Source organism: uncultured Alloprevotella sp. (genome assembly GCF_963536905.1).
In the GTDB taxonomy this organism is placed as follows: domain Bacteria; phylum Bacteroidota; class Bacteroidia; order Bacteroidales; family Bacteroidaceae; genus Alloprevotella.
This window is the reverse complement of record NZ_CAUTBW010000003.1, coordinates 57,672-102,240: the sequence shown is the minus strand read 5'-3', so window position 1 is coordinate 102,240 and position 44,569 is coordinate 57,672. Positions and strand designations below refer to the sequence as shown.

41 protein-coding genes and 1 pseudogene (1 of these 42 running past the window's edge) are annotated in these 44,569 nt (G+C 44.2%); 27 read left to right on the top strand and 15 right to left on the bottom strand.

Annotated features, from left to right (window positions below; genetic code table 11):
• Positions 1–270 precede the first annotated feature (270 nt).
• The 4 genes from ABLA33_RS01155 (at position 271) to ABLA33_RS01140 (ending at position 4,857) form a co-directional block, all read left to right on the top strand.
• Complete coding sequence (locus tag ABLA33_RS01155) at positions 271–1,047, top strand: radical SAM protein (protein WP_311491034.1); 777 nt, start codon at positions 271–273, stop codon at positions 1,045–1,047.
• A 33-nt stretch (positions 1,048–1,080) separates the two neighbouring features.
• Complete coding sequence (gene tilS / locus ABLA33_RS01150) at positions 1,081–2,400, top strand: tRNA lysidine(34) synthetase TilS (RefSeq protein ID WP_347718913.1); 1,320 nt, start codon at positions 1,081–1,083, stop codon at positions 2,398–2,400.
• Positions 2,401–2,591: 191 nt separating this feature from the next.
• On the top strand, positions 2,592–3,914 hold the full coding sequence (locus ABLA33_RS01145) for an ATP-binding protein (RefSeq protein ID WP_347718912.1): 1,323 nt from the start codon (positions 2,592–2,594) through the stop codon (positions 3,912–3,914).
• Between the two features lie 265 nt (positions 3,915–4,179).
• Entirely contained in the window at positions 4,180–4,857 is a 678-nt protein-coding gene (locus ABLA33_RS01140) for a hypothetical protein (protein WP_347718911.1), read from the top strand.
• Between the two features lie 49 nt (positions 4,858–4,906).
• Here ABLA33_RS01140 and ABLA33_RS01135 read toward each other — a convergent pair whose 3' ends face one another.
• The 5 genes and pseudogenes from ABLA33_RS01135 to ABLA33_RS01115 all read right to left on the bottom strand — a co-directional run bounded on the left by ABLA33_RS01135 (position 4,907) and on the right by ABLA33_RS01115 (position 11,166).
• Positions 4,907–5,116: a hypothetical protein gene (locus tag ABLA33_RS01135; RefSeq protein WP_347718910.1), complete on the bottom strand. Its 210-nt coding sequence runs from the start codon at positions 5,114–5,116 to the stop codon at positions 4,907–4,909.
• Positions 5,117–5,199: 83 nt separating this feature from the next.
• Positions 5,200–5,313, bottom strand: a pseudogene (locus ABLA33_RS01130) (conjugal transfer protein TraG); the annotation flags it as partial.
• A gap of 68 nt (positions 5,314–5,381) precedes the next feature.
• Positions 5,382–6,038 (bottom strand): phosphatase PAP2 family protein, encoded by a 657-nt coding sequence (locus ABLA33_RS01125; RefSeq protein WP_347718909.1) that lies wholly within the window; start codon positions 6,036–6,038, stop codon positions 5,382–5,384.
• 5 nt (positions 6,039–6,043) lie between these two features.
• The gene (locus ABLA33_RS01120) at positions 6,044–7,891 is read right to left on the bottom strand and encodes a sulfatase-like hydrolase/transferase (protein ID WP_347718908.1); all 1,848 of its coding nucleotides are present in this window, start codon (positions 7,889–7,891) and stop codon (positions 6,044–6,046) included.
• Between the two features lie 188 nt (positions 7,892–8,079).
• Positions 8,080–11,166, bottom strand: a complete 3,087-nt coding sequence (locus ABLA33_RS01115; protein ID WP_347718907.1) for an outer membrane beta-barrel protein — start codon at positions 11,164–11,166, stop codon at positions 8,080–8,082.
• 325 nt (positions 11,167–11,491) lie between these two features.
• Here ABLA33_RS01115 and ABLA33_RS01110 point away from each other — a divergent pair, with 325 nt between their 5' ends.
• The 14 genes from ABLA33_RS01110 (at position 11,492) to ABLA33_RS01045 (ending at position 24,506) form a co-directional block, all read left to right on the top strand.
• Positions 11,492–11,872, top strand: coding sequence for a hypothetical protein (locus ABLA33_RS01110; protein WP_347718906.1), 381 nt, complete (start codon positions 11,492–11,494; stop codon positions 11,870–11,872).
• Positions 11,848–12,864: a DUF5030 domain-containing protein gene (locus tag ABLA33_RS01105; protein ID WP_347718905.1), complete on the top strand. Its 1,017-nt coding sequence runs from the start codon at positions 11,848–11,850 to the stop codon at positions 12,862–12,864. The genes ABLA33_RS01110 and ABLA33_RS01105 overlap by 25 nt, the downstream gene beginning before the upstream one ends.
• 198 nt (positions 12,865–13,062) lie before the next feature.
• Complete coding sequence (locus ABLA33_RS01100; RefSeq protein WP_347718904.1) at positions 13,063–14,097, top strand: hypothetical protein; 1,035 nt, start codon at positions 13,063–13,065, stop codon at positions 14,095–14,097.
• 230 nt (positions 14,098–14,327) lie between these two features.
• Positions 14,328–14,681 (top strand): DUF5675 family protein, encoded by a 354-nt coding sequence (locus tag ABLA33_RS01095; RefSeq protein WP_347718903.1) that lies wholly within the window; start codon positions 14,328–14,330, stop codon positions 14,679–14,681.
• A gap of 150 nt (positions 14,682–14,831) precedes the next feature.
• Positions 14,832–15,050, top strand: coding sequence for a hypothetical protein (locus ABLA33_RS01090; protein WP_347718902.1), 219 nt, complete (start codon positions 14,832–14,834; stop codon positions 15,048–15,050).
• 142 nt (positions 15,051–15,192) lie between these two features.
• On the top strand, positions 15,193–15,411 hold the full coding sequence (locus ABLA33_RS01085; protein ID WP_347718901.1) for a hypothetical protein: 219 nt from the start codon (positions 15,193–15,195) through the stop codon (positions 15,409–15,411).
• A 220-nt stretch (positions 15,412–15,631) separates the two neighbouring features.
• Positions 15,632–16,588 carry a hypothetical protein gene (locus ABLA33_RS01080; RefSeq protein ID WP_347718900.1) on the top strand — a complete coding sequence of 319 codons (957 nt, stop codon included), beginning with the start codon at positions 15,632–15,634 and terminating at the stop codon, positions 16,586–16,588.
• A complete protein-coding gene (locus ABLA33_RS01075; protein WP_347718899.1) occupies positions 16,585–17,376 on the top strand; it encodes a glycosyltransferase family A protein in 792 nt (263 codons plus the stop codon). Before ABLA33_RS01080 ends, ABLA33_RS01075 begins: the two co-directional genes overlap by 4 nt.
• Positions 17,377–17,482: 106 nt before the next feature.
• Positions 17,483–18,202 (top strand): hypothetical protein, encoded by a 720-nt coding sequence (locus ABLA33_RS01070; protein ID WP_347718898.1) that lies wholly within the window; start codon positions 17,483–17,485, stop codon positions 18,200–18,202.
• 11 nt (positions 18,203–18,213) lie between these two features.
• The gene (locus tag ABLA33_RS01065; RefSeq protein WP_347718897.1) at positions 18,214–19,284 is read left to right on the top strand and encodes a hypothetical protein; all 1,071 of its coding nucleotides are present in this window, start codon (positions 18,214–18,216) and stop codon (positions 19,282–19,284) included.
• Positions 19,256–20,374: a glycosyltransferase family 4 protein gene (locus ABLA33_RS01060; RefSeq protein WP_347718896.1), complete on the top strand. Its 1,119-nt coding sequence runs from the start codon at positions 19,256–19,258 to the stop codon at positions 20,372–20,374. The genes ABLA33_RS01065 and ABLA33_RS01060 overlap by 29 nt, the downstream gene beginning before the upstream one ends.
• Before the next feature lie 61 nt (positions 20,375–20,435).
• Entirely contained in the window at positions 20,436–21,035 is a 600-nt protein-coding gene (locus ABLA33_RS01055) for a glycosyl transferase (RefSeq protein ID WP_347718895.1), read from the top strand.
• Positions 21,019–22,284, top strand: coding sequence for an HlyD family efflux transporter periplasmic adaptor subunit (locus ABLA33_RS01050; protein ID WP_347718894.1), 1,266 nt, complete (start codon positions 21,019–21,021; stop codon positions 22,282–22,284). Before ABLA33_RS01055 ends, ABLA33_RS01050 begins: the two co-directional genes overlap by 17 nt.
• Before the next feature lie 29 nt (positions 22,285–22,313).
• Positions 22,314–24,506 (top strand): peptidase domain-containing ABC transporter, encoded by a 2,193-nt coding sequence (locus tag ABLA33_RS01045; RefSeq protein ID WP_347718893.1) that lies wholly within the window; start codon positions 22,314–22,316, stop codon positions 24,504–24,506.
• An 11-nt stretch (positions 24,507–24,517) separates the two neighbouring features.
• Here the strand turns inward: ABLA33_RS01045 and ABLA33_RS01040 are convergent, their stop codons facing one another.
• Positions 24,518–25,402 (bottom strand): DMT family transporter, encoded by an 885-nt coding sequence (locus ABLA33_RS01040; protein WP_347718892.1) that lies wholly within the window; start codon positions 25,400–25,402, stop codon positions 24,518–24,520.
• Positions 25,403–25,535: 133 nt separating this feature from the next.
• On the opposite strand from ABLA33_RS01040, the gene ABLA33_RS01035 reads away from it, so the two are divergent.
• The 3 genes from ABLA33_RS01035 to ABLA33_RS01025 are packed head-to-tail and all read left to right on the top strand — an operon-like array spanning position 25,536 to position 28,354.
• Entirely contained in the window at positions 25,536–26,471 is a 936-nt protein-coding gene (locus ABLA33_RS01035; RefSeq protein WP_311490679.1) for a tetratricopeptide repeat protein, read from the top strand.
• 34 nt (positions 26,472–26,505) lie between these two features.
• Positions 26,506–27,912: a family 10 glycosylhydrolase gene (locus ABLA33_RS01030; protein WP_311490681.1), complete on the top strand. Its 1,407-nt coding sequence runs from the start codon at positions 26,506–26,508 to the stop codon at positions 27,910–27,912.
• A 7-nt stretch (positions 27,913–27,919) separates the two neighbouring features.
• Positions 27,920–28,354 (top strand): hypothetical protein, encoded by a 435-nt coding sequence (locus tag ABLA33_RS01025; protein ID WP_311490683.1) that lies wholly within the window; start codon positions 27,920–27,922, stop codon positions 28,352–28,354.
• A 99-nt stretch (positions 28,355–28,453) separates the two neighbouring features.
• Here the strand turns inward: ABLA33_RS01025 and ABLA33_RS01020 are convergent, their stop codons facing one another.
• From ABLA33_RS01020 to ABLA33_RS01010, 3 genes are all read right to left on the bottom strand, one after another.
• Positions 28,454–28,909, bottom strand: a complete 456-nt coding sequence (locus ABLA33_RS01020) for a biotin/lipoyl-containing protein (RefSeq protein WP_311490684.1) — start codon at positions 28,907–28,909, stop codon at positions 28,454–28,456.
• 27 nt (positions 28,910–28,936) lie between these two features.
• Positions 28,937–29,254: a hypothetical protein gene (locus tag ABLA33_RS01015; RefSeq protein ID WP_311490685.1), complete on the bottom strand. Its 318-nt coding sequence runs from the start codon at positions 29,252–29,254 to the stop codon at positions 28,937–28,939.
• Between the two features lie 91 nt (positions 29,255–29,345).
• Positions 29,346–30,899, bottom strand: a complete 1,554-nt coding sequence (locus tag ABLA33_RS01010; protein WP_311490687.1) for an acyl-CoA carboxylase subunit beta — start codon at positions 30,897–30,899, stop codon at positions 29,346–29,348.
• Between the two features lie 675 nt (positions 30,900–31,574).
• On the opposite strand from ABLA33_RS01010, the gene ABLA33_RS01005 reads away from it, so the two are divergent.
• From ABLA33_RS01005 to ABLA33_RS00990, 4 genes are all read left to right on the top strand, one after another.
• Complete coding sequence (locus tag ABLA33_RS01005; protein WP_311490689.1) at positions 31,575–32,960, top strand: MATE family efflux transporter; 1,386 nt, start codon at positions 31,575–31,577, stop codon at positions 32,958–32,960.
• Positions 32,961–33,031: 71 nt separating this feature from the next.
• Entirely contained in the window at positions 33,032–33,649 is a 618-nt protein-coding gene (locus ABLA33_RS01000; RefSeq protein ID WP_311490691.1) for a cytidylate kinase-like family protein, read from the top strand.
• Positions 33,646–34,161, top strand: coding sequence for a metallophosphoesterase family protein (locus ABLA33_RS00995; RefSeq protein WP_311490693.1), 516 nt, complete (start codon positions 33,646–33,648; stop codon positions 34,159–34,161). The genes ABLA33_RS01000 and ABLA33_RS00995 overlap by 4 nt, the downstream gene beginning before the upstream one ends.
• A gap of 158 nt (positions 34,162–34,319) precedes the next feature.
• Complete coding sequence (locus tag ABLA33_RS00990) at positions 34,320–34,658, top strand: hypothetical protein (RefSeq protein ID WP_311490694.1); 339 nt, start codon at positions 34,320–34,322, stop codon at positions 34,656–34,658.
• A gap of 208 nt (positions 34,659–34,866) precedes the next feature.
• On the opposite strand, the gene menA is transcribed toward ABLA33_RS00990, so the two are convergent.
• Both menA and ABLA33_RS00980 read right to left on the bottom strand, forming a co-directional pair.
• Entirely contained in the window at positions 34,867–35,796 is a 930-nt protein-coding gene (gene menA / locus ABLA33_RS00985; RefSeq protein ID WP_311490696.1) for a 1,4-dihydroxy-2-naphthoate octaprenyltransferase, read from the bottom strand.
• Positions 35,797–35,913: 117 nt separating this feature from the next.
• Positions 35,914–36,576 carry a hypothetical protein gene (locus ABLA33_RS00980; RefSeq protein WP_311490697.1) on the bottom strand — a complete coding sequence of 221 codons (663 nt, stop codon included), beginning with the start codon at positions 36,574–36,576 and terminating at the stop codon, positions 35,914–35,916.
• A gap of 237 nt (positions 36,577–36,813) precedes the next feature.
• Here ABLA33_RS00980 and ABLA33_RS00975 point away from each other — a divergent pair, with 237 nt between their 5' ends.
• A complete protein-coding gene (locus ABLA33_RS00975) occupies positions 36,814–38,580 on the top strand; it encodes a putative transporter (RefSeq protein WP_311490698.1) in 1,767 nt (588 codons plus the stop codon).
• Between the two features lie 48 nt (positions 38,581–38,628).
• Here ABLA33_RS00975 and ABLA33_RS00970 read toward each other — a convergent pair whose 3' ends face one another.
• Positions 38,629–39,108, bottom strand: coding sequence for a methylated-DNA--[protein]-cysteine S-methyltransferase (locus tag ABLA33_RS00970; RefSeq protein ID WP_347718891.1), 480 nt, complete (start codon positions 39,106–39,108; stop codon positions 38,629–38,631).
• 180 nt (positions 39,109–39,288) lie between these two features.
• On the opposite strand from ABLA33_RS00970, the gene ABLA33_RS00965 reads away from it, so the two are divergent.
• Positions 39,289–39,963, top strand: coding sequence for a zinc metallopeptidase (locus ABLA33_RS00965; RefSeq protein ID WP_347718890.1), 675 nt, complete (start codon positions 39,289–39,291; stop codon positions 39,961–39,963).
• A 202-nt stretch (positions 39,964–40,165) separates the two neighbouring features.
• On the opposite strand, the gene ABLA33_RS00960 is transcribed toward ABLA33_RS00965, so the two are convergent.
• From ABLA33_RS00960 to ABLA33_RS00950, 3 genes are all read right to left on the bottom strand, one after another.
• Entirely contained in the window at positions 40,166–40,687 is a 522-nt protein-coding gene (locus ABLA33_RS00960; protein WP_347718889.1) for a hypothetical protein, read from the bottom strand.
• On the bottom strand, positions 40,674–41,267 hold the full coding sequence (locus ABLA33_RS00955) for a thymidine kinase (protein WP_347718888.1): 594 nt from the start codon (positions 41,265–41,267) through the stop codon (positions 40,674–40,676). The genes ABLA33_RS00960 and ABLA33_RS00955 overlap by 14 nt, the downstream gene beginning before the upstream one ends.
• Before the next feature lie 276 nt (positions 41,268–41,543).
• Positions 41,544–44,569: the 3' portion of a TIM-barrel domain-containing protein gene (locus ABLA33_RS00950; protein WP_347718887.1), read on the bottom strand. 826 nt of this gene lie beyond the right edge of the window; only the last 3,026 of its 3,852 coding nucleotides appear in the window; the start codon falls outside the window, past its right edge; its stop codon occupies positions 41,544–41,546.

Genomic DNA, 44,569 nt, shown 5'->3' with positions numbered 1-44,569 from the left:
CCCGCACCCACTGTCCCCGGAGGGGACACACCATGCTTAACCGCGGGTGATGCCCGAAGGGAGAACCCGTGGAGAGGGTGCACCACTCACCTCCGACACCAGCGGTGTCGTACAGCCGCCACAAAAACTTTCGCAACTATTTCTTTAGCTCCTAAAGCAGAAAAGATACGATTAAAAATAGAAGGCAAGATACATATGAAATAAGAAACAAGAGGAGGGTTTGGAAAATTCGGACGTTTACAGTAACTTCGCGCGGATAACTTATAGATTATGTCAACAATTATTTATCCTGCACCAGTATATGGTCCTGTCCACAGCCGAAGGATGGGAATTTCTTTAGGCATCAATTTGATGCCACGCGATGGAAAGGTTTGCACGTTCGATTGTGTCTACTGCGAATGTGGCTTCAATAAAGATCGCATTGCTCACTCCAAACGCCCCACACGGCAGGAGGTGCAACGTGCGCTCGAACTTCGTTTGGAGCAGATGCACATGGAAGGAGAAGTACCCGATGTACTTACCTTTGCTGGTAACGGAGAACCTACCACCCACCCCGACTTTTTGGGTATCATAGAGGATACCATCGCGCTGCGCAATCGTTTTTGTCCGAAAGCAAAGGTGAGTGTGCTGAGTAATGCCTCTTTTGCGGCGCGTCCCAATATCCGCAAAGCTCTCATGCTTGTGGATAACAATATCCTCAAGCTCGACACTATCAATCTGGAGTATATACAGCTCGTCGATCGCCCTTTGTATCCTTATGATATTGAAAAGGTGGTCGAAGCGCTCAAGGCTTTCAATGGGCATGTCATTGTGCAGACAATGTTCATGAAAGGAACCGTAGATGGGAAGAATGTGGACAATACGGGCGATGAATATGTGCTGCCATGGCTTGAAGCTGTCAAAGAAATCAAGCCACAGCAGGTAATGATCTACACCATCGACCGCGAAACGCCCAACCACGACTTACAGAAAGCTACTCACGAGGAACTGGATCGCATCGTGGCAATGATTGAGAAAGAAGGAATTCCTGCCACAGCTTCCTATTGAGAATCTTTCGCCCACAACTGACACAACAAGACATTGAAGTTTACAGACAATATCCGCCAACTCATCGTTCGCCATCATCTGCTCCATGATGGCGAGCGTGTTTTGGTAGCTCTCAGTGGTGGAGCTGATTCTGTTGCTCTTCTGCTGGTGTTGCGCGACTTGGGTTATCCTCTGGAGGCAGCACATTGTCATTTCCATTTGCGCGATGAAGAAGCCAACCGCGATGCCTCTTTTGTGGAGCAACTCTGCAAGCGATTGGATGTGCCGCTTCATCGTGTCGACTTCGACACAAAGGCGGTGGCGAAAGTGCAAAAAGTGAGTCTCGAAATGGCGGCGCGAGATTTGCGGTACACATGGTTCCGAAAATTGCTCCGTGAGCGCAATATCCGCTTTGTGGCTGTAGCGCATCATCAGGAAGACAACACCGAAACGTTCTTCCTCAACCTCCTGCGCGGTGCTGGTTTGCAAGGACTGACAGGTATGTCCGTTCGCACTACGGATGTTATCCGACCGCTCCTCGGCGTGACTCGACAAGAGATTGAAATTTACTTGAAAGAAAAAGGCGAAGCATTTGTTGTGGATAGTACAAATGCGGACACCTATTATAGGCGCAACAAACTGCGACAAGAAATACTCCCCTTGTTGCGCCAGATGAACCCATCGCTCGACCGCACCCTTGCAGAAACCATGCAGCGTATGGCCGAAGCCGACAACATCGTCGGAGAACAGTTTGAAAAGTTCCGAAAAGAAAGCGTGCGGGAAGAGACGTTCGGCATTTCCGTTGAAGTGGACACTTTGCTAAACTCCTCCGCGCCACAAACATATCTTTTCCTCCTCATGAAGGAGTATGGGTTCAGTTCTTCCCATATTTCTGACATCTTCCCTAAGCTGCAAGGCGAATCGGGCATTTTCTTCACGAGTACCACAGGGTGGGCCACTCTCCATCAAGGACGGCTCATACTTTCGCCTATCATTGAAGAAGTTCCCCCTACTCCTCTCGGCGAAAGCAATACAACATTGTCCGCTGGGCGCACATTGCTCATAGAAAAATGCGAGAAGGTAGAGATTAGCAGAGTTCCAGAAGTTGCCACCCTTGATGCCGACAAGATTCAAGGAGAGTTGTTCGTCCGCAGTCTCCAACCTGGCGACCGTTTCCACCCATACGGCATGAAGGGAAGTAAACTTGTGAGCGATTATCTCACCAATTGTCACCGCTCGCGCATTCACAAACGCGCCGCCCTCATCGTTTGCGATGCTGCTGGCCCGCTCTGGCTTGTAGGCGAACGCATCGACTGCCGCGCTGCCATATCGGAAACCACCACCCGCTGCTTAAAACTATCATTACATCTATAATTTCTCAGAGAGAACTTTGTCCTTTTAGCCTTTCAATAGAACCTCTATAACTTTTAGTTCTTTAATCACTCAGTAGAGATATATTTTTCTATTTAGAAAGCTTGCTGATTTTAAGAATAATTACCATATTTGCAAAAATAACTGCAGAAAAGCGTATCATCACTACATTTTTCCGCACTTAAAAATGTATTATGGAGATTAGAAGAGATATAATAGACTCTTTCAAGCAGTGGAAAGAAGATCCAAAAAGGAAGCCTATTTTGCTGAAAGGAGCAAGACAGATTGGCAAAACATGGGCGATGGAAGCCTTCGGTAGAGAGGCTTTTGAGTATTATGCTAAGTTTGACTTTGACCGCCAACCGGAATTGAAGTCAGTATTCCAAACATCTAAAAGCCCCGAAAGAATCCTCAAAGAGCTTTCGCTCTATACTGACATTCCTATTGTTGCAGGAAAAACGCTTATCATTTTTGATGAGATTCAAGAATGCGAAGAAGCACTGAATAGCTTGAAGTATTTTTATGAAGATGCTCCAGAGTATCATGTTATAGCCGCTGGTAGTTTGCTCGGTGTAGCAGTCAAAAAGCGCAACATGACAGTGCCAGTAGGTAAGGTAAGCATCATGCGTATGTACCCTATCACATTCCGCGAATTTTTGCGTGCTGCAGACGAAAGAACATATCGCTATGTGGAGGATTTAGACGAAGCGAACCATCTTCCCGAAATAATTTTCAATAAGTTGAAAATGGAATATCGGCGGTATCTCGTATGTGGTGGTATGCCCGAAGCAGTTATCAGCTTACTCGAAAATAGGGGAATGGAAGTTGTGGAGCAGGTACAGCAAGAGATTCTTGATCTTTATGAGCTTGACTTTGCCAAATATGCCACAGCAAGAGACATTCCACGTATTCATGCTATTTGGCATTCACTACCATCACAATTGGCCAAAAAAAATCGAAAATTCATCTATAAGATTGTTAAACCTGGGGCACGGTCTAAAGATTATGAAGACGCATTACTCTGGCTGGAGGATGCAGGTATGATTTACAGAGTTTTCAACATCAGCAAACCAGGACTACCTATTTCTGCCTACGAAGATCCTACTGCTTTCAAGGTCTACGCTTGTGATTGTGGACTACTTCGCCGCCTTGCCCGACTTCCAGCAACTGTGGTTCTAAATGCTAATGCTAATTACACCGAGTTCAAGGGGAGTATGGCAGAAAATGCTGTTGTACAATCCTTAATGCCATTGATGAAAGATGAAGTCCCTCATTATTGGTCTTCTGATAATCGAGCAGAGATTGAGTTTATCATTCAATGGGGAGAGAATATTATCCCAATAGAGGTAAAGGCTGAAAACTGCATTAGTGGGCGAAGCTTATCTGTGTATGCAGCGAAATATCAACCCAAAGAGCGTATCCGTTTTTCTTTTCTCAATTTGCAATACAATGAAGGATTGCTTAGTTGTCCCTCACCATTAGCTGATTGGTTTCATTATTTCTTACCAAAATCGTAATCTTTATTCTGCACGTAAACAAAAACCCATCTATGAAAGAAAAATCCGCAATGGTGTAGAAGTAATGGTCGTTTTGAAATACATATGAATACTATGGGTTGAAATATTTCTCCAAAACATTATGCTCAGTGGAAAAATAATATTGGTAAAGCATTCAAAGCACCTATGATTCGTGCTGCACGGGATTCTTTTTATAACTCAGAAACAAAGAAGTCAATTCCTAACCCTAATGCGGGAAAAATGCGATTACAATCCACTGCTGTATATGGTAGAACAATATTTTGGAAAACAAATTAATAAAAACTTCTCATTATACAAGATATTAATTATGAAAGTGTTTTTACTTCTTTTATTATTATATTTTCCTCTTAACAGTAAAGTAGCGGAAGCTCATCAGGTGGATGTTACCTTATCGTATGAATCTGGGTATATTTCCAAGAGTCTATATATAAATGAAAAGAAAGAAGCTGTCTATAAAAGCAAGAAAAAGAAACCTATAAGGCTCACAAAAGTCGAGAAAGATATGCAAAATATCTTTTTCGAACAATTAAAATACTTGGAATCGTGGGGGGTGAATATAAAATATCCGGAGGTTATTTTCGAAGACCTTTGTATTATCTCTGATATATTATCCAATTATGATAAGTCGGAAATTCAATCTTTTATTCAAACAAAAGGCGATTGTAAAACAATTAATATATTAAAAATCAACAAATATTACACATATATTAATGCAAGAGTCGATTATGTTTTAACGCTCACAATAGTTATAGAAAAAGGCTTACTTAAAGAGTTCCGATATGAATACAAGCCAGATTTTTCTGACGAGACCGTTATTTACAGATGTCAGTACAAATATGATAATTATGGTAGAATTATATATATAACAACTTTAGGGAAAGAAAAAAATGAGATTAGAATAACATATGCGAGTTTAAGATAATAAGAAAGACTATCTCATGAGCAATAAATTCGGGTAAAAGAATGGACTATTATCGGTCTACGACGACATCAATCATCTGATTTCGGAAAACGAAAAGGCCAAAACGGCGTCGTATCGATTGGATATGACCTATGGCATTATGGACGAGCCGCTCACCAAGAAACAAAAGGTGGATTCGAGTAAGGTGGCACAGACGTATGCGTTCGCTTATCTGTACGAGGACAACAACCACCCGACGGTACCCTCGCAAATCGGGCATAATCATTACATTTACGATGCCAACGGGAATCCGTTCACGGTAACCGACTCGACGAGCGAGATGCGCGAGATGTACCGGGACGACTCGAGGAGATTGTAATTCTCCAGAACGGTTTCCTGCATGCAATCCTTTCCGTCGCTGTCGGTAAAGTCAGTGATAACGGGAATAGGTTTGTATGCCTTTTCTTCCCGCCTGACCGCAATGGTTTCTGAATAAAGAATTCATTGCGGATTTTTATCTTGTATTGCCTATATCTCCACACTCCCTAATAGGGATAGAAAAAGGAAAGGATGAAAAAAGTGAGAAGCGTGAGGAGTAGGACGTAAAGAGGGACAGAGATTCCATGTAGCGGCTTTTCTTTTTGACTTCCTGCAACGTAACGAAACATATAATAAGACAAACTTGCACTAACAAAACCTACCATCGCGCCTACCAAGAGGTCGCCAGGATAGTGCCGGCCCAAATATATGCGCGTGTAGCACATCATTAGTGCCCACGCAAAGAGGAGCAGCGAGAGCCAACTCCGGCGAAGCAAATAGTGGATGAAAAACGCAAAGCCGAAAGCATTGGCGGCATGGGCAGAAGGGAAACCGTAAGCGCCGCCTCGATCGTTTGCCACTACATGAATGAACTGCGACAAGGGGTTGTCCAGATTGCATGGGCGCAAGCGATGAAAGATGGGACGCAGCAGCGTAGCCGTAATTTGGTCGGCGAAAAATATCGTCAGAAATATAGCTACAAAAATCAGAGCCGAAACGCGCCACTTGAAGTTGCGTAAAATCACAAAGACAAAAGCTGCATAGAAAGGTAGCCATATCCATTTAGATGAATAGAGCCACATAAAATTGTCCCAATACGGAGTGTGCCATCCATTGAGAAAGAGCATCAACTGTGTGTCCAGATCTGTGAAGAAATCAAGCATCTTTGTTAGCGTTTAGCAATATCATCGTAGAGTTTTTGCAAATAAGCTTTTGCCGGCCGCAAGTTCTGCCCTTTGCTCCGCCCAGTGTCGAGCATCACGCGGTGAGCTTGGTTGTCGTAGATAAGTTGGTTATCGGTGGTGACGAGCCCAAAAGCATCGGGCACAGCAAAGAAAGCGAAATGCGGAGCTTGGGGATTGAAGAGATTCTTACTAAAAGTGAACTCTTTGTGCGACAAGCCCAACTGCGCCAAGAGCGTGGCGGCGATGTCCTGCTGACCTCCAATAATATCTATGCGCTTCGGTTCTCGAACAGCTCCTCCTGTCAGAATGAGCGGAATACGATAGCGATTGATGTCAAAATTGCTAATATGAGGGGGATAGCACCCGAGATGGTCGGGAACAAGGATAACGAGCGTATTCTTCCATGCGGGCAACGTTCGGAAGTTGCGGAGAAAATCTCCAATAACACTATCAGTGTAGGCAAAGGCATTGAGGCGCTCGTCGCTTAGACGGTGGTACGGCACATCGAAAGGTTCGTGACTACTGCTCGTTTGCACCACGCGGAAGAAAGGCTGTTGCTGTGGTTTTTCGCTGCGGAGTTCTTCCCACACTTTGCGGAAAAGCAAATGGTCATGGACGCCCCATTTAGAGAGACGGTCGCCAACGGGGAAATTTTGGTCGGAGACAATATCCGTAAAACCTTGCGCCACGAGATAAGAGCGCATTTTGGTGAAATCTGCATCGCCCCCATAGTAGTATTTAGGACGATAACCGACTTTCAGAAGAGCGCCACAGATGGATGGGAGATGTGCCGTCTTACTGGGATACTTCATGATGCTCATCGTGGGCTGAGCTGGATAGCCACTCAAGATGCTAACCAATCCGCGGTCGGTGCGAAAACTATTGGCGTAGAAATTCGTGAAGAGAACTCCTGTTCGGGCTATCGAATCAAGGTTGACCGCCACATTGGGTAATCCGCCCATTTCCTTCATTAGGAAGTTGGAGAAACTCTCCATCACAACAATCATCACATTGGGGCGTTGTGTGGTCAGCAGGGAGTCGGAAAGCACCACGTTCGCTTCCGGCTGTTCTTGCATAGAGCGGAAGAGGTGCGTTGCCGCACGATCGTCCATGAAGCGATATTGTTTCGCGAAATCCTCTTGTCCTACCAATGATTCCATCAAACTGAAAAGCGGATTCACGGCGGCATGATTGAGAACAGGGTCGCTACTGTAGAAAACTTTTCCTACGTTCATCGTCGACGTTGTTATCCCACCGCGGATAGGGAGAAACAAAGCGGCTGTGAGAAGAAACAGAGCCAAGCTCTTCCAGGCTCTATTGTGAATTCTCTCAAACTGCGGCCAACGCTTCGGGCGAAGCAAGAAGAAATAGAACACGGCATAAATGGCGACACTGCAAAGAGCCGTTAGCAACAAGCCGAGGAGCAAGAATCCAAAGCTCACACTGGCCACTGCCTCCTGTGGCGACGAGAAGAAATAGAACAAAGGCGTTGAATCAAGTGGGAATCCCCAATAGCCATAGAGCACAAGATTCAGGATGAAAGCCATCGCTACGATAGTAGATATACAGCCAAAATAAGCCATCAACGTTCGCCGCGGCCACTGCTCTTTTCGCCAAAGCGTGGGGAGTAGCAGCAAAGCTGGAATGACGGAGAGATACCCTGCCATACTGAAATCAAGCGGGAGTCCGTGGTACATAATGCTCAACCAATCTGTTGCGCGGAGGTGCTGCACGTTTTGTCCATACACAAGGAGAAAGAAAGGTTTTTGCAGAACAAAACAAACGACCCATAGAAAGTAGACACCGAAAAATCGGCCTATCCTCGTTTTCATTACGTCTTTATTTTTTAGCAAAGTTAGTAACAGAATCAATTCCCTGCAAAGAGTAGACTATAAAATTCGGTAAAACACAATAAGGACGCGCTTTGCGGCAAACAGTCTTCTCCATGTAGGGAGGAAGAAAGCAGAGCTCGCAAAGCGCGTCCTTATCTTATTGAAATGTCTGATTGTTTTAGTGTGGCTTAGAAGCGACTGCTGGGGGACAGGACAGCCGGGCCAGGACCGCCACCAGGACGTCCACCACTGGGACGACCACCGGGACCAGGACGACCTCCAGGTCCCTCTTTCCACTCACCATCGCGCTTAGCATCAGCATCTTTTGAAGAACTGCTACCTGGGAAGATGTTCAACTTATATATAAGGTGTACCATGAAATAAGAGTTGATGGCATTGTTCCAAGAGTCGCTGCGTAGCTGAGCATTGAGCACGCGGCTGATATTGCTTTGCTGCTGGAGAATGTCATAGACCTGCACGCTGAGTGTCAGGTTCTTTTTCTTGAGAAAACTCTGACTGAGCTGAGCATTCCAAAGCAGTTCATTTGTATTCATGGAGCTTACCGAATATCCACGGCGACTGCTCATACGGATGTCTGTGGAGAGACTCATTCCCCAAGGTGCGTTGAAATTGGCCTCTGCTCCATAGCTGAATTGCCAAGTGTTGAGATTGCCCGACGTTTGGATGCTGTTGCGCGAGTGCTGATAATTCAGCATACCGATAAAACCTGCATCAAAAAAGGAGGCACGATAGTTGAGGCGTAAGTGCTCGCCCACACTCAGGGTCTTATTTATATTTTTCTCCGCACTGGCAGAATTGAACACATTATTATAATACGCTGTATTGTGCTGACTACGCACACCTGTGGTCTGCAAATAGGCCGCCACAAGACTGCGCGTGTGACCAGCACCACTCACGCGGCTCACATAGCCTACATCGTGATTGAAGCTGAAATTAGTGAACGAGGAGAGTGTCCAAACCTTGTTTTTACCAAAGCCGAAATTATACATACCATGTGCTCCCATACTCCAGATACCATCGATATTTTCTGGACGAGAATAGCGCACACCTGTAGCGTCATCGTAGACCATGCGCGTGGAGATGGCGTTAGACGTTTGCGTGAAATCGAAACCGAAGAACATTCCTGCTTGTTGCTCTGGATTGTAGCCACGATACTGAACCTGCAACGTATTTACCCACGAGGGTTTCAAGCCGGGATTACCCATAGTAATGAGCAAAGGATTGCTATCATCCACCACGTCGAGCAGGTTCGTCATCGAAGGTTGCGATGCAGAGCCTCGGTAGTTGAACTCAAACTGATTGGTCTTGGAGAATTGATAGCGGAAGCGCATTTGTGGGGAGACGTTGAACACTTTGCGTACCACGGTGGTATCTATGTTCTGTCCGGGGCGTTCGTACGCCAATTTTGTGCGTTGTGGATTGAAACTTACGCCAGCATCGAAACGGACTATTTTATTGTTGTAGCGCACGCCCAGATTCACACTATTATTGAAATAACGATAGGTGGCATACTGTGAATTGTAGTCATCACGCACTGCTTGCAGAACTTGGGCTTCGGTAGGAAGCGTTCCCAGTGGCGGATAAGCCAGTGGGTTGCCCCAGGTGAGCGAGTCGATCTCATTCAGATTGTAACGGCTGCGGTCACTATCTTGATAACGGAAGGAGTATTCATAACGCACCTGCGCGTTCCAATTTTTAGCAAAGGGTTCGGAATAGCCAAAGCGCAAACCATAATTATAGTTTTTATTGGGCGTCCAACTATACTGATTGAGGAAGCTTGCGGCCTTGCCGTTATAGTATTGTATATCCGAGATGGAATAGGTGCTACTGTGTCCCTGGCTATAGTTATAGTTTGCACGGAAACTCACATTTCGTCCGTTGCTTCCCAAGCGACGAATGATATCCATGCTTCCACCCACAGAATTATTAACGCTACTGCCTTTCGAGAGCTGTTCGCTACGATTGACAGCAATACTGGTGAGGGCAGCGGCAGGATTAGCTGCAAAGATGCTATCCAGCGGCGAACCGCTCAAACCATAAGGATCGCTTTTGAAAGTGGCACTCCTGCTCTTGCTGCTGTTATGGCTGTCGCTATGCGAGAACGTGGGACGGATGTCTATATAAGTCATAGAGTCGGGGCTCCACTCCAGCTTCAATTCGCCATTAACGAAGGTAGAGGACGAGAAGCTTCTAGAGAGGCTGTTCGCAAAGCTACTGGAAGAGCCACTGGTGAGAAATATCTCCGAATTGGTCTTAGCGAGGAGGTCAACTCCCGTGTGGCTGTAGCGAACGTTTCCACCCAGTTCCAAACGGCCTGCTTCGCGCTTTTTCTTACCATTCTCCCATTCGAAGTCCAGACCAAACATTTTGCTCGAGGTAAGTCCGTTACTTCTGCCAAAGCCACGCGGGCCGCCGAAACCTTCGTCGCCCGTATTGTTGAGCGAACCGAAAAGAGAAATACGGCTGTTGTCGGAGAAGCGAGTGGCAAAAAATTTCTCAGCATAACGGTCTTTATTACCCCACCCCAAATCGGCATTAACGATCCACGACTCGTTCAGCTCGCGCTTCGTCATGATGTCTAGTACGGTAGTTTCTTCACCATCGTCGATACCTGTTTGCTCTGTGTAGTCGCTTTTCTTGTCGTACGCCTTCAGCTTACTGACCATCTCAGTAGGCAGATTCTTCATCGCCACCTTTGTGTCACCCTTGAAGAAGTCTTTACCGTTGACGAGAAAGCTCTTGACGGTTTTTCCGTTCCACTTAATCGTTCCGTCGTCGCTCACTTCCACACCAGGCAACTGCTTAACAAGCGATTCGAGGGTGGAACCCGTTGGCGTGCGATAGGCCGAGGCGTTGAACATGGTTGTATCGCTCACCTGCTGCACACGCGCGGCAGTACCAGTGACTACGGCCGATTGCAAGGTGTATTTATCGCCCACCAAACCTATGATGCCCAAATCAATGGAATCATTGTTCTCCGTAAGTGTCACCATGCGATCCGCTTTCGAATAGCCCACAAAACTGACGCGCAAAATATACGCACCAGGCTGTGCCACACGAAGTTTGAACGCACCAACGCTGTCGGTCATTGTCCCAATGATTTTCGTGCTATCGAGCTTCATCAGCGTGGCCGAAGCAAACTCAAGTTTGTTCATATTGCGCTCGTCCTCCACGCTGCCCGTAACCACATATTTTTGGGCCAAAAGCGTTTGAGAGATGATGAGAGCGAGCAATGAAAAAAGAAGTCGTTTCATGCAATTACTTTCTTGTGAATAATCCTGTTTCAATCATACAGACATAACCCTCCCTAGGGCGATGTCACTTTCTTAGTGACGAATGATGAAGAAAAAGGTTTAATTGCAACTCCTTTTTTTAATAAAAATAAAGCCTTCATCCCAGAATTGCAATGGTACTTTTCTTTATTCATAAAATACCTGTACAATTCGGGGATGAACCTTTTTTGTAAAAGAGATGTTTTAGTTGTTGAAAATTTACAAGAAACATTTGGCGTTAAACAATTTTCTATGAATCTTTGTAGCGCTAATTATAATAAAGCACACTAATAATTGTTATCATGCTATGTCATCTATACCTACAGTAGATAAGACACTCATCGGACAATTAGTAAAACATGTCTTAGTAGAAGTTCTAACTGTGAAAACTCCAGGAATTTGCTTTAGAATACAAAAGAATCTTTACGATACAATGTATCATAGCCATCCTTATCAAGACGGATATGCTTATGGTCCGTCTCATACTGATACGAGTTCCTTTGACGAACTACGGATTTATGGTTTTTCTCATGCTGTAGTATATGAATCTACAACAGGGGAGTTCATTTCCTATGAAGGTGTTCCTGAAGACGGTGAGGTTACAGAAAAAAATATGGATCGAAGTTTTCATTCAAATAGCGAAAGAAAAAAAGATATTAACAAATGCATAACATCTTGTTCATTTTAGCTGTTTTATTGAGTGTCCCATCATATGCCCAACAATGTATGAGAGGAGATAAAGGCTTATTGTTGTCTCTTCCCTCGCTGCAATATGTGTCACTGGATGAAATGCGTGCGTCCTTTTTCCATGCAGCTCCGCATTGGGAATCCATACGACCTCTTGATAAAGAGTTGAAATCTAAAAATAAATCGTGCGAGAAACTTATTGGGTGGCCTCTGGGGACAGTCATGTTTGTCAGTACTCCATCAACGAGTCTTCCTTCGGGAAACAAGCATATCAATGCAGATTGGTTCTTTCATCTACGAACGGAAGAAGAGCCTTATGATTTTTGTGTGTCCAAATCAGATGCTTCGTTAATGAAGGAAGATACAAAGAGACTTGTCTCTGAACAAACAAAGTCAGATACAACCAAAATTCCAGCTGTTTGGCTCAATGGTAAATTCTGCTTCATAACAAATCCTCTTCCATACTTTGGCTTTGTAGTCTCTAACGAATTCGGTTGTTTTGAGGTATTAAAAGGACAACGACAGCATCAGGCTTTTGAAACATATAAAAGTGCGTACTTTACTAAGGCTAACGAATATGCACTTTTCAAAAATAATGTCTCCTTTGTTTTCGATGGTGGGATATATTGGGACATTAAGCGATTGTTTGCTCAATCGTGCGTGATGAGTGAAGAGTTAAATGCTAAAGGTCAGCATTACAAATTATCTTCAGACACCGCTGATTACAATCTGATTGCCTATGTTTCATCTACAGGAAATATCAGCATAGATATTCTGACACCTGAAACTCTTTCAGACAATAATAAGAAAGATGTGGCTCTGCTTACTGACTACTTCACCCACTTACCAAAATGGACACTAACTCCCCTCTATGTCTCTGACGGCAGGATTCTTTCCGGACGTTACTATCACATTCAAAAAAAAGGAACAACATGGCGAATTATGGACTATCTCGAGGCAGCCGTGCGTAAGAGAGTTCGGATAGAATTATAGAGAACATATTAGGTTCTTCCGAAATATGAAGTGATAAATAGATAAAACAATAAAAGGTACATGTTTTTGATATAAACAAGCAGAATTTATCAGCATCTCAAATTAGCAAATTGAAAGATGCATTGAAACAAGAAGGCTGCAAAGTCCTGTATGAAAAAGGATGTATTCATGTTGAAATAACTTTATAATACCAAATGTATGAAATATAGTAAGATCTTATTATTCCTCTTTTTTTTACTATCAGTGGCAGGAAAAGGGCAGCAGGTAGACTATGCTGCGTCTTTCTCGTTGCGCAACTTGGACACCACCCCCTGGATGCAGCTCATTCCAGAAGATTTTGAGATGTCCTTCCAAATAAAAAATGGCAAAAAACAATGTGTGCTGAATATGACTACAGACGAGTTTGTTACAGCCAGAGAAGGGTATATCGTTTATTTCTATCATGGAGAAACGGACAAGATTTCTTCTACGGACAGTGTTTTTCAATTGACCCTACAACCTGATTCGCGGAAAATACTTGATGTACCTGCCAATGTTTCAAGCAAACAAAGTTATGCAAGTGATTGGAACAATTGGATAAGCAAAGGAGAATTAGAGCCTGTAACTTACAACGTCCGTTTGTTAAATGATGGTTATGGCATTCTCACTTCCTCTGTCGACACATCTAAGCGAATCCTTGTGCCAACGACAACAAAAACAATCTTGAACAAGTATCCCATAAAGGTCTGGAAGCGTTTTTTCAATATTTTACGAGAATATTATAATGATTCTCCTGTTGATGAAATGTCTTTATTTAAAGCGAAAAGCACAAAATACGCTCGTCTTTTGTGCTCACTACTCCGGTCTCATCCTAATTTTCTCCCGGGATATTATGAGCTGCAAGCTACAGCAATGGACAAGGTTGACATGATAAATTATTTGAATAAGGGACTATCTATCTACCCTACCGATATACGCCTTTTAACTTTTAGGGCTTTGGCAGCAAAAGAAACCGGCGACAAGGAAAATGCAGAGTTTTTTTTCCGAAAGGCAGAGCGCTTGTGTACAGAACATCTTAGCGTCCAGCCAAGAGATTGGAACACTCACATCCGACTTCTCTTCATCAACTATCAGTTGACGGCTGATAAAGAACAACTATGCTCACGTATAAATCTATTAAAAAAACAAATCCCCCATCTCACGAAGGATGAAGGAGAACGCATTGATGCCTTTTTACAGATAATCAGCGAGTAAGAATTCTTTTTAATACCTCTTCAAACCCTTTTCTTGTTAATGGGATTTGAAGAGGTAACAGATGTTAGAATAAAGCCCCATGATGTGAGTTTTATCAGCATGATTCTTACAGGGAATATAATAGTAGAGATAAGTAGTCGAACCTTAAATATATTTGTAACCAATTACAAATCATCAAAATTTTATTTTATGAAAATAAAAAGAAGACTCTCGCATTATTAAGAAAAGACATGCAAATATTGAACTGCGAAGAACAATCTTGTTATGTTGGCGGAGATCATGTAGTTGTAGATGTTGTGCGTTCTTATTTTGGAAAGAATAGTACAGGTAGTATCTATACGGCCACAGCCTATGATGACTATGGTAATGTCATCTCGCAATCAACTGGTTATTTCCTAGAACCTCGTTATGATCCAGCTAAAGAAAGAATAAGCGGTTCTGATACAGCAATAACTAATGGCAGTTATAACGTTATACCTACCACTTTTCATGGAAGAACAGGCTATTATGAATTGTCTGGAGTTCCTGGCAGATCTGGTATAAAAATTCATGAGGGAAATACAGGTAAAGACACATGTGGATGACCTCTTCCTGGATCTGGAAAACAAGAATGTGGTAAAGATGATTACATGGTAATAGAAAGCAAAAAAACGAGATGAACTTTTTGCGCTATTTAAACAACATGGAAATAGTGGGATTGTTATGAATATTATAACAAAAAAGATCATTAAAAGATGCGCACGTTAACTCTACTTTTCGCTTCTATATGGTGTCCTTTGATAGCTTTTTCTCAAGAAAAAACAGGGGTAGAAAAGTTAGTATCATCTTATGAATCTTTACAAAAAACATCAAAAGACAGTATTGCTCAGCGCATTTTTTCACTGCTTATCCAGCAAATTTTGAAGAACTTCAGTCTTGTTTTGTTTCTAACAGATTTTGCACAACAGAATTAGATGCCATAGCGTATTTAAACGCTTTAAAAAAATAACTTATATCTCTGAGGTAGAAAAAATACACCGATTATTTAACATTATAGTTGAAACTCATTGGCAAGCGGATGCATACAACTATCACTTGCAGTATATGAGAACTTTGATGGGAAAGAACGTACAACGTGCGTTTACTCTTATCGCTGCAGAATCTGAGACTCGTCAAATCCTCTTTTGGCAAGCCTATTGGCAAGGACCTGCTTTAAATATTTCTCAGCAGCAAGATTTCTTTTTATATAATAGCATTGCCAATTATAAGAAGGAGAAGCAGATCATGAAAGACGCGTATCAGCACTTTCGTGCGAAAGTTCCAATCAAAGATTAGTTTGAAGAATATTACGATAAGCTAACTTCTATAGACTGAACGTTTTATTTTTCGCTCTCCGCAGTCTTTTTTTTGTAAAAGAGATGTTTTGGTTATTTAAAATTCACAAAAAACGTTTAATATTGAATATACCTTTATATATCTTTATATATCTTTGTACCATCAATTATGATAAAGCATATAAAAGCATACTAACAATTGTTGCCATACTATATCACCTATGCATACAATAGATAAGACACTCATCGGACAATTAGTAAAACATGTCTTAGTAGAAGTTCCAACTGTGAAAACTCCAGGAATTTACTTCGGTATGGCAGGTATCTCTATAGCTCTTTTTGAAGCAGCAAAAGTATTAGAAGATAAAGAAGTAGAAGAACGAGCTTTTAATCTTATTCAGCATGCTCTTGTTTCCCATTCCTTTGATAAAAGTTATGAAAGCGGACTTTCAGGTATAGGCATGGCTCTTATATATCTCATACAAAGGAATTTTCTTGAAGCCGATTTTAATGAATTGTTTTCAGATAAATTACAACTTATCTTGAATGCCTATGAAAAAGTGGATTTACAGCCTAACACTTTACTTTCTACAACAAGAGTCGTGCAATTTCTTTCGGCAGTAAAACCACTTTCTGACAAATCGGAAATTCAATCTGTTATCAATAAATTTTTGCAAGGAATAGAACTTTTTCTATCTATTCAGTTTTTCGATTGGCGAGATCCACATTATGTTGGGAAGAAGCAATCTGTCATCGGCCTTTTTAATACTTACCTGAAGCTTGTAAAGACTGCTAAATATAAACATTATTCAAGGACTCTCTTGCAAGCATTCTTGCAGCTTTTTAAAGAAGGACGAATTGCTAAATCTCTGCACTTAGGCTCTTCTTTAGCAGCAATAGCAGAAATGGATGAAAGTGATGAATATCAAGACATCATTGATGAAAACATACGGTATGGACTAAAAAATATGTATTTTTCTCATGCTTTCTTGGATGAACAAATTTCTATCCTTAATGCAGTCTCTCTGTTACCAAAAGAATATACCTCTCTTCGTATCCGAATTCTTTCCAAAAAGCTGATTCCCAATCTGCGCCCTAATACTCCACCCTCATCTCTACTAAGTGGCTTATCGAGATGGATACTTTATTTGTGCAATCCTCAAAATAACCTATTATGACAAAACAGGACCCTCTTGTATCTATTTTGCTTCCTGTAATAGGTCCGTATTCTACATGGAAAGACACCTATGAGAGTCTCTACAATCAGAGTTATAGCTGCTTTGAAATTTCAATTTTACCAATTGGTGAAAGAGCTAACATATTTGTCAAGAAAGATGACCGAACACATATAATGGATACTTCAACTTCAATTGAAGATGCATGGAACTTAGGCTTAACTACAGCCAAAGGTGAATTTATTGCATTAGCTCAAGCAGGCTCTGTCTGGCTATCTGATAAATTGCAAGTTCAACTTGTTCATTTTTGCGACCAAAAAGATCTTATTGTGTGCGCAACAAGCATACATTCGTTTTTAAGGAAAAGACAAAACTCCACGCAGTATGGTCTTATTAAATCACCTGTTTCGGAATTCAGTCGCGAAAATATCATCTATTTGGGCACGGCACTTATTCAGCGTTCTTTTTTACAAAAACATAACTTATGTTTTCGAAAGGCTGAAGGTGAATATGGTTTGTGGGCAGACATTGTTGTCCACGGAGGTCAATTTTATATTGAATCGCAAGAGTTAGTATTTATGCCTCTATCTGCAAACAAAAGGACGAACACAGATGATAGCTCAATACCACACCGCATGCACTGCGCAATTTTAGAACAATTTGCATCAGAAAATAGCGAGTGGAGAAATTTATTAGAATGTCTAATGAATATGAAGCGACAGCTATTATTGAATAAAAAAGAAATAGATTCTCTCTTATACCTTCTTGCTACTCATACGAGAGATAGCTGAAAATACTTTAAGAAAATCCAAAGGCAGAAAGCAATATAATTAAATTCATGAACATAATTCTAAAATATTAGAATTATATACTAATCTCTAACATCATAATATTATTATGGCAAAAAAAATTACACGCCAAACTCTTGAACAATTAGCAACATCTTTTGCTGCTTTGAGCAAAGAAGAACAACACACTTATATAGGTGGTGGCATTATCGTAGTGGATTGCAACGGAGCAGTCATTTCAGACAACTCCATTTTAAGCAAGATATCTGCATACCAACAGATGTCTGATGAAAGCGATAAAACTTACTGGGTCGTTTATGATCCTAAAAGAGGCGGATCCACGCCTTTTGCGACAAACGGAAGTATTTCTAATAAATCTACAGCCGATCCAAATGTTTGTTTTGATGGTTATCCTATAACAGATATTTCTGGTACCGCAGTGACAAAAGAACTGTTAGCTTATTTGGCTGAACGGACAAAAGTAGAATGGGGAGCCATGATTGATTCCACGGGAAATAGAGGTGGCAGACTTTACAGTTCTGGACTTTCGATGGCTGTGTATCGTCCTTCCGACTTGCAGGGAGGATATGATCTTTCATATCATACTCATCCTTTTTTCGATCCACATAGTGAAACAGAACCAAGCTATAAGCTCTCTGAGTCAGATAGAGATCTTGCAGAGGAAGATGCAAAGAAAGGAGTCAAAAAAAGTGCTTATTATGATGCAGAAAGCAATCAATGGGTTGTTTATCAAGGCTCTGCTGGAAAAGGGGAAGTACAATATGGCTTTCATCGGACAAGTCCTGCAGGGCTAAGTGAAGACTGGTAAAATTCTATATCATGAAAACCTTAATAAAACTATTAATATTGTTGTCTATTCCTTATAATACGCTGTTTGCACAAAATGTGCAAACATGGAATGACAGCATGAAAGTGACATTTGTACGTCCTGTTGTTTCCTTGGAAGAAATAAAAACGACCTACAAGGATTTCATGGAGAAGGAAGGAAAAACAACGACTACCTCTCATGAATTATTTGGTGAGACAAGTTGGTTTCTCTCCCCTATCTATTCAGACACACTATTTTTCAAACAACACCATGTAGTCCCTCAATGGCAGATTATAAGAGATAACAATAGTGATTGGCCTGATATACGTATTGTAGCGCTATATAATGTAGAAACAAAGCAGAAAGACACCGTGGCTTGGAACGCAGCTATAAAGCATTATGGTTATGAACTACTAACAGACTTTTGGGGAAACGTAGTCAAGGTGCTCCCTTTCCATCTTCGAGACGGTTTTCATCAGGTTGCAGTACACACTTTTCCGTATGTAGGTTTTACTGCTTGCCGCAGAACGGCGTATTTAGGAATAAAGAACGGACAATATCGAGGTTCTGTTTTTGATTTGTCTTTCACCACCTCTGATTATGTATCACGTGCTATAGGTTATCTTGGAGGCAATGACGAGACACGAGGTGATTGGGACAATCCTTATTATATGGCTACAGCTTATATTCTGCTCGCCCACGAACTTTCTATATACATGAAAGATGTAAAAGTAGAGAAATTTAATCGCACTTTTTTTGTAGAAGTGGATAGAACGGGACATCTAATTCTGCATCCATTGGACGATAACTATACTTCTGAAGAAAAGCGAATATTCAAGATGCTTCAGATTCAGATAAAGCGGATAGAGCCTTTTGCTTTGCACGGAATTCAACTTGCAGACGGACGTTTTCTACCTGGTCATTTTATGGAGATCTATAAAAACAAAACCCTTCACACAGATAAAGACAACAAGCAACTTGACAATCAGAGGAAAGAGACATTCAATCGCTGGAAGATAGGTCTACCTAGGTATCAAAGGTTAGAAAGAGGAAATGCATATAGTCTTTTTAAGCACTGGTGACCCCTTTTCGATACATCATTGGTCGGGTACAACAAACCACATTTTAAAAGCATTACAGCGTTTACACCAAGTCACAATAGTTGGGCGCGGTTTATTGGAACAAATGAGATTTTTTTCTGAAGTTTGTTTTACCCGACCTAAAGAAGTGGAGCGATATTGTCAGCTGATAGGAGCGCTTTGCAGTGAACGAATAAAGAATATATCAGATGCAGATCTAGTCTTCTTTGGCGATTTATATATTGATGCCTTTTTAGACATAGATATTCCTGTCATAAATTTAAGCGATACAACCTTTACTCAAATGATAGAATTCCGCCAAGAAAATCATAGGGCCTACGTCCCGTCTATGATAGAATGTGAGCGAAAAGCTTTGAATCAGATATATACTAAAATTCTTTATGCCTCAGAGTGGCCCAGAGAATGTGCTGTCAATTACTATAATTGTGACAGGGCCAAAATAGAAATTATAAACTTTGGTGCCAATCTACCTCATCCTGTAAACTATCAAGTTAATATTGATTTATCATATTGCCATATAGTCTTTATTGGCCGAAGTTGGAAGAACAAAGGAGGAGACATAGCATTTGAAACATTCCGTATTCTTCAGCGTAAAGCTTTTCCTTGCAAAATGACTTTTATAGGTTGCATACCTCCTATAGGAGAACCTATACCAGACAATATCGAAATTATCCCTTTTTTGGATAAAAATAAACCAGCTGATTTAGGAAAACTTTGTTCTATACTTTATAATGCTCATTTTTTAATTTTACCTACTCGGTTCGAAGCTTTCGGAATCGTTTTTGCAGAAGCTTCAGCATATGGAGTTCCTAGCATTGCAACTCGAGTAGGAGGGACTATTGGTGCAATTAAAGAAGGTAAAAACGGATTTTTATTGCCTTTAAGCGCCAAAGCAGAAGAATATGCAAATAAAATCATCAGGGTTTTTTCTGATCAAAAGACATACTTACAACTAAGGAAAAATACACGAAGAGAATACGAAACACGATTAAATTGGGATATTTGGTCAAAAAAAGTTACTAAGATTTTCGAACAAACAGTAGAACAATATAAAAATGAACAAAAAGGCTGAATCTTGGTGTATTCCTACATATATTATTAACTTAAAAGTACGAACGGAACGTCGAACACACATGACAGAACAGTTTTCCGGACGATCCGAGTTTAATATAACGTGGGTGGAAGCTGTGGAACATCCTGTTGGAGCTATAGGACTGTGGGAGAGTATAGTAAAAATTGTACAACTGGCAAAAAGCCGTAATGAAGACATGATTCTTATTTGTGAAGATGATCATGTTTTTACAGATGTTTACACCTCCGATTATTTGCTCTATAATCTTGTAAGAGCTAACCGGCAAGAGTGTGATCTTCTATCGGGCGGAATTGGCGGTTTTGGTACTGCTGTTCCTGTAGATATTAACCGCTATTGGATCGACTGGTTTTATAGCACACAATTTATCATTATCTTCCAACCTCTTTTCAATCCTATTCTTTCATATGACTTTAAAGAGGGTGATACGGCTGATGGCGTTTTATCTCAACTCTCACACAATGCAATGACTGTCTACCCATTTCTCTCCATTCAACGAGATTTTGGTTATTCGGATGTAACAAAACATAATAATAGACCTGGAAGTGTAAAGCGTTTTTTCGCAATTGCAAGTCAAAGACTCAGTCTTATTCATTATATCTATCATAAAAACCTGCGCACGAATAATGCCCAAACGTTCTGAAGAAGTACAAGATATAATAGATCGTATGCCGACGCGCTGGACGTTGTGGACAGTCATGGTGATAACGATTCTTGTCAGTGTGATGCTGTTTCTTTCATTTGTCATTGAATATCCAGATACAGTGGATGGGGAAATCAGTCTTACCGGGCAGACAGCTCCTGTGCGTTTGGTTGCAGGAACTACCGGCCGTATGCATCTTCTTTTGGAACGTGGTGCTACTGTACATCCGGGAAGCATTATTGCCTATATCGAAAATGGAGTAGACTATAATTCATATCTTTATCTTGAAAGTTTACTGGCTACACAAGAACACCCCACAACATTCCGTACCGATTTGGAGTTTGGGGAATTAGGTATTAGTTATAATGCGTGGATGATAAGTTGTCAGAATTGGAAGCGTTTGGAAAAATCTAATCGATATGCAAACGAAAGAACTCAATTGGCAGCTCAAATAAAAGGAGGTCGGAAAGAAGAGGACAATGCGCGTGCAACTTTGGCCTTACAACGCAGGATAAGAGCTAATTTAGCAGAACAGATTCGGAAAGACAGTATATTATTGAAGCAGGGAATTATCAGCAAATATGAGTTCCAAAATAATCAAAATGCTTATCTCTCACAAGCAGAAGCCTATCTGAATTTGCAAACATCCCACAACAGCAAGCAAACCGATATTCAACGCGGTCAGTTACAGATAGCTCGGTCGCACTTAGAAGAACAAGAAACACTAGATGAAGCTTTTGCTGACATGAAAGCTAAGCGTAACACGCTGCAGAACGAACTGCGTCTTTGGAAAGAGAAATATCTATTTGTCGCTACAAGCAAAGGAGAGTTAGACTATCTAAACTTTTGGAGAGAAAATACAATGATTCGGGCTGGGGAGGAAGCGTTTACTATCATTCCAGCAAAGAACAAAGTAATAGGTGAAGCTGTTATCCCTTCAACTGGAGCAGGTAAGATAAAATCAGGACAAATCGTTAATGTTAAACTAAACGATTTCCCGTATGATGAATATGGGATGCTCATAGGAAAAGTAGAGTCTATATCACAACTTAGTAACACAACAGAAATTCAGCAACGACGCGTCAATACTTACCTAGTAAGAATCGCTTTTCCTTATGGGTTACAAACAAATTTTGGAAAGACTCTCTCTCTAAATTTCGAATCGAAAGGAACTGCCGAAATATTAACCAAGCCACGACGCTTGATTGAACGATTATTTGACAATTTAAAATCACAAAGTTCAAAATAAAACACAAAAATATAATTAGATAAATCCCTATGTGGAAACAATTTCCAATAGAGTACCAGATGGATTCACATGATTGTGGTCCTGCAGCACTAAAAATGGTGGCCAAATACTTTGGTAAATATTATTCTCTTCAGAGTCTACGTGACAAATGCGGTATCACCAAAGAAGGAGTTTCGCTGCGTGATATTAGTACAGGGGCTGAAAGTATAGGTCTTCGTACATTAGCAATTAAGTGTAATACGGAAGATCTTGTTAATCGCGTACCTTTCCCCGCAATCTTATTCTGGAATGAGAATCATTTTGTTGTAATTTATAAAGTTAACCGTCGGCATATTTTTATAGCAGATCCGATGAAAGGACGAGTAAAATACAACAGAACAGAATTTGAAGAGGGTTGGCTGCTTAAAGGATCCGACAAAGGAGTTATTCTGGCATTAGAGCCTACTACAACATTTGCTGACACAAAAGCTGAAATTAAACAGCAAATGAGCAGTTTCATCAGTATTCTGAAATATTTCCTACCATACCGTAGCAACTTCACCCTTATCTTTTTTATAATGTTAATGGTTACCTTGCTGCAAGGTCTACTACCTTTCATTTCGAAAGCTGTAATAGACGTTGGCATAAAGACCCGTGATGTGAGTTTTATCAATATGATTCTTGTAGGAAATGTAGTAATCCTCTTCAGTGTAATGGTATTCAACGTACTGCGGGATTGGATTTTGATGCATATTACAGCACGTGTGAACATAGCCTTGATTACCGATTATCTCATCAAGCTCATGAAGTTGCCCATTACTTTTTTTGAGAATAAATTAGTAGGTGATATTTTACAGCGAGCACAGGATCACGAACGCATTCGCAGCTTTATTATGAATAATTCGCTGGCATTAATATTCTCTTCACTAACATTTGTATTATTCTCTATCATCTTGCTCATTTACAATGCGACTATTTTCTTTATTTTCTTAAGTGGCTCTCTGCTTTATGTTTGTTGGGTGCTATTGTTTCTTCGCATTCGTAAAAAACTTGATTGGCAATATTTCGAACTTATTTCACGTGATCAAAGCTATTGGGTGGAGACAGTTGGGGCTATGCAAGACATCAAGATTTACAACTATGAGCAAACGCGTCGTTGGAAATGGGAAGGTATACAAGCCGGGCTTTATAAGATAAACAAGCGGGTACTGGCGGTTACAAATATGCAGAATCTCGGAGCTCAATTTGTTGAGAATTTGAAAAATATGGCTATCACGTTTTTCTGCGCTACGGCTGTCATCAAAGGCGATATCACCTACGGTGTAATGATCTCTACACAATTCATCATTGGAATGCTGAATGGGCCTTTGGTACAGTTTATTAATTTCGTTGTGTCCGCTCAATACGCTAAGATTTCGTTTCTTCGTATGAATGAAATACGCCAACTTGATGATGAAGAGGAGCTTCTCTCCATTGGAAATACAAATATTCTGCCTGAACACCGCGACATCGTGCTTGAAAATGTCATGTTCCAGTATACACCCAATGCTCCTTTAGTTTTAAAGAACATTTATCTTACCATTCCAGAAAATAAAGTTACGGCCATTGTGGGTGGGAGCGGTTGTGGCAAGTCTACATTATTAAAACTTTTAGTTCGTCTGTATAACCCAACATATGGCACAATCAGGATGGGCGGCATGAATGTGCAATCTATCAATCTTCGCCGCTGGCGTGAACTTTGTGGTGTGGTGATGCAAGACGGAAAACTTTTCAGTGAGAGTATACTCAACAATATAGTTCTCGACGATGAGCATATCGATTATGATAAATTGCGGGAGTGTTGCCGCATTGCTCAGATTGACGAAGAAATCAATGCCATGCCCAAAGGATTTGATACTTTGGTGGGAGAAAACGGAAGAGGCTTGAGTGGCGGACAGCGTCAACGTTTATTGATAGCCCGCGCGCTCTATCGGAATCCAAAGATGTTGTTTCTTGACGAAGCTACCAATGCCTTGGATACAATCAATGAACGGAAGATAACAGAAGCTCTGAATGCTGCTTTCACTGATCGAACCGTTGTTGTTATTGCCCACCGATTAAGTACTATTCGCCATGCAGACCAAATCGTTGTGCTTGACCATGGAAATATAGTAGAAATAGGTAATCATGAAAGTCTCATTAAAAAGGAAGGATTCTATTATCAATTAGTTGCATCTCAAACCGGAAAGTTGAAGGAAGATTAATCTCTATCCTTTTACGCCTCTTTCCTCTTCATAGCTCGCCGCGTTTGGAGAAGCACGCTAAGCACCACAAGGCCTATGCCCAAATAGAACGAAAAGTTCAGTTCGCGCCCTTCACCAAAAAAGATAAACGCCATGCAAATGGTGTAGATGGGTTCGAGGTTGTAGCTCAGTTCCACCGTAAAAGCGGGAAGCGTTTTGAGGGCGGCAATCTGCAAGAGATAAAGGGCAACGGTGCAAAACAAAGACAGGCCGAAAATCCACATAAGATCCACCGTTTGTGGAAGAACGAAGAGCGTGGGAACATCCGTAAATGCTGCAAGATAGAGCGGAACAAGCAACGTGAGCACTACGAAGCCGCCCATCATCTGATAAGCCAACGCATCGCGCGAACGCACTTCTTGAGAGTATTTCTTGAGAAAAATGGCGGCCACCGCTGCCGTGAAAGCGGCCACACTACCTATAGCTATGCCCAAGCGGTAGCGGCTGTCGAGTGAGAAGATGCAAAGGAGACCGGCAACGGTGATGAGAGAATAGACAAGCTCACGAGGAGAGAATTTCTTATGGAAAACGAGCGGTTCGACAATGGCGGTGAAGAAGCCCACAAGGGCGTAGCACACCACACCAATGGAAACATTGGCATACTGAATACTGGCGTAGAACAACACCCAGTGGATGCCCAACAAACCACCGCAAGCAGCCAATTGCAAAGCGCGCTTGAGAGGGAGGCGCGGAAAGCCGATGAACACGACCAAGATGAGTGTGGTTAGCATCATTCGCCACCAAGACAACTGGGCGGCATCGAGCGACACCAACCTACCGAACAATCCAGTGAAACCTGCCAGCAGGACAGAGATATGCAATTGCAAGAAAGCTTTTCCTTTCTCCGATAGCATCATAAGGGGCTATTTGTTAAGCGTTATATAATTTTTTCGGCGCAAAAGTAATAAAAAAATCTAAAGACTACACATGAGCTGCTGCGTGAGCAGTTCGCTTTTCACATTGTCCTATTTTATCTCTATCTTTGTCCGTATGAAACGATTAGTAGTGCTGCTCTTTCTGCTCGGCAGCATCATCCCGATGACGGGCCAAACCATTGTGGAACTCCGAAAAGGGGCTACCACCGTGCGTTCCAAAAACCTCCACGACTACGACGTGCAGACAAAGGACGCACGACAAGAACGTGAGGATTCGCTCAAGTATGCCGACAATCTGAAGTGGGCATACAATTATCTGCATTCCGATTCGCTCGCTGCCGCCGAACGTCTCTTCCGCGAATGTTTGCAGCTTCGTCCGAAAGCGCCAGGCAACAATATCTTGCGGCGCAGTTTGGGACAGATTGCTCTTGCGCAAGGACGCTATCGCGAAGCCATAGAGACTTTCACCGAGGTGCTTCGCCTCAATCCGTCGGATCATGGCGCGCGCATGGACAGGGCTACAGTTTATCTGCAAGATAACAACCCGCAAGCGTGCATCACCGACTGCGATTTGCTGATGCCGGCAGCACAAACCGACTCGCTGCGGGAGCGGCTCTACTTCTTGCGCGGAGCGGCTCATCTGCAAAACCGACAGTACAGCAATGCGCGCAACGATTTGGAAAAGGTGCTTTCGTTCAATCCTTCCAATACGAATGCGCCCATCCTGCTGGCTATGACGCTCGAAAAGGAAGGACGGCCAAAAGAGGCGCTGCAACGCATCAGCATCTATATCAATGCACACCCCGAGGATCTCAATGCGCTGCTCTATCGCATCCACTTAGAAGAGGAACAACAAAACTTCCCCTCTCTCCGCAACGACTACGACCAAGCGCTGCGCCTTGCGCCCGACAACCGCGAACTCTATGTGGGACGAGCTGGCGTACTGATTCAGCAAAAGGACTTTGGTGCGGCACGACGCGACCTTGATAAGGCGGTGAGTCTCGGTATGCCGCGTGCTGCGCTCCGTGAGCTCTACAAGCAACTGCAATAACATCCATCGGTTTGTTTCATCTTTTTCTGATTGAATGAAGAAACTTTTTCTCACACTCCTACTCCTCTCTTCAACATTCTCTCTCCTTTCGGCTCAGTCCGCAAAGGTGGAGAAGAAGGACTACCGCGCCGTGTGGCTCACAACACTCATGGGGCTTGACTGGCCAAAGACGCGCGCCAACAGCGCTGAGGGCATCACTCGCCAAAAGCAAGAACTCATCGACATCTTCGATCGGTTGCAGCAGGCGGGTATCAACACAGTACTTTTCCAAACTCGATTGCGCGGCACAACGGCTTATCCCTCGGACATAGAGCCGTGGGACGGGGCTTTCACTGGTACGCCAGGAAAGAGCCCCAACTACGATCCGCTGCGCTTTGCTCTTGACGAGGCACACAAACGCGGAATGGAACTCCATGCTTGGGTGGTGGCGTTCCCAGTGAATAAAGTGGCGGATATGAAAAGACTGGGCAACCGCTCGCTACCGCGCCGCCATCCGGAGCTTTGTCAGCTCAGTAACGACCAGTACCTCATGGATCCTGGCGTACCAGCAACGGGCGACTATATTGCGTCTATCTGTCAAGAAATTGCGCAAAACTATGACGTCGATGGGATTCATCTCGACTACATCCGTTATCCCGAAAACGGCATCCGCTTTAGTGACGCGCAAACTTATAAGCGCTATGGACAGGGGCAACCCATCAACCGCTGGCGTACGGAAAACGTGACACGCGTGGTGCGTAAGATTCGCCGCGCTGTAGATAGCGTCCGACCGGGTATTGTACTGAGTTGCTCGCCCGTAGGAAAGTACGCAGACATGGCTCGGCAGAGTTCGCGGGGCTGGAATGCGCGCGACGCGGTGCATCAGGACGCGGTGGCGTGGCTCAACGAGGGAACGATGGATGTACTCTTCCCGATGATGTACTTTGATGGGGATAATTTCTACCCCTTTGTGCTCGACTGGAAAGAGCGTGCTCAGCGCGGCGCAATAGTTCCGGGATTGGGGCTCTACTGTTTGTCGGCGAACGAAAAGGATTGGCCACTCGTTGCGCTGCAACGCCAAATCAACTTCTTGCGCACGCAACATCTCAACGGCTTCTGCCTCTTCCGCAGCAAGTTTCTGACGGACAACGTGAAGGGAGTGTTCGATTGGCTCTCCCACAGCTACGACAACGACCCACTGCAAGCCATGGGTGGCATCTTCGAAACGCTCCGCCAACAAAAGAAAATGACTGCTTTGTCTCCTTCGGCGGATTCGCAGAAAGTGCCTCAGCTCAACGTGGATGCAGAAACGTTTGTCGTGGTGGACAATACGGGACGAGAAATACGTCGCTTCCGTCCCGACTCAACATTTAACACAGCCGATCTCCCTCACGGCTTCTACCAACTCCGGGCTCTCGGACGAAAGAAAGCCAATCACAAAATCATGGACTTTAGAAAATAACGAAAAGATGAAACACGTGCTTTTACTGCTGGTTATATTCGGTAGCCTTTCTTATTCAGCTACGGCCTCCAACGGACTTCTCCACCGCGACAAACTGACGCAGCGCGACAGTGCGGCTTTAGAACTCGTTCAACTTTGGAGTTACGCTCAAGGGGCACATGATGTGCTTCTGCAAAGCCCCTCACCAATGTTGGTCAATAATATGGCTGTGGCCGACTCCATTTGCTTCGACCGCGCCATCCACTTTATCCGTCACTACGGCTACCCTACTCCCGTTCTTTTGGGCAAATATGCGCATCTGAAGCAAACAGAAGTGCTCATTCCCATACTGCTGCGCAACCGTACCCGCCTTGCAGCTCCCGACATCCGCGAACTGCTGCAAAACGAAGCGAAGGCGCATCGCCTCAGCCGCAAGGTGCTCAACACTTTATTAGAGGAATAAGGCACTGACTTTATACAACAAAAACGGAAGACTTTACCCACTGGGGATAAAAGTCTTCCGTTGTTTTATCACTCAACCCGACTAACGGGTAGAAAGGACTTAGGCAATGGTCAGAAGAACTGCGCCTTCGAGCACACTATCGCCCGCCTTAACAGCAATACCGCTGACAGTACCATCTGCCTCGGCCGCGATATTATTCTCCATCTTCATGGCTTCAAGAACGAGAACATTCTCGCCCTTCTTCACCTGCTGACCAACAGAAACGTTGATTTTCGTAACAACACCTGGTAGCGGAGCTTTCACAGGCGTACCTTCACCTGCACCAGAAGGAGCGGCTTCAGTAGCAGCCGGAGCGGCAGCAACAGGAGCTGCTGGGACTGCGGACGGAGCAGCAGTTGTTGTTACATCGGGCAGGTTATCCTCAGAGAGCTGCGAGTTCTGCATCTCTACATCAAAGGGGATGCCGTTAACAACCACCTTGGCCAACTGACCTTGAATCTCGTTAATGGTCACGTCATACTGCGCACCATTGACTTTATACTTATATTGCTTCATATTTTATGATTCGTTATGAATGTATGGTTAGAAAACTTCGCTCGTAGGCACTGCGACATCGTCAGAACAGGATGAGCCACCCACAACTGGGCGCAACAAACTAACGGGATTACCCCATAAGGAGCGATGATGCTGCAACGTGATGACATCTGATTCGTCGTCGTGGACAACTTCGATGTCGTTCTCCAGCAAAGCCAGCGAGATGACAGCAGCATAAGCGGGCATTTCGCTTTCTGCCACCTGCGGATATTCTCCATCAACAAGGATATCCGAAATCGTACTGTCTTCGCCACTTACACGGATGCAAAGTTCACGACCATTGATGTTATATTTGAACGTCTTCATTTTGAAAATGTGCTAATAGGTATATACGAAAATATGGGAATGGAAGAATCGCACAGAGGTACAACTTCGCCCACTCACACATTTACACATTTTATAAAGGAATATTACCGTGCTTCTTCACAGGACGCGTTTCCCGCTTATTCTGCAGTTGTGCCAAAGCGCGAATCACGCGGAAGCGAGTGTTACGTGGCTCGATGATATCGTCAACATAACCATATTCGGCAGCCTTATAAGGATTGGTGAAAAGCGTATTGTATTCTTTCTCCTTTTCTGCCAAGAAAGCCTTGGGATCTTCCTGTGTTTTGGCTTCTTTGCCATTGAGGATGGCAACCGCACCAGAGGCACCCATCACGGCAATCTCTGCGCTGGGCCAAGCATAGTTGAGATCGGCCTTGAGCTGCTTACAACCCATCACGATGTGGGAACCGCCATAGCTCTTACGCAGTGTAACTGTCACCTTGGGTACAGTGGCTTCGCCGTAAGCATAGAGCAATTTTGCACCATGGTCAATAACGGCATTGTACTCCTGGCCTGTTCCGGGCAAGAAGCCTGGCACGTCAACGAGACTAACAATAGGAATATTGAAACAGTCGCAGAAGCGCACGAAACGAGCTGCCTTGCGGCTGGCATTGCTATCGAGGACACCGGCATAAACACTGGGCTGATTAGCCACAACACCCACACTCTGACCGTTGAAACGAGCAAAACCTACAATGATATTACGAGCAAACTGACTATGAACCTCCAAGAACTCGCCATTGTCAACAATCGCAGAGATAACCTTATACATGTCGTAGGCCATGTTGGGATTGTCGGGGATAAGTTCGTTGAGGGAATCTTCTTTGCGGTCAATCGGGTCGGTACATTCCTTCGCTGGAGCTTTCTCCATATTGTTCTGAGGAACATACTCGAGCAGTTCGCGAATCAGAGCCGCAAATTCTTCTTCTGTCTTAGCTGTGAAATGAGCCACACCGCTAACACTACTGTGTACACGAGCGCCACCCAAATCTTCCTGACTTACGTCCTCACCCGTCACTGTCTTTACCACTTTCGGACCAGTAAGGAACATATAGCTAACGCCTTCCAGCATCACAACAAAGTCGGTCAAAGCTGGACTATATACAGCACCACCGGCACAAGGACCGCAGATACCAGAGATTTGAGGAATCACACCGCTCGCTTCAATATTGCGTTGGAAAATCTCACCAAAGCCTGCCAGCGCGTTGATACCTTCCTGGATGCGCGCACCGCCTGAATCGTTCAAACCGATGCAGGGACAACCTTGCTTCATGGCCAAATCCATCACTTTGCAAATCTTCTCCGCCATTGTGATTGACAGTGAACCGCCATTCACGGTGAAATCTTGAGCAAAGACATAAACAAGGCGACCATTGATAGTACCTGAACCAGCCACTACACCATCGCCCAAGAATTTCTTCTTCTCCATTCCGAAATCGGAACAGCGATGGAGTTTGAACATATCCAATTCCTCAAAAGAACCCTTATCGAGGAGCATGTCGATACGTTCACGAGCCGTAGCCTTACCTTTGGCGTGCTGCTTGTCGATAGCAATCTCGCCACCGCCCATGCGGGCTTTCTGACGAAGTTCGACGAGCTGCTTGATTTTTTTCATTTGTTCACTCATAGAGCTTTATTTTATGTTTTAGCTTACACCTTTATGATATATCTGTGCAAAAATACGATAAAGCATGCGAAGCACAAAGAAACGTACAATTTTTTAGACTTTGGCGATTCTGAACCTTGAACTACCCATGTTTTTCAGACATCTGTCACCCAGTCTTTTTATCATTTACCAACAATGAAGGTTAAGGGAGAAAACCATAAAAGAGAAAAGGGGAAAAGTTATCTAAAAAACTCAGAAAACGCCTATCTTTGTAAATATAATTCGTATTCTAACAAGTTGAGAATGGCTTAAAACTCATCTCAAAGTAAAGTGGGCCTAAAACTCTTACTTCTCATCTGGCCGTCCCAATAAGGATGCCGAAAAATACAATAAGGATATTTTCAAATGCAATAAGGCTGTTGGCTGACATCCTTATTGCATTTCTAAACAGAATAAGGAAGCAAGCAGTCCTCCTTCAGTAAAAAACACACTTTTTAGACTTATCAACCTACTCCCAAAGGCAATTTTTCACTAAATCTATAAAAGCTCACGCTCGCTCAAAGATATTTTTTAGCTAAAACAATAAATTCTCGCGCTATATTGAGAAATGCATTTGTCAAATAATAAGGCAGTAAAATAAACCTCAACATCTTTTGCTTAAAAAGTCGTAACTTTGCAGTCGAAAAGACCAAGTATATGACCAGAGAGAAGCAAGTAGAAATCAACGCCTTGGGCGAACAGCCCGTAGGGAGACTCTTGATGCAATATGCCATTCCAGCCATCGTTGCCATGGCGGCATCTTCCGTGTACAACATCATCGATGGTGTTTTCATAGGACAAGGCGTCGGCCCTGAGGCCATTATGGGTTTGGCACTTACTGGACCGGTCATGCTGCTTACGGCTGCTTTTGGAGCCATGGTAGGCGTAGGCGGTTCGACGCTGATGTCCATTCGGCTCGGGCAGAAAGACTACAAAACGGCACAGGACATTCTGGGAAATGTACTCTTCATGAATCTCACCATGGGGCTTTCGTTAGGATTTATCTTGCAAGTGTTTCTCACTCCCATTTTGCGCTTTTTCGGAGCAAGCGATGTGACGATCGAGCCCGCTCACGATTTTATGACTGTGATACTGGCAGGTAACGTCGTCACCCACATGTATTTGGGTCTGAACGCTCTGCTTCGCTCCACCAATCGTCCGCAGAAAGCTATGATGGCAACTATCGGAACGGTGGTGTGCAACTGCCTCTTGGCGCCACTCTTCATTTTTGTGCTGCATTGGGGCATTCGAGGAGCAGCACTCGCCACAGTGTGCTCTCAGCTCATCATGCTGATGTGGCAGTTTCATCTCTTCGCCGATAAATCGAACCTCGTGCATCTTGAACCTAAACTCCCCAACATTCGCTGGGACATTATCAAGAAATCACTTATCACGGGGCTACCGCAATTTCTGATAAATCTCTGCGCCTGCCTCGTGGCAATCCTCATCACCCGCAGTCTGACGCAATACGGTAATGAAACCAACCTTGGAGGCGATGTAGCAGTAGGCGGGTATGGCATCTCCTATCGTCTGGTACTTTTCATCGTTATGATTGTCATCGGTCTGAACCAAGGGATGCAACCCATTGCCGGCTACAATTATGGCGCACAAAAATATGATCGTTTATTGGAAGTCCTCAAAAAGGCTATTATATTTGCAACATGTATCACCACAACGGGATGTTTGGCGTGCTTCATCTTTGCTACACCATTAGCCACTCTCTTCGCAAAGGATTCGCCCGCACTGATTCAGCAAGCAGCCCACACGCTGCGCATCATGGTGGCCACATTCCCGCTCGTCGGCATTCAGATTATGTCGGTGGCATTCTTCCAGAGCATCGGCTTCTCAGGAAAGAGCATATTTCTCGCGCTCACGCGTCAGCTCATTTTCCTCATCCCGCTGATTCTGATTCTGCCACATATCTTCAGCAATCCCGTTAATGGTGTTCTCTTCTCTCTCCCTGCTGCTGACACTTTGGCGTTCTTAATCGCCATCACGCTGCAGGCGCAACAAGTGAGAAAACTCAAAAAAATGATAAAATAAAAGAGCAAGAGATGAAAGCAATTTTTCTGAAACTTCACAACTCAGCTCGCTCAACTTATAACTAACAACTTATGGAACCATTTGTCATCACTATCGGGCGACAACTCGGAGCTGGCGGCCGCGCCATCGGACATTTTCTGGCGAAAGAGTTCGACATGGACTACTATGATAAAGAAATCCTTGCTATAGCGGCAAAAGAAAGTGGCTACAGCGAAGACATTTTCGAGAAAAACGATGAAAAGAAAGGTTTCTTCGGACATGCCCTCCGTTCTGTCATTCCTATGATTGGAACGGGCGAATACTACAACAATTCTATCTCTGAAGAGGCTCTCTTTCGCCTTCAGAGCGACGCCATTCTCAAGGCTGCCAACGCGCATAGTAGTGTTTTCATCGGCCGCGTTGCCGACTATGTTCTGCGCAACAATCCGCGTTGCATCAATATCTTTCTCACAGCCAACTATGAAGATCGTATCTCGCGCGTGATAGAACGCCACAACGTGGATCGCAAGGTGGCTCGTCGTTTGCTCGAAAAGGGAGAAAGCCAACGTGCCGAATTCTACAATTTCTATAGTTCGCGTACATGGGGCAAAGCCGACACATACCACCTTTGTCTCAACACCAGCGTTGTAGGTATTGAGAAAAGTGGCGAAATCATCAAGGAGTTCGTGAAAGCAAAATTTGGGCTATGAAACGCATAGGCCTGCTTTCCGACACTCATTCTTATTGGGACGAACGCTACGAGAAATACTTTGCCGATGTTGATGAAATCTGGCACGCGGGCGATATTGGTTCTACGGAACTTGCCGAACGCTTTCAAGCCTTCAAGCCCTTCCGCGCCGTTTGCGGCAACTGCGACGGTGGAGATCTTAGGCGTATGTTCCCCGAACTCTTGCGGTTCAAATGCGAAGACGCCGACATCATGATAAAACACATTGGCGGCTACCCCGGCAACTACGATCGCTCCATCGTCGGGAAAATGTACACCAGTCCGCCCGACCTCTTCATCTCTGGACATAGCCACATTCTCAAAATCCTCTACGACAAAACACTCCGCTGTCTACATATCAATCCTGGTGCGGCAGGCTTGCAAGGATGGCAAAAGGTGCGCACACTCGTCCGCTTCACTGTTGACGGAAAAGAATTTAAGGACTTAGAGGTGATTGAGTTGGGCGAAAAGAAAAAAGATAAACAAAATCAATAAAACATTTATTTATTGAAAACTCTCTCTCCAATTGGGGAACTCCCCTACATAAAAAGAACCTGACACAACAAATACTGCGCGAGAAATAAAAGATCACTAGCACAGTATGTAGAAAATATTATATACTTTTGCAACATTCAATAACTTAAGATATCTTTATGAAAAAGTACTTATTCTTACTCTTGGCAATGCTGCCTATTCTGTTTGTATCTTGCTCTTCTGATGACGACGAATCGACATCTCTGAAAGGAACCACATGGGTATGTTCCGACAAGGACGAAGGTGTTAGAACCTTAGTTTTTAATAAAACAGAATTCTTATACACGCTAAATAGCGACCAAGAAACCGTTTCTATCAAGGGAACTTACACATACAACCCGCCGCTTATCACTCTTACAGGAAAAGATCCGAAGACCAACAAGGAAGAGACGATGACGGGATCAATAAACAAAGACAAATTGTCGATTGGAGAAATTGTTTATACTAAACAAAAGTAGAAGAAAATAGTTTGTGATAACAACGCCGCAAACACAATAAGGAGGTCAGCTGATAGAATAAGGGGATCAGCTGGTCTACTTTATTATGGCAAAGGTGGCAAAGATTTGTTAGCACAATAAGGATAGATACGAGTCCGCACGCCTGAGTTTTTTCAGACGACAAAGGGAAGAAAAAACAAAGATGGTATTGTGCAGAGAGAGATACAACTCACACAATACAGAAAACAAGAGAAAGGACTGCAAGGCAAGCAAAGAAAAGCATATTGCGAGAAGTCTTGCCAAGGATTTTATTCAATTCGCGCCCACGATTGATACGCACCATCTCGCGCCAAGTAAGAAAATGCGGAATCAGATAAAGCAGGACGAGCGGAGCAGACAAAAGGCCATAGAAAGCGAGGGCGGAAAAACATAATGCACCGAAAACGCCTTGCAACAGATAGAACCAACTGCCAAAACGCCCACCAAGTACGGCTATTAAAGTGCGCTTGCCACAGGCGCGGTCAGTATCGCGATCGCGATAATTATTGAGCACGAGAAGCGTGTCGGTAATCAGTCCTACCGCGGCACTGAGCCACCACACCTCGGGTATGAGCCAACCGGTCAGCAAGAAATAAGTACCCGCCACGGGAACAAAGCCAAAAAACACGTAGACGAGGACATCGCCCAATCCGCAGTAGCTCAGCAACGTGGTATAAAGGAAAGCAAACACCAAACAAGCCAAACCCACGAGCAGAAAATAAGCCGTGATCAACAGGAGGTTGTCAGCCACAAAGGGGCTTGTGATAATCGAGCCGTAGAAAGTGGCCAAACCCACGATAGCCGCGAGCACCAACATCAGAGCAATGCCGCGCTTCATCGAAGACGGACTGATCCAGCCCTGCGCACAAGCGCGCTCAGGACCGAGGCGTTCTTCGCCATCTGTCCCCTTCAAAAAATCAAAAAGGTCATTGATAAAATTAGCTGCTATTTGCATCAATGCGGCAAAGAGCATACAGCCCAATACGGGCAGAAGACGGAACAGCCCAGAGGCAAAAGCCAAAGCGGAGGAGGTGACAACGGGGATGAGCGCCGCCGAGAGCGTCTTTGGGCGCGCGGCCAATAGCCAAGCGCGAGCACTGTTCTTTCTAACTTGTTCCATAAGGGCAAAAATACTGAATAATTCTGGGAGAGACAAGAACCGATGCGAAAACAAAGAAGCCGGACTTGCTGATAAATCTCAATAAGTTCGACTTCTCTTTTCTTTTTATCTCCACTCCTATTGCAGATACATCAGCAGTTGTTTGAGACTTTTCTCATCACTCCAACTCCAAAAGCGGTCGGCCATCAAAGTTCGGAAGGCCTCTTTCATTTCGGGGCGCACATATTTCTTCACTTGCGTTTCGTTGGCAGGTATCTCCTTACCCGATAACCAAAAATAGTATTTGTTTTGCAAAGGGTAGCCCACATCGGAATCCCGCTTGTCGCGGTCGAGCTCAAAGAAAGTGTTGACATTCACGCCCGAAGCACTGGGAATATCTAAATCAAAGAAGCCTGCACTATTGGAACTGTACGTTTCTTCTTTGAGAAGATTCATATTCACTGTAGTGACGCAAAGTAAATAGTTATACCCCTGACGAGCCACTACACGCCCCATCTGATTATTCACTTTCTTATATTCCACAGAATCGAGCCGAAGCCCTAACACATTATTGAGATAGGCCTTATAAATTGTGTCCTTGCGAACAAAACAGAGAGAGGCATCTTTCAGAAAGATATTGACGCTATCATCTACATGACGATTGAACGTTTGGAGTATTCTACCTTTCTGGAAAGCTTCATTGAGAAAAACTGTCTTTGAGCGGCGCAACTCTGTCTGCTGCTGGGCAAAAGTTACAACAGCGACAAAAAAAAGGCAGAGGGAGAGAAACGTGTGGCGCATAACTAAAAGGATTATGTGAAACAAGAATTGAGTAGAAGGGAAAGGGAGAGACAAATTTGCAAACTATAAAGTAGCAATCCTTATCTTTCTGAACTTCACCAAAACTAACTGCTGCAAATATATAAAAATTGCCTCATTTCAGCAAAAAGGGTAAGAAAGCGGGAGGGTTTTCGCTAAAAATGCTTAACTTCGCCGCACTTAAAACTATATAACTTTTTACGTTTTTCTTTCTAACTTATGGAATGGTTAATTAAAATCATCAACAACCCTGTGCTGCCTGCGCATTTGGCACTTCTCTTTGCGCTGGTTATTTGGTTGGGTGTAAAGTTGGGCAAACTTAAACTGGGCGGAATTTCCCTCGGCGTAACCTTCGTTTTGTTCGTCGGAATCCTCGCCGGACACCTTTACCACACGTTTGTAGTGGCTCCTTCCAACGGGGAAATGGCAACAGCCATGGCCAACCAAACGCTCATCATCAATTTCATCAAGGAATTTGGCTTGGTGCTTTTTGTCTACTGTATTGGTCTGCAAGTAGGCCCGGGCTTCTTTGCCACATTCAAAAAAGGTGGGGTTGAGATGAATCTTCTCTCCACTGCACTGATTGTTCTCAACATTGCTGTCATGCTGGCGCTCTATTTCATTTGGTTCTACTCTCCTGGAGATCCACTGAACAAAAAGAATCTCGCCATGATGACGGGTACTCTCTATGGCGCTGTTACTAACACGCCTGGTTTGGGTGCAGCCAATAACATCCTTCCGCGCTTGCTGGGCGGAAGTGCCGACTACGATCCAGGTTTCAACATAGGTAGTAGCTACGCTTGTGCCTATCCGCTGGCGGTTGTGGGTATCATCGGTGCCACCATCGCTATTCGCTATATTTGCAAAGTTAGTCTCGACAAAGAGGCCAAAGAATATGAACACGCCAACGAGGCAGATCCCTCGTCTGTTCCCGAACATTTCATCCTGCGCGTTACTAACAAAGCCGTAGTGGGCCATACGCTTCAAGAACTTCACAATTTTGTGAAGGGCGACTTCGTTTGCTCTCGTGCAAAGAAAGATGGCGAAATGTTCATTCCGAAAGAAAACACCGTAATGGAAGAAGGAATGAAACTCTATATCGTTACGGCCACTTCAGACAAGGAAGCTATCATCGCCTTGATGGGTGAACTGATTGACGAGGACTGGCAGAAAGAAACTGAAGAAGAGAAGCGTTATATCTCACAAAGACTCATTATTTCTAAGCCTGAGGTGAATGGTATGACGTTCAACGACTTACATTTCTCTTCCCTCTACAACGTTAATGTCACACGCGTTTCACGTGCTGGTATGACGCTCTTTGCGCGCAGAAACTTCCGTTTGCAGATGGGCGACCATATCCGCGTGACGGGTACGGAGGAAAATATCAATCGCGTTCGTGCTATCGTGGGCGATACGCAAAAGCGCTTGGAAGCTCCCAACGTTGGAATGATGTTCCTTGGTATTCTGCTCGGTATTTTCTTGGGACAAATTCCTATTCCTATCCCCGGAATCAGCGAACCCGTAAAGCTTGGCTTGGCTGGTGGCCCGTTGGTGCTCGGTATCCTCATCGGAGCTTTCGGCTACAAGTTTAAGATCACGGCTTATACTACCAACAGTGCCAACTTGATGCTCCGCGAGGTGGGGCTCGTACTCTTCTTGGCTGGCGTGGGTGTTCAAGCAGGTGCTACATTCTGGAACACGGTCACTAATGGCGGTTACCACTACGTTTGGATGGGTTTCCTCATCACAGTCATCCCCATTATGATTTGCGGTCTTTATGGACGCCTCAAGATGAAATTGAACTACTTCACACTGATGGGTCTTATCGCTGGTACGAATACGGATCCCCCTGCACTTGCCTTTGCCAATCAAACGGCCAACAATGATGCGCCAGCAGTGGGCTACTCTACGGTTTATCCGCTCTCTATGTTCCTGCGAATCCTTACGGCTCAGCTCATTCTCTTGATACTCATCCCGCTCGTTTGATGCACTATAATAAAAGAGCAGTCCTCTGCGGACTGCTCTTTTTCTTTTCTATCCTATCAGGCTCTGTTCCATATCCAACAGTGCCTTTTTTCTGTCTGTACCTCCAGCGTAGCCTGTGAGCGAACCGTCGGAAGCAATGACGCGGTGACAAGGCACAATCAGCGATATGGGATTTCGCCCTACTGCTCCGCCAATGGCGCGCGCCGAAGTGTGGCAAGCAAGGGCCAATTGGGCATAAGTAGTGGTGGCGCCATACGGTATTGTCAACAGTTGTTGCCACACTTTTTGCTGAAAGGGAGTGCCCAAGAGTCGCAGGGGTGGTAGAAAATCTGGACGACAACCCGAAAAATACAAATCAAGCCAACGATGCGCCTCGCTAAGTACAGTATTCTTTTTCTCCACACTCGCCTCGCAGAGCGTTGTGCCAAAGAATTTCTGTCCCTCAAACCAGAGTCCGATCAATGCTTCCTCATGGCTTGCCACGATGATACGCCCCAATGGAGAATTGTAGGAGTGAGTGTAGATCATATCAGATGATTTTCAATCGAAACACACACAAATGTAGGAAGAAATCCTTAAGAAGTATCGTGAAGTCCCTAAAATATGTCAATATATCTGCACTACTGATTGTTTTCCGTATCTTTGGCATACTTTTGTATAGTAAGCCTCAACAAACAATAAGTACTAACTAAAAAAAATCCGACACTCATGATTTGGATTATATTTGGCGTCTTCGCCGTGATCAGCTATTTGGTTCAGTCGAACCTCAAGTCGAAATTCAAGCAATACTCTCGTGTTCCCATTGCCAGCGGAATGACGGGCGCACAAGTAGCGGAGAAAATGCTCCACGATAACGGAATCTATGACGTGCGTGTTACGTCGGTTCCGGGACAACTCACAGACCACTATAACCCTACCGACAAGACCGTCAACCTTAGCGAAGGCGTTTATGGGAGTTGTTCTGTTGCTGCCGCAGCCGTTGCAGCTCACGAATGTGGCCATGCTGTTCAGCACGAAAGGGCTTACGCACCGCTGCAACTCCGTTCGGCCCTCGTTCCTGTAGTAAACTTTGCTTCGCAGTGGGTGCAATGGGTACTTTTGGCAGGTATGATACTTGTCAACACAATGCCTGGAATCCTCTTGGCAGGTATTGTACTCTTCGCACTGACCACTCTGTTTAGCTTCATCACTCTTCCCGTTGAGATTGACGCCAGCCGACGTGCTACGCAGTGGCTTGCAGGAGCAGGCATCACCAGTAGAGAAAACTATCCGATGGCAGTTAGCGCACTTCGCTCTGCTGCTTACACCTACGTTGTTGCAGCACTCGGTTCGCTTGCTACACTCATCTATTATGCTCTCATATATTCGAATAACCGCGACTAAGAGAGTCAGCAGAAAATCTATAAAGAACGAGACACAACTGCAAAGGCCTTTCTCTTTGCAGTTGTGTCTCGTTCTTTTATTATTGTTGCTTACTTCTCTCCTATTCCGTTTTATGACTCAGTAGGTTGCAAATCCATTTTTGATAATGAAAGTGAAGCGTCTACAGTTATCTTACAGAAGTTTCTGAAGGCGAAAATAAAACTCATTTGTCAGCCGACGGAGTGTTTTTAAGCTGTTTCTTCTTCCATTTGGTGCGCAGCCAAATAATAAGGGCGAGGACGAAAAGGACAACTTTCTTTCCAAATTTCCACGCAATGTAAATCCAAGCCCATTCTTGAGGGAGTTTTTCTAAATAAGTATCGAGCAAGAAGAAAGCAGCAATGCCCATAGATATGATAACGATGAACCATGCTATCTGTATCCAAAAATTCTGATACCATCGCTTCGGTTTTTTGCTTTCTTCCGCATCTTTGTCCTTTCCCAAGAGATGATAAATAATTGCAAAGATGAGAAAGGCAAGGAGCATAAGAGCAATGACGATGAGCATTCTTGTGATCGAGGAGGGATGCCCATACCCCATTTTTTCAGAAAGGAAATCGATCAAGAAAAACAATCCGAACGCGCTCCCAAAGGTAAGTAGGAAGATGCCGGACTGATAGAAGATATATTTCCAAAACTGACGTTTGTTCTGCCGATAGAGCTGTCTCAGTTTATTCCACTTCATGAGGATGATTGTTGATGGCTTTGCTAAAGCAATCGCGGCAGAGCGATTCGTATTCATCCTTTTCGCCAAGCATCACCTGCTTTTCGCCTTTCACGATGCGGTGACTAAATTGCGCCAGATTGCCGCAGCGCACGCAGATAGCGTGAACTTTCGTAACGTCCTCGGCAATAGCCATCAGTGCGGGCATCGGACCGAAAGGATTACCTAAGAAGTCCATATCCAGCCCTGCCACAATAACGCGCTTACCTGCATCAGCCATTTTCTTACACACATCTACGAGCGTTTCGTCGAAGAACTGCGCTTCGTCGATTCCCACCACTTCAGCATCGGAAGCCAGCAGCAGAATACTGTTTGGGGCATCCACTGGCGTTGATTTGATATAGTTGGAATCATGAGAGACCACGTTTTCTTCGCTATAACGTGTATCAATAGTGGGCTTATAGATTTCCACGTTCTGATGGGCAAACTGGGCGCGTTTCAGGCGACGGATGAGTTCTTCCGTTTTGCCCGAGAACATAGAACCGCAGATCACTTCGATATGTCCGTGGCGCATGTATTCGTGTTGAAAATAGTGATTCATTCCTCTAAGTTGATTTTCGGAGAGCGAAGATAATAAATTATTCTGTTTGTTTCTCTATGAGAGAGACTCTAAGCTACTGATAAATTTCCTAAAATTATTGGGACGCACAACTAGTTTCATATTTCTTATTTGAAACAACCATAATGAAACGTGCCATTATGAAGCGTTTCATATTCTATATATAGATTATTTCTTATGGATGTACCGCCCAAAAAGAAACAGCCACCAGTCGATAAAAAACTGGTGGCTGTTGGGAAGTATTCAGTCTTTTGTGATTCAGAAAGCGTTGCAAGTGCCCAAGCTACGATCTACAAGAAGACCGTCCTTAGCTTTAAGGTTGAATTTGCCTGCTTTCTTAGCTTTGAGCTTGATGACGAAAAGCTTACCATCTTCCAGCAAGAAATTGTTACCGCGGTTCACAAAACAGGGGAAGAGCTCCTTCTGACCGTTAGTATGTAAACGGTCGTAAGTGAGGTTCACCATGTCTTTCATATTGAGAAGTTCGATGCCTTGGTATTCAAATTCACTCGTGCTATAAGGCAGAGCGAAGCTCAAACCATTGACACATTTCAGATCCTTACCGCTCACAGTGATACGAACCTCATCGCCAGCAGCGAAGCTGTTCTTGTCTGCTGTCAGGAGCAGTTTTCCGCTCACCTTGTCGCTCGCGCGTTGTGCCGCACCTCCGTCAAGCTGAGTTGTCACGATGGAGATGTCGTAGGCGTCAATAAGGCCATTCTTATTGATGTCGCCACTGCTCACATAATCGAAGTCAGCATCACCGCGGCGAAGGCCTGTGTAGTTCATGTAACTTGTCAAGTCGTTCTCGTCAATACGTTTGTCGTGGTTGATGTCGCCTTGCAAGATGCTTTCGCTACCTGGAACTTTGAACACATACATTTGGCGTCCGCTTGCGAAGTTGCCAGCGGCTTCCGTCACATTCAAGCGGATGTAGCGAGCCGAGGGATTGCCTTCGAAAGTAAAGGTCTTCGTTGCTCCATCGCGATTCCACGCAAAGTCAATAGGCTTCGACCACGTTTGGCGGTCTGTGGAGTAAGAGATTGTTCCCTTCGTCAGCGTACCGTTGCCGCCGTCTTCACGTGGGAGATACTCCAGTTTGTCAAGTTCATTCACAGAGCGGAGATCCAGTGTTAGCGTAAAAGGCACTGCCTCGCCTTTGCCCCACTTTGAGTGCCATGTTGAGCGTTGGTCGTAGTCGAAGAGTTTGTTAACTCCCATTCCGGGTTGGTTCTCACAAGTAGTTTGTCCCATGATATTCTTCACAGCGAACTGATAAGGATCAGCCTTTGTGCGAGCTTTCACTGCGCACCAAGGAGAGAAGCCATCCTTGTTGACAGCGCGCACCTTGAAACTGTAGTCAGTTTCGGGTTTCAAGCCGTCGAAAGTAAGTTCCTGGTCGGTAATTGTAGAATAGAGTTGGCCGTCATACTCTATTTCGTAGTAGTCTGCATTCTGCACCTTTTCCCAGGAAGGCGTGAGCGTGTACGTCTTTACGTTGTCGTCTGTAAACGTTACGTTGGGGACAGACAGCGGGCCAGAAGTTTTCAGCAGTGCACTGACGGGCGCAAATTCGTAACCTTTCACTTGTAGCTCTACTGTATTCTTCGTTACGTCAGTCTTACCAATCTTGACGAGCAACTGCGGGTTCTTCGTGATCTCTTTTTTCTCAAATTCACTACCTGCTGTGGCGAAACGATTCAGATTGGGGTACGGATTGAAGAAAAAGACATTCTGACCGTTCACATAAGCCAGCAAGCTGGTAACCTTAGTGAGTTTCACATTCTTACCACCCACTTTAGCCACCACCTTTTTGGGAGCACGCGTAGCATTGATGAAGAATTCCGTTTCCTTGTTAGCTTCAAAGCCTTTATAGTTGCCCACAGTTTTCTCCACCTTCACGTTGAGCTCATCTTTCTGCAAGTTGCTCATGATGTCGGTGTGCGTAGCGTCGCCCTTGAGATATGCCTGCGTCTCACCATCGTCGTCGTATTCCGTAAAGCAGTTTGCACCATCGGGATAAAGCTCGTAAGCGCGATAGTCCTTGCGAATTTCAGAAGGATTGTTGTTGGGGTTCGTCATCGGTATGATGGCGCCCGCTTTCACAAAGACGGGGAGTTTCCAAAGCGGCGCATTGTAGTTGTTGATAATGCGGCCACCAAAGAAAATCTGTCCGTCGTAATAGTCCACCCATTTGCCTTCGGGCAGGTATATACCGTTGCGTATATCGTTGCCCTCCTTGTCGGCTTTGGTGTCCTTATAGATAGGAGCTACTAAGAAACTCGGACCGTAGAGATATTCGTATTCCGTCTTCGTGCCGAGCGTGTAGTCGTTAGGATAGTCGAGGAAGAGCGCACGAATCATGGGTTTGCCGTAAACTGCCTCCTCTGCGATGCTGTAAGTATAGGGCATCAGCATTGATTTGAGCTTCAGATAAGAGCGGTTGATACTCGTAGCGGGTTCACCAAGCACCATCGGATATTTCGGGTTTGCGCCCCAACCGTCCATATTGAGCTCCATCGGTGTGAATGTCTTCCATTGGAATTCGCGTACATTCACCGGCACGTTCTTACCGCCAAAGATGCCGTCCACATCGCTTGTTATATTGGGCTGACCAGAAAGTCCCGAACCGATGAAGGTGGGGATGTGGAAGCGAATATATTCCCAGTCGCCGCCCGTTTGGTCGCCCGACCAGATTCCCGCGTAGCGCTGCGTACCTGCCCAACCATCGAGGCTGATGATAAAGGGGCGCGCATCGTGGCCGTACTTCGGCATGATTTCGCCTACATCGGCCACACCGTTGAGGCCGAAGCTGTAGCCGGCACCTACCCAAGCCACGTCGGTCTTTAAGACACGGACGCCTGCCACGCCTACTTCCTTTTTGATGTCGCGTTGTAGCAGAGCTTCAATACCGTCTTTCGGGTGGAGGTCACTTTGTGTCCACAAACCAATCTGTACGCCTTTCGAGCGCGCATAATCGCCAAAGCTTTTCAAGTTGGCAATGTTGCCATCCAGCGTGGCTGTTTGGCCATAGCCTGCTCCATAACCATCGTTAGGTAAGAACCATCCAAGCGGCATATCGTTTTTCAGATAGCGATCTATAGCGGCGCGAGCTGAAAACTGATAATTGTTTTTCTCACCATTGAGACTTTCTTTGATACCTCCGTTGTCCTTTTGGCTCTCGTTGTAGCGTTTGCCGTCCTCATAAGCCATGAAGCCGTTTTCATTCTCCGTCCAGTAGTCACGATTATAAGCGTTGAGATGACCTTCGTAGAAACCAAATT

Excerpts from the sequence above, each read along its gene's own strand:
- ABLA33_RS01155 (WP_311491034.1), top strand. The coding sequence starts at position 271 with ATGTCAACAATTATTTATCCTGCACCAGTATATGGTCCTGTCCACAGC.
- ABLA33_RS01145 (WP_347718912.1), top strand. The coding sequence starts at position 2,592 with ATGGAGATTAGAAGAGATATAATAGACTCTTTCAAGCAGTGGAAAGAA.
- ABLA33_RS01140 (WP_347718911.1), top strand. The coding sequence starts at position 4,180 with ATGGTAGAACAATATTTTGGAAAACAAATTAATAAAAACTTCTCATTA.
- ABLA33_RS01135 (WP_347718910.1), bottom strand. The coding sequence starts at position 5,116 with ATGCCCGATTTGCGAGGGTACCGTCGGGTGGTTGTTGTCCTCGTACAG.
- ABLA33_RS01125 (WP_347718909.1), bottom strand. The coding sequence starts at position 6,038 with ATGCTTGATTTCTTCACAGATCTGGACACACAGTTGATGCTCTTTCTC.
- ABLA33_RS01120 (WP_347718908.1), bottom strand. The coding sequence starts at position 7,891 with ATGAAAACGAGGATAGGCCGATTTTTCGGTGTCTACTTTCTATGGGTC.
- ABLA33_RS01115 (WP_347718907.1), bottom strand. The coding sequence starts at position 11,166 with ATGAAACGACTTCTTTTTTCATTGCTCGCTCTCATCATCTCTCAAACG.
- ABLA33_RS01110 (WP_347718906.1), top strand. The coding sequence starts at position 11,492 with ATGTCATCTATACCTACAGTAGATAAGACACTCATCGGACAATTAGTA.
- ABLA33_RS01105 (WP_347718905.1), top strand. The coding sequence starts at position 11,848 with ATGCATAACATCTTGTTCATTTTAGCTGTTTTATTGAGTGTCCCATCA.
- ABLA33_RS01100 (WP_347718904.1), top strand. The coding sequence starts at position 13,063 with ATGAAATATAGTAAGATCTTATTATTCCTCTTTTTTTTACTATCAGTG.
- ABLA33_RS01095 (WP_347718903.1), top strand. The coding sequence starts at position 14,328 with ATGCAAATATTGAACTGCGAAGAACAATCTTGTTATGTTGGCGGAGAT.
- ABLA33_RS01090 (WP_347718902.1), top strand. The coding sequence starts at position 14,832 with ATGCGCACGTTAACTCTACTTTTCGCTTCTATATGGTGTCCTTTGATA.
- ABLA33_RS01085 (WP_347718901.1), top strand. The coding sequence starts at position 15,193 with ATGGGAAAGAACGTACAACGTGCGTTTACTCTTATCGCTGCAGAATCT.
- ABLA33_RS01080 (WP_347718900.1), top strand. The coding sequence starts at position 15,632 with ATGCATACAATAGATAAGACACTCATCGGACAATTAGTAAAACATGTC.
- ABLA33_RS01075 (WP_347718899.1), top strand. The coding sequence starts at position 16,585 with ATGACAAAACAGGACCCTCTTGTATCTATTTTGCTTCCTGTAATAGGT.
- ABLA33_RS01070 (WP_347718898.1), top strand. The coding sequence starts at position 17,483 with ATGGCAAAAAAAATTACACGCCAAACTCTTGAACAATTAGCAACATCT.
- ABLA33_RS01065 (WP_347718897.1), top strand. The coding sequence starts at position 18,214 with ATGAAAACCTTAATAAAACTATTAATATTGTTGTCTATTCCTTATAAT.
- ABLA33_RS01060 (WP_347718896.1), top strand. The coding sequence starts at position 19,256 with ATGCATATAGTCTTTTTAAGCACTGGTGACCCCTTTTCGATACATCAT.
- ABLA33_RS01055 (WP_347718895.1), top strand. The coding sequence starts at position 20,436 with ATGACAGAACAGTTTTCCGGACGATCCGAGTTTAATATAACGTGGGTG.
- ABLA33_RS01050 (WP_347718894.1), top strand. The coding sequence starts at position 21,019 with ATGCCCAAACGTTCTGAAGAAGTACAAGATATAATAGATCGTATGCCG.
- ABLA33_RS01045 (WP_347718893.1), top strand. The coding sequence starts at position 22,314 with ATGTGGAAACAATTTCCAATAGAGTACCAGATGGATTCACATGATTGT.
- ABLA33_RS01040 (WP_347718892.1), bottom strand. The coding sequence starts at position 25,402 with ATGATGCTATCGGAGAAAGGAAAAGCTTTCTTGCAATTGCATATCTCT.
- ABLA33_RS01035 (WP_311490679.1), top strand. The coding sequence starts at position 25,536 with ATGAAACGATTAGTAGTGCTGCTCTTTCTGCTCGGCAGCATCATCCCG.
- ABLA33_RS01030 (WP_311490681.1), top strand. The coding sequence starts at position 26,506 with ATGAAGAAACTTTTTCTCACACTCCTACTCCTCTCTTCAACATTCTCT.
- ABLA33_RS01025 (WP_311490683.1), top strand. The coding sequence starts at position 27,920 with ATGAAACACGTGCTTTTACTGCTGGTTATATTCGGTAGCCTTTCTTAT.
- ABLA33_RS01020 (WP_311490684.1), bottom strand. The coding sequence starts at position 28,909 with ATGAAGCAATATAAGTATAAAGTCAATGGTGCGCAGTATGACGTGACC.
- ABLA33_RS01015 (WP_311490685.1), bottom strand. The coding sequence starts at position 29,254 with ATGAAGACGTTCAAATATAACATCAATGGTCGTGAACTTTGCATCCGT.
- ABLA33_RS01010 (WP_311490687.1), bottom strand. The coding sequence starts at position 30,899 with ATGAGTGAACAAATGAAAAAAATCAAGCAGCTCGTCGAACTTCGTCAG.
- ABLA33_RS01005 (WP_311490689.1), top strand. The coding sequence starts at position 31,575 with ATGACCAGAGAGAAGCAAGTAGAAATCAACGCCTTGGGCGAACAGCCC.
- ABLA33_RS01000 (WP_311490691.1), top strand. The coding sequence starts at position 33,032 with ATGGAACCATTTGTCATCACTATCGGGCGACAACTCGGAGCTGGCGGC.
- ABLA33_RS00995 (WP_311490693.1), top strand. The coding sequence starts at position 33,646 with ATGAAACGCATAGGCCTGCTTTCCGACACTCATTCTTATTGGGACGAA.
- ABLA33_RS00990 (WP_311490694.1), top strand. The coding sequence starts at position 34,320 with ATGAAAAAGTACTTATTCTTACTCTTGGCAATGCTGCCTATTCTGTTT.
- menA (WP_311490696.1), bottom strand. The coding sequence starts at position 35,796 with ATGGAACAAGTTAGAAAGAACAGTGCTCGCGCTTGGCTATTGGCCGCG.
- ABLA33_RS00980 (WP_311490697.1), bottom strand. The coding sequence starts at position 36,576 with ATGCGCCACACGTTTCTCTCCCTCTGCCTTTTTTTTGTCGCTGTTGTA.
- ABLA33_RS00975 (WP_311490698.1), top strand. The coding sequence starts at position 36,814 with ATGGAATGGTTAATTAAAATCATCAACAACCCTGTGCTGCCTGCGCAT.
- ABLA33_RS00970 (WP_347718891.1), bottom strand. The coding sequence starts at position 39,108 with ATGATCTACACTCACTCCTACAATTCTCCATTGGGGCGTATCATCGTG.
- ABLA33_RS00965 (WP_347718890.1), top strand. The coding sequence starts at position 39,289 with ATGATTTGGATTATATTTGGCGTCTTCGCCGTGATCAGCTATTTGGTT.
- ABLA33_RS00960 (WP_347718889.1), bottom strand. The coding sequence starts at position 40,687 with ATGAAGTGGAATAAACTGAGACAGCTCTATCGGCAGAACAAACGTCAG.
- ABLA33_RS00955 (WP_347718888.1), bottom strand. The coding sequence starts at position 41,267 with ATGAATCACTATTTTCAACACGAATACATGCGCCACGGACATATCGAA.